The following is a 56814-nucleotide window of genomic DNA, read 5'->3' as shown; positions in this document are numbered from 1 at the left end:
TGCGCTGACGCACGGTGTATATACGCAGCCAGGCTTTCTAGTGATCCAGCGAACGGATGAGCCAGACAGCCAACTGACTTTGCGTCGGCCATTTTTGGGCAAACGATCCGTAACTTTCACCTCCGCTGACAACGCTCGGCTGGATCAAGCTTTGACGAGGAGCGTACCGGCCAAGCGGTATCGTGCCTCCACAAAGGTCCGAGACTTAGGCTCAAACTTGAGTGTGCGTGTGGCCAGTAATGGAGTCTTAGTACTCGATATTGATGGAAAGCTATTCATTCGACCAAAGCCGGAGCTGTCTGCTACGGAGCGCGCGGGGCAAACCCCAATGGAAGATGCGTTCAATCGCGAAGCCACCATCCAATTCATCGATTCCGTGGCGCGCGGCTTTGATGTGACGACCCAAAACCCAAACCGCTTTGCTGAAAATGACAAGGATTTTGTCTTCGCACGGCAAACGGGAACCGAGTTTTACACCAAAGACCGCAAGATCGTTCCCATAGACATGCGGCTTGATCTGTTGAGCGATCAAGGGGCGGTCTTCTTCTCTTCCTTGATCAGCAGCGGCTCCGACATTCAAACCGCCTATGCATCGAGCTTTGGAATATCGGCAAAAGTCGGAATAGATGGCAAAGTGTCCAACAAAAGCGGCACGGCGGAAGGCAATTTGGAAGCTTCGGTTGGGTATGGAGCAGGGTTCTCAAACAGCCAATTTTCGCAGATGCAGCGCAGCCAATCTGTGTCGCAGGCCATTGGTTTCTCAAGGCAAAAACAATTCGCATTGATCCGTGATCATGCCCAGTCAGAATTGGATGGGTTTTTCCGTGATGCCGTGATTACAGCGGTTCAAACGGGCAACTATGACCGTCTCATTCAAACTTACGGCACGCACTATCCCTATGCGACGACATTTGGATCCTCTGGTCAAACACGTCACACGACCACGAAAGAAGGATATCGCGAGCTTGTCTCAAACTCTGAGAATGAGAACGAGCGCGGCGGTGTCAATCTTTTGATCGCGCAAACGAATGTGGAGAGAAGTTCCTCGTCGCAAAATAGCTCTAGCTTCGAAACTTCCACGGAATATGGCACGGCATATTTCGATGCTGTGGGCGGAAATGGCAGCCGGAACGAAGGGGGCTTCACCGCAGGGGCAACAGCTTATCCAATTTTGAAAGATATGCGCCCCCTCGCCGACCTTTTGAACCCGATCAATTTTCCCGGGCAACCGGAGATTTATGACCGCGGTCGTAAAGCCTTTGCCGCCAAAATTGACAACTACCTTCGTCGTGCCGGGCGTAGAGTGAAAACCGGGTCCCTTTTACCTAAGATTATTCCCGTCGAGCGGTGGACGATCCGCGCGCTTAGTTTAGCCTGCCATGGTTCGGGATCGATTGAGGATAATGACCGCATTCAACTGCAAGGCACGATGACGCTGAAGGTCGACTATCCGACCGAGAGTTCTAAGCCTGTTTTCGAAGCAGGGACTGGAAAGACATATCGCGGCATGTTCTGCAATAAGAAGCGATACACGGCTACCAACGCGGATCGTTTTGTACTGGAGGGCACAGCAGAGCAGCTTCGCGAGGCGCGTTACCGGGTGCATTCAGACCTTTATGAAGCGGACTTTGGTTCCCCGATAAAGGCGTTTCGGGTCAAAGTGCAGGGAGGGCTGGCGCAGAAAGTTTGGCCAGACCAGATCCACAAAGGAAATTCGCCAGAGTTCGCTTTGCCGAACAAAAGTGAACTGAACGCATCTGGCCGACTTGTTCGAACCTATGGTGTGCCTGGTGGACGTGCTGGAAAACAGCCTGATCTGAGGCTGCGGATCGAATTTCAGCTGGAGAAATGAGAAGGCAAAAAAGCGCCTAGGGGAGAGCGGGCGGCGAAAGAGAAATTTGCTCAATCAGCCGCCCCGTACTCGCCAATGATGGATTGTTTCAAATCGAAATAAAGGCAACCGTGCCGCTGCCTTTGCGCGATCTCAATTCAAAGCCCACACCCAAGCTCGCAGCGGTTTCCGCCACAATCGCTAGCCCCAATCCATCGCCCGACGATGGATCGCCGCTTTGCCCTCTTTGAAGCGCCTGATCGCGGTCTTCCTCGGTCAGGCCCTCGCCATTGTCCCAGACCTCGATGCGAACACCATCACCGCGCTGCCGAGCGGCGAGCAGGACGTTGTCGCCGCCATGTTTCAGAGCATTGGAAACCAGATTGCTGACTATCCGCATCAGCGCCACCGGATCACAATGCACCTGCGCTAAGCAAGGCCGATAACGCAGCTCCCTGCCCAACTGCGCCGCTTCATGGCGGAAAATTTCACGCACATTGTCGAGCACCACGCGAACGGGAAACTCTTCGAATGCAACGCCCGAAAACTCATTCCCTTCGTTGCGGTACGCGGTGTCGCCCTGCCCCCTTGCGATCCCTTCAAGGTAGTCAAACGCGGCCTGCATTTGCTCGGTCGCCTGTTCGTTCTGTCCGCGAATTTTGCCCAAAGCAGCGCGCAACGACATAAGCGGCTGGCGAATGTCATGGCTGACATCGGAAAGCTGATTGAGCCGGGCTTGGGACAATTCGCGCGCTTCGTCGTAGTTGCGTTGGCTCTCCAAAAGCTGCGCGTTCAATTGCAATTGCTCGTTGGCAGCGGCCAAGGCCTCGCTTTGCGCTTTGTCACGCTCGTTGCGGATCGCGAGTATTCGCAGCAGGATCGCCACAGAGAAAGCGATGCACTCTGTAAACAAGGCAAAATGACCGTAGTCGAGCGTCGTATCGAGATTGAAATGTCCCGGCACAAGGTGAGCGGCGGTCGCATATACAAAGGACGAGACGACAAACGACGCGCCAACAATGAAGGGAATGGCTCCCACCCTCTTTTTCGAAAAAGCCACCATGCCGGAGATGAGTTGGATCAGTGCGGCGATTGGCACCATGGAATAGGCAGGGACTATAAAACCAGGCAGGTCGAACAATGGAACTGCGCCTAGAAACAACAAGCAGATCACGCACAAAAATGCGATCAGAAACCGGTCTAGACGAGGCGTGATCTGTGAAAACTGGAACAATTGGCGCGCGAAGTTGATGCCAGCAGCGGGCATCAGCAACATGGCGGCAAGATTCATCCGATCATTAAGCCAGGGGCTGCCCGGCCAAATGTATTGAAAGGCATAGCCATCGGCGTTGGAAACGTAGAATATGCCCGCCAGAATGTAGAGCGCAAACGACGTTCCCAACCGCCAACCGATGACTGGGATCAACAGCAGCGACAGGATTACCATCGCCAACAAAGCACCATTCATAAACCAGTCGATGAAGGCTTCCTGTGCGTGTTCTTGAGTGGCCGCATCGGCCATGCCCAGATGCACGGGAAGGAATGTCGTCGAAGACGAACGATACCCGACCAGAAATTCCACCTGTTCGCCCGGCTCCATTGCAAAATCGGCTTGCTGAAACCGGCTGGGAATGGCGCGCTCTTGAAAGGGTTGAGTGTTGGCATGGAACAGCACTTCTTCGGCCACTCCATCGCGCACAATATAGACCCGCAACTCCTTGATATATTGGCGTTGAATATCGAGCCGCCACACGCCCGCTTCGCTTTCCGGATTGACCGCAATAAAGTGCAGCCAAACGCGTGCCTGCGTCATCCCTGCATCAATATAGGGCGTATCCATCAGCTCAAACGAAGCGGTTTGGCTCGCCATATCCTCGACGGATTTTTCCAATGTCGGATCAAGCGCAAAAGAAACCTGTCCCGCCAAATATTCGTGATAGCTGCGGTCAGAAGACAATTGGATCGGACTGATCGGTGACTTAGCAGTGGCTGAAGCGGACACAAACAAGCCCGCCAAAAGCGAGATAAGCAGCAGGCTTAACCCAAACCTTGGTTTGATCGCGGCAGTTGGAGCCCAAAATTGCAAGCTATGCTGCATGGTCACAGTCATGCTCTTCGCTTTGGATCAGGTCTATGGGGGCGATCCCCCATTGGCTCTGTGTGCTGCCCATCAAAGCTGCTTGTGGGTTTCTAGCAGCCCTTCTTTGAGCGCATGGGCAAGCAATTGCGCCACCGTCGTCACGCCCAATTTCGCCATTAAGCTGCCTCGGTGCTTCTCGATCGTTTTGATGCTTATGCAAAGCCTGTCAGCGATCGCGGCACTTGAATAGCCCGAGCCGACCAATGACAAAACTTCGCGTTCGCGCGGGGTCAACTCGACCCGGTCGTTTGAATTTTGGAGGATCGAGCGAACCTCCTCGGCAACAAAGTTGTGTCCGGCCAGAACCGCTTCCAACCCGCGCCGGATTTCGTCCGGCTCACAGCTTTTCAGCAGAATTCCATTGGCCCCAACGTCAATCCATTCGGCAAGTAAATTTGCAGAGGTAAATCCGGTTAGGACCGCGATTTTGGTGTCAGGCGACCAACGACGCGCCTCGGTAAAGACCTCAATCCCCTTTGCGTAAGGCATGGCCGCGTCAAGCACGAGCAGATCGGGTTTGTGGGTGCGAATAGCGGCCATCGCTTCCAACCCGTTCGACGCTTCTGCCACGACCAAAAGCCGCGAAATTTGCTCAAGGATTTGGGCTGTCGCTTGACGAACGATGGCATGATCATCCGCGACAACCGCCGTTTTGTGCATCGCGGCGTCTTTGTCACCGGCCATCGAAATCCCCTAACTCGCAAAGGCATAACGGATTAGTGCTTTGTTTCCAAGGCAGGGAAAGCGGTTTCTGCCTGAGGCTTTTGAGACAATGGCGTGCAGTTGCGGTTCGGCAAAAATGGGGGTCACTCCCCATAGATCACGCCACGTCTCCGTGGGAAAGTTCAGCAGTCACGTGAATGCATAGACGTGTTCGCTCAACGAAGCTCGCAAGCCATTGCGGGGCTGAAAATACAAAGGAAACTGCTCATGACGTATCGTTCAACCCAACTCAAATCGAAACTGGACAAAGCACGCGGTCTGGCTTTGGCGGGCGTTGCCAGCATCGCCTTTATCGGGTTGCTGAGCATGCCAGAACCCGCCCGCGCCGATGATTGCCTGCTCGACACCAACGATAATGGCGTTGCGGACGACACTGGCGACACTGATCTTGGCGCAAATTCCGATGGTGTGGACACACAATTGGCATGCGGTGAAGGCGCTAGTGCCACAGGCACCGGTTCTACCGCAGTTGGTTCTGAGTCAAAGGCCTCTGTTAGCGCTTCAACCGCCATAGGCCGCGTTGCAGAGGCAACGGGAATTAGTTCAGTTGCTGTTGGCTTTGACGCTCAGGCGACAGATGAAGATACGACGGCGGTGGGGCGGACAGCTCTCGCATCAGGTAACAGTTCTACGGCAATTGGGCGCGGCGCTCAGGCGACAGAAGACCGGACGACGGCAGTGGGGCTGGCAGCTGTTGCTTCAGGGCAGCGCTCCACTGCAGTTGGCGCAAACTCTCTTGCAGATGGCTTCCACTCCAGTGCCTTTGGCAGCGAAGCCAGAGCAGGCGCGAACCGCTCGACAGCTATCGGTAGACTTTCGAAAGCGCTCGCGTCTGATTCCACGGCACTTGGCCACTTCGCTAGTGCGACAGGAATTGATTCGACCGCATTGGGGCAAGGCGCTGAGGCTACTGCCAATTTAGCGACGGCATTGGGGCAGGCTTCGAGCGCGAGCGGGATCGCAGCCATTGCGGTTGGACGTGCCTCAAATGCCACCGGCGCAGGCTCCATCGCTATTGGCGGTGATTTAAACGATGGCGAGGGAGGGCCCGGCGCACAAGCCTTGGCGGATGGTGCTGTGGCTTTGGGCGCGGATGCGAATGCTCAGCAGGATAACGGGATTGCGATTGGTGCAGGTGCAAGCGCAACGCGGGTGAGCGCTTTGGCTGTCGGTGCAGGCGCTTTGGCTGAATCGGCTCGGGCAACAGCGCTGGGTGAGGATGCTGTTGCGCGCGGTGATGATGCCTTTGCGCTGGGGAACAGAACCTTTGCTCGCGGCGCGAATGCGGTGGCGATTGGCGGCTCTGCCCGCGCGACCTTGCAGCAAGCGACAGCGATTGGCTCGAACAGCCAGGCGCTAGCGGTGCAAGCCCTCGCAATTGGCGATGCGGCTGATGCGCGCGGAGTGGGCGCAAGCGCGATTGGTCAAGGCGCGAATGCAGCTCAAGATGGGGCAACGGCGCTAGGCGCAGGAGCGACAACGACGGCGGCCAACCAAGTGACGCTGGGCGGCACGGGCAGCTCTGTGCGGATCGGCGACATTGATGCGAGCACAGCAGCTCAGGTTGGACCGGTGGATGCGGTGACGGTGGACGCCAATGGCACATTGGGCCGTCAGAGCGTGGCGACAGCCGCCTCGGTCGACAACGTACGCGTCGCGCTTAATGCTGTGTCTCAGGTCTCCACCGTGCAGTTCGATGCGCTTAGCGGGCGGGTCAGCACATTGTTCGACCTCACCGACACAATCGACCGTGACGCGCAGCGCGGCATCGCCTCGATCGGGGCCCAAGCAGCGCCGCATTTCCCCAGCGAAGCGGGCAAGACCAGCTACGCCAGCAACGTCGCGACCTACCGCGGCGAGGTCGGCTTCTCCGCTGGCCTGATGCACCGGTTCGAAGGCGACTTCGCCATCACCGCAGGCGTTACCTACGCAGGCGGCAATTCCACCAGCGTTCGCGCAGGCGTCGCCGGCGAGTTCTGAGGCGTAGAATTACTGGGTCAGGAGCGAGGCAGCCGCTGACCCAGTCTTACTCTTTCCGAATGTCTGTATTTTGGGTCGGAAGCAGCCCGTCCGCGTTCGGTTCCAGGTGGCAAGAAGCAGACAGTCCGTTAGCGACCCAGTTTCAGTCATTCGCGACTTTAGCAGATTTGCGCCCCAGATTGCCGCGTTTGACTATCCAGATGCCCGCCCAAGAGTGGACCATTCGTAGCTAGGGCAATGTGCTAAGTCATATACAAGTGTTGGCTGACTTTGAAATCATTCCAGGCTACATTCTTTTAAAGTTGCCCGGACGCCGTTCGCCGACGGCCTTTATGCCTTCTTTGAAGTCTTCCGTTTGCTGAAGCCGATATTGGTCCAAGAACTCTTTGTCTGTGGCGTTTCTAACTTCTTGAGCGAGGTCACCGCGCAAGCGTATGCGAACGGCTTCGATTGCTAGCGGCGCATTTTCTGCAAAAGAGCTCGCCAACGAAATCGCCGCGTCACGAACCGATGATCGCTCAACAATCCGGTCGAGAATGCCTATCGCGTGTGCTTCTTCCCCTTTAACCCGGCGGCCGGACATGAAAAGTTCAGAGGCGGTCTGCATTCCGACCACGCGCGGAAGGATGTGGGTTAGTCCGAAGCCGGGCGTAAAACCCAGTTTGACAAAGTTTGCCGCAAATCGCGCCTCTGGGCATCCAACGCGAAAGTCCGTGGACATGGCAAGCCCAAAGCCGCCGCCGATCGCGGCTCCTTGAATGGCGGATACAATCGGCTTTCGGGTCTCAAACAGACGAACCGCCGCATCGTAAAGCGGACTGCCTGTTTCCGGCGTTGGGCTTGCTTGATCAGAGGTCTTTGCGAAATTCGCGCCTGCGCAAAAATGATCCCCCTCACTTGCCAACACGATTGCGCGGCAGCGGTCATCGGTATCGAGCTGCGCGTAGAGGTCGGCCAATGTTTCGATCAATTCAACATCGAAGAAGTTGTTTGGCGGCCTGCGTATCTCGCACAAGGCCACAAATGGTGCCGGAAATGTGACCTCAACATCGCCGAGCATTATCGTTTCATCGCCACTCATTATTGATCGTCCCCGAAGTTATTGTTTCGCAGTGAGATTAAGGTTGCCTCGAACAAGCGGCTTTCATCTGATATTGAATTGGAAGCTTCTGCAGGCCGTTGACGAAGGTCGATGGGCCCATGACAGCATCTCCAACCAGCTCGACTGATTCCAGCCTTGGGATGAGTTCTTCGAAGAATATTTTCAGTTCCAGCCGCGCCAAATTCTGCCCGAGGCAAACGTGATGACCAAACCCAAAGCTCAAATGCTTGTTCGGGGTGCGGCCCACATCAAACTGCATGCCGTCGGTGAATTTTTCTTCATCGCGGTTGGCTGATCCATAACAGAGCATGATCCAATCCCCTGCTCTGACTTTTTGCCCGCGTATTTCTGTGTCTTGGGCAGCAGACCGCATGAAGTGTTTCACCGGCGTTCCCCAGCGAATGGTTTCCTCTAAAAAGGAAGGAACAAGCGATATGTCGGCCTGCAAAGCTTCCAACAGCCCGTCTTGGGTCGCCAATGCCCACATGGCTGCCGCAGTAGAGGATGATGTTGTGTCATGGCCTGCCGTGGCAATTATGATGAAATACCCGTTTGTTGCGTGGTTCCCAATCGGCTCACCGTCGATCTCGGCGTTTGCGATGACCGTCGCCAGGTCATCTTGCGGGTTATCTCTTCGGTTTTGCGCGAGAGCTTCAAAATAGGTCTCAAACTCCTCCACAACACCTGATCTTGCCGATTTGAGGGTCTCGACATCCATTTGAAGCAATGCCGTAACGATCTTTGGGTCCGGCCTGACAAATGATTGTTGTGTAAGCCGCAGCATCAGATCGAAGTCGCTTTCAGGCACTCCAAGAATACGCATGATCACTTCGAGAGGATATCCAAGAGCCACATGTTTCACGAAATCACATTCTGTTCCCTGCGCTTCCATACGCGCGATTGATTTCAGCGCAACAGCACGGATCGATCCCGCGCGTTCGGTCAGATTCTTTGGACCAAACCACTTCTGGGTCAAAAGGCGGCTTTTCATATGCTCCGGCGGGTCCATTTGAACCAGCGAATGGATGGCATTGGGCGTTCCGTTGATCTTTCGGTTTAGCGCCTCTTCATCGTCTGTGATCAGAAACGATGGCCTATCTCCGTAGGGAAAGGTCTTGTTGTCTTTGCTTACGTGGACAACGTCATCATATTTTGTCGCCACCCAAAATGGACGGAACCCATCCACGCAGGCGCGTCCAAACGGTTCGTTTTGCCTCAGCCACATATATGCGTCGAATATTTCGTCGGTCGTATAACAGTTAGGATCAACCAATTTCGCAGCAATTTCTTCGGGTATGGTTGCAGGAGAATCCATCCGTTTTCTCTCTTCTAAACGAGCTTTTTGAGGTGGGATTTGGTGAAGGGCTCCATTTGGTCGATCTCGCCAGATTGAACCCTTTTGACCCAGTCAGGATTGGCGAGCAGCGCTCTGCCAATTGCGATGAGGTCAAACTCACCACGCTCAAGAAACTCGCAAACTTGGTCGATATTTGCGTCAACTGAAGAGCCCGCCATTCGTGTGAGGCCTTTTTCGCCCTTGGTGGTTTCAGTAAACGTGCCGTTGAGCGTCACGCTGCCAACGGCGATCGTGGGGGCACCGGATAGTTTTTGGTCCACCCGGCAAATGACAATTTGGCCCCCTCAAACTCAGGTTCCCAAAACCGGCGCGTGCTGCAATGAAAAATATCAACGCCGGCGCTCACAAAAGCGCTCAGTGCGTATTCCAGCTCTTTGGGATCGGCAAAAATCTTGGCGCCGTAGTCTTGGCTCTTCCACTGCGACAGCCGAAAGGAAACAGGAAAATCTGGCCCTACTGCCGAGCGAACTTTTTGAATTGTTTCGGCGGCGAAGCGAATTCGATTTTCAAGTGATCCGCCATATTCATCGGTGCGCAGATTGGTTTCTTGATCCATAAAGGCATCAATCAAATAGCCATGCGCGCCGTGGATCTCGACGCCGTCATATCCCACCGATTTGGCTGATGCGGCGGCACGGGCGTAGGAATCCTGAACTCCTGAAATTTCGCTATGCTTCAAAGCGCGGCCGCTTGCCGCATTGGGTCTTTTTATACCCGAGGGACTAACGGCTTCCATTTCGGGATTGGGATAGCCGCTGCGCGGACGCTCTGGTCCCATGTGCCAAAGCTGGCAAAAAATGACGCCCCCATCCCGGTGGACGCAATCGGTCAGATTCTGGTGACCTCGTAGCGCAGCCTCGCCGTGGATCGCGGGTTGGTTTTTGAAGCCATTGGCAACGGGGTGATCAATATGATTGGCTTCGGTTATGATCAGTCCGACGCCATTTTTCGCACGTCTGGAATAATAATCGGCAACATTTTGATCGGGTGCAAAATCCGGTGAATAGTTGCGCGCCATAGGAGCCATCACGACGCGGTTTTGCAGCGTCAGGGAATTGACCGTCAGAGGACGAAATAATGTTTCTAGTTGTGCCATAGGGCAAGCAGCCTTCCCTTATTCTTCTGGTACGCCCAGGAGCCTCTTGACCGAAATTTTCATCTGATCCCCAAGTTTTGATGAGTTGATGGCTTTGGGGTTCACGATTGTCTGGATCGCCGATCCTCGAAACATCCCGACCAGCAGGTATGCCGTGCAATCCACCGACAGATCAGGGTCGATCTCACCCTTGCCAATGGCTTGCTTGAGCTCGCGGGCGATGTAGCTACGGAAAGCTTCGTCTATTGCGACAAACTCTTCACGCAAGTATTTCTCGGGCCCAAGAGATTCGCCCAACAAGACATAAAACGCTCTTCCACCCGATTTGCGCATATCAAGCGGGCGCGAGAAGTTATCGGCCATTGCGAGAATGGCATCTAGTCCTGATTTGTTTGCCGATTTCTTCGCAATCTTTTCAACAAACAGCTCTTGCGTGCGTTTCGTGACCGCTTTGACCAATCCCGCTTTGGACTGAAATCGCGTCATGACCAGCCCGTGGCTAAATCCAGCACGCTCGCCGACTTTCGCGAGCGATACACTCGACCCGAACTCCTCAAACAACTCGACCGCTGCTTCCAACATTGCCTCGGTGGACGCCTTTGACCGCTCCGCTTGTGTTCGGCTTTTGGGTTTCTCTGCCGTCTTGACCATAGTTTTTTCCATCTAAAAGCTGTCGCTGATGTGACGCCTAATTCTTGGGAACATCCCTGAAAGGCCCCGTGTCGGAGCGTGGTTCTTTGGGTAGATTCAATATTCTTTCGGCGATGATATTGCGCTGAATTTCATCCGTCCCTCCAGCGATAGAAATGGCGGGCACAGAAAGCAGAATTTCAGCAATCAATCCTGATTCTGCGCCATCTTCGCCGGTGGTCAGAATATCCGTCCCCGAAATCATGGAATGCACTTTGGCAGCTTGCCGCGCGATCATGCTGGTCGACAATTTACCGATTGGGCCGAACATGCTTCCTTCTTGTTCGCTCGCCATTCCGGCAGCGGATTGTGCAGCTTTGCGCATGGAAAGAAGCTTCGCAATTTCTTGCCGGACAAGTGGATCAGATATCTTTCCGGTCTCAATCGCTCGGGGGAGCACCAGATCGACACGGCCAGCGCGCTGAGGATACCATTTATACGGTTCAAGCTCAGTTTCCTGCTCAGCTTGAAATTCGCGATAGATCCGGGCCATCGGCGCAGCCGCTTCTTCGCCGTCAGTCGAGCTTGCAAAAACGCCCCTTTGCGAGAACGCCTCGCGTTCAATGGTCAGCGTCGCAGTGGCAACCTTCCAGCCATCGCCTTCACCAAGCACCATATTCTCTGCCGGAATTTCCGCATTGGTAATGAACACCTCATTGAACGATGCGTAGCCATTCATCTGCTTAAGCTGGCGCACTTCGATACCAGGCTGACGCATGTCGAGCAGGAAATAGCTCAGCCCCTGATGTTTGGGCACATCCCAATTTGTGCGGGCAAGGATGAAACCAAAATCCGCATGGTGCGCACTGGTCGTCCATAGTTTTTGACCATTGACGATCCATTTGTCGCCTTCCAGCACAGCGCTGGTCGTCGATCCGGCAAGATCAGACCCGCTGCCCGGTTCGCTGAACAGCTGGCACCATGCGTGCTCTCCTGTCAGGACAGGGCGCAAGAAGCGCTGCTTCTGATCCTCTGTTCCATGCCTGAGCAGTGTCTCTGCAATCAGCAGGCGCGGCCCGCTTTGCGCGGCGCCAACGATATTCCGCTCGGCAAAAACAGATTGCACTTCTGCCGCCAGATCATTGCTATACCCACGCCCCAAATGGGCTTCGGGCCAAGCAACAGCAGCCCAGCGGGCATCGACCAGAAGATTGCGCCATTCCGCCAAAGGGCGCTCAGGGTCCCAGACTTCATCGAGCCAAGCATTGAGCTCAGCACGCACATCATTCGCCTGTGTCATTGGGTTTCCTCCAACACTCGCGAAATCATTGTTTCACGGTGCCACCGTGTCGAACCAAACATAACCTCCGAGCTGCGCGCGCGCTTAAACCAAAGGTGTGTGTCATTTTCCCATGTGAACCCCATGCCGCCATGGAGTTGGACCGCAGCAATCGCTGCCTCGACATAAATTTCATTGGCCATGGCTTTTGCCATATTTACATCCGAGGTAACTCTATCTTGAGACGCAAAGCTTCGCAGCGCGCAGTTCGTTGCGGCTTTGGCAAGCTCGAGATTGGTTGCGAAGTCTGCGCAGCGATGCTTCAGCCCTTGGAAAGAACCAATCGCACGGCCGAACTGATACCGCGTCTTCATATATTCGAGCGTTGCTTCCAACAGTGTTTGCGCCCCGCCGATCATTTCGCACGCAAGGATCAGGCAGACCTGATCCCAAAAAAGCTGCAGATTGACGCTCTCTGGATCACCGATGCGGATTGCTGTTGTGTTGCAGAATGTGACCTTCGAAACGCGCCGCGTCTCATCCATGGATTGCATCGCTTCAATCGTGACCCCCGCATCCTTGGGGTTCACATAGAATAGAGAGACGCCGCCAGGCTCGGTTGCAAAAACCAAAAAGCTATCAGCGATCTGAGCATCGAACACATGCGCTGCTTTGCCTGTCAGTTGGAATTGCTCGGCATCCACGCATTCGGCTTGGATTGCTTTTCCTAGGTCGGAAACTTCATCCAGTCCGCCAAGTGCCACGCTATAGAGTTTTGAACCTTCGCCGATCTCGCAAAGATATTTGGATCGTTCATCATCCCTTGCAGACGAAAGCACAGCGAGCGAGCCCAAAACGATGGAGGAAAAGAAGGGGCCGCAATACAGATAGCGCCCCATCTCCTCGGCCACGATCCCAAGTTCTTCGATCCCAAATCCGTGCCCGCCAAGCTCTTCGGGAATGTGGACGCAAGATGCGCCAACCTGCGAACACAGTCTGCTCCCATACTTGCGGGTCATAACCGACTTGCGTTTCCATCAGAGCCCGAACATCTTTAGACGTCGACTTCTTCGCCAGAAATTTGGAGACGATGGAACGATATTCCTCTTGGGTCTCGGACCTAGAAAATCGCATTTTTCAAAGTTCGTTTTCAGAAAGGAACGACACAATCGCGGCGTTGAACTTTTCAGGTTGGTCTAAATTTACCGCGTGTCCGGCATCCGGGACGATGCATTGAGACGCGCCATCAATCTTGGCCGCCATATAGTCGCTGCCCGCGAGGTAGGGTTTGTCATTTGCACCCACAACGACAATTGTCGGAACCCCGATGGACGGAAGTGACCGGATAACGCGGTCGTTTTTCTGCGTGAGCATATGTCGCCCGGCGCGAACCAACCCCTCTGGATCGCCGTGCTGACTTTGCATCATTTCCTGAGACAGGCCTTTTATTCCTGAGAGGCCTTTTTCAGCCAACGCGTCGGCCATTGCGTTGGCCTGGACATTCCACTGCGCCCTGCTTTCATCTTTCTTGAAACCTGGGCCGGTATCGATGATCAAAAGCGCTTTCACCCGCTCCGGGTAAGTTGCGTGAAATGCGAGCGACATATACCCGCCAAGAGAAAGGCCGCCAACAACGGCACTCTCGAAGCCTGCCGCATCAAGCAGGCCGGCCATATCGTCTACCGTAAGCGATTCAGAAAACGCGTCATCGTAAGGCGGCGTTTGTGTCTGCCCATGTCCGCGCATATCCCAAAGGATCAAGGTGTTGTTCTTGGAAAGCGTTTCAATCTGGCCGCGCCACATCGATGATTCTGCGGCGTAACCATGCGTCAGCAAGATGGCCGGACCTTCGCCATGAACTTCATAATAAATTTTTGCGTCACCTCGTTCAAGAATCGCCATAATCTCGATGCTCTCTATGTTTGTATATAGTTATATACTTTTATATCGCTCGACAAGCGAGGCGCAAGCAGAAAGGTATATGGGCATATAATTTTATCTGACGGGATTGGTGTGCGCTGACGGGCCGCCTCTGCGTCAACGTCTAGTCGGAGCAGACATTCGGCAAACGGCCAATTTCAGTCGAACAAATTTTCAAACTGGATGTCCGCTTCCACCCCCAGTGTCGGACAGTCTTTGAGACTTGCTATCTTAGCAGGCAGCGAGAGAGCGAATGATCGAGACTTGATCTTGTTTACGGTCAAGAAGTATCGATAGCCGATGGCCATTGAGTGGATATCAGCGCAGCTTGCATTGGAGTATTTGACGGGCGGCGAATTGGATTCTGAGGCAGAAAACCGCCTCTTTGGGCGGGCAAACGACGGACTGGTTGCGGCCAAAGCTAACTTGCTTGTGATCGACGGTCAGGAAAAGCGCCACCAATCTATTGAGCGGGACTTCTGGTTCACCAATAGATATCGCGAACTTCAAGATGACTGGGTCACGGGTGACTTTTCGTTGATTGTGAATGATGACCTCGAGGCACAAGCTTTTGGAGTGGCATTTGGCTTTGGCGCACTCGCTGATCTGGTGCCGCCGGCGAAACGAGCGTATTGAATTGCAGGGTTTGCATTTTCATCGTTCGGGTCTAGTAAACCTCGGAATTGAGCAATCCGAAAAAATGGATGCGCCGCCTGTGAAGAGAGGGCGCAAACCTGTATATGACTGACCCGCCGCAATTCTGGCAGTCTTTGGGTTGATCTATCGCGGCGACCTCAAGCCTGAAATTCAAGCTGACATTGAACGCGCTTTGACCGATCACTTGGCTAAGGGCGATCTGATTCCTTCCGAGAGCACAGTGCGTCTTTACGCCAAGCAAATCTGGGACGAATTCAGCAAGGCTTAAAATTCGCATGAATTGAATTACAGGCCTTTTTCGGCCTTATCGTCCGACAAATGCTTTGTGATCCGCGATTCAACACTCCTGCACACCGGCATATGCTGGTGCACACAAGGAGTGAAAATCATGCAACCTCTACTCGTATCGATCAATGAAACTGCCAAGGCTCTCAACCTCGGTCGTACCTCCGTATACGCATTGATTCGTGACCAAAAACTAGAAACCCGCAAGATGGGAAGGCGGCGGCTGGTGACGGTCGCTTCAATCAAACGGCTGGTTGAAGAGCAAGCCTAGGAACGCGCGATGAAGCGGATTAACCCGCGCCTCGCCAAGCTGAACCGCTCCTACAGTGTTGCCGAACTGACAGTCCTGATGGACGTGCACAAGCTTCATCTGGCTTGCTGATCAGCCAGGTTACAAGAGCAAGATCGCCTACGCCGACGCGGACTACTTCAACCTGTCTGAAAAGGAAGTGCGCATTGCCAAGGCCAAGCGCGAGAAGCCAGTGCCTACGTTGGCGCAAGTGCATCACGTGCTGGCGGCCATGCCAACCGAGACCGACATTGAGAAACGCAACCGCGCGCTGATTGCGTTGGCGCTGCTGACCGGAGCGCGTGGTGCCGCATTAGCTAGCTTCAAGCTGAAGCATATCGATCTAGTGCAGGGTTGTATCCACCAGGATGCGCGCGAAGTGAGAACTAAGTCGAGCAAAACATTCTCCACATGGTTCCGTCCGATAGAAGGCGAAGCGCTTCAGATTGTGACTGACTGGTGCGAGCACCTGCGTAATGACTTGCTTTGGGGTGAGGATGACCCACTCTTTCCAAAGACGTTGATGGAGCTGGGTGAACAAGGCGGCTTCCAAGCAATCGGTGTTTCACGCGAGCACTGGAGCGGCACTGGGCCAATCCGAAAAATCTACAAGCAGGCTTTCGAGGCAGCTGGATTGCCATACTTCAATCCGCACTGCTTTCGCGACACTCTGGTGCAGCTCGGAGAGCGGATTTGCCGTTCGCCTGAAGAATTCAAAGCTTGGTCACAGAATCTGGGCCATGAACGCGTCCTCACAACGCTAACAAGCTACGGTGCGGTGCCCGCTGCTCGGCAGGCAGAATTGATCCGTGATCTTAGGCAGCCGCGAGCTTTCAATTATGATGATGAACTGGCGGCGCTTTTGGCCAAAACTATGCGGAACTATCAAGCTGGCAATTGATGGGTCGCAATCGGACTGTCTGCTTATGCGCGGTCTGATACCGATACTGCCCCAATCGGTACGACCTCGCCGCCCTCGCGCAACCTGTCCAGATAATCGCTCCACCATTGGGCCATTTGGACGCGCTCTTCCCCATAGGAACCGCGATTGTACGTGCCTCGCACTGCATTCGTATCTTTGTGGGCAAGCGCCGGTTCAATTGCGTCGGGAGACCATTTGCCGCTTTCGTTAAGCAGTGAGCTGGCCATTGAGCGAAAGCCGTGGGCCGTCATTTCCTGACCACTATAACCCAGCCGTCGAAGCGATGCGGACGGATCAGCAACGGCACGCGAAGTAGCAACCGCATAGCGAAAAACTCGTCCTGATAGCGAGCGCATCCGGCGCGCGGTTTCTAGGTTTCCTTTGGATTCGACCTTTGAAGCGTTGCGAGAAGTTCCGCCGGTGTGATTTCAGTGATTGGGCGACTGCCGAGATCAGACTCTAAGAGAGATAGCAACCAACGCGTCTTTTGATCGTGACTACCGCGCGCCCTTCCTTTTCAGCCTTGGCAACATATTCAGCCGCTATGGATGAAAAGGTGTTGGCCGCCGACTCCTTCTTCTCATTCGCAATCTCGGCTTTCACGGCATTCGGATCAGCGCCATTGGCAAGCAACGTGCGCGCTTCATCGCGCCGGTCTCGCGCAACTCTAAGCAAAACGTCAGGATAGCGACCGAGCGAAAGCTTCTTCTCTTTGCCAAGATAGCGATACTTCAAGCGCCATAATTTTCCGCCAGATGGCTGCACCAGCAAGAACAACCCGCGCTCATCAAATAATTTGTACGGTTTTTCGCAAGGCTTCGCATTGCGGATCGCTGTATCGGTCAAAGCCATATGGGGGCCACTTTCATCTGCCGCTCAAATGTGGCCCCCATCGTGGCCCCACTAGAATGCGATCGCAGACGAATGTGAGCGAACAGTCGCGGCCAGAAACTACTCATTTTTGGCAGTTTTCTGGGGTTCTAGCAACCGTTTACGAATTGTGATGAAAGAATAAATGGTGCCCAGAAGAGGACTCGAACCTCCACATCCTTGCGAATACTAGCACCTGAAGCTAGCGCGTCTACCAATTCCGCCATCTGGGCACACCTGCTCGCGGCGCTGCAACAGCGTACTCGCGGTGAGGGCGGGCCAATAGCGATGTGCGCGCCCTGCTGTCAACGCCAATACGCATACCGGAGCCGCTTAGTGATCGTGACGCTTGCAGTGGTGCGCGGCTTAGGACATGGGGATGCGAGATAATTCAAGGCTGGGAAAGCACAGGCAAATGGCCAAATCAGACCTCTTTCAAGACAAGCTCGTCACCGTTTTTGGTGGCGGCGGCTTTATCGGCAACTACGTGGCGCAAAGCCTGCTGGAGCGCGGCGCGCGCCTGCGCATTGCGAGCCGTAATCCTGAAAATGGGTTTTCGCTCAAACCGCTCGCCAATCTTGGCCAGTTGCAATTCGCCCGGTGCGACATCACCCAAGAGGCCAGCGTGGCCGCTGCAATTGACGGGGCGAGCTATGTGGTCAATTTGGTTGGTACGTTTGATGGCGACCAGTCTAAGGTCATGGGCGAAGCGCCTGGGACAATGGCCAGGCTCGCCACACAGGTAGGGGTGAAAGCCTTTGTGCATGTCAGCGCGATTGGACCTGATGCCAATTCCAGCGCCGAATATGCGCGGGCCAAGGCCCAGGGCGAAGAGAGTGTTACAGCCGCTTTTCCAAAAGCGACCATCCTGCGCCCATCGATTGTCTTCGGGAAAGACGACAATTTCCTCAATATGTTCGGTTCAATGATTGCGAACCTCCCGGCGCTCCCTGTCTTTGCTCCAGAGGCGAAATTGCAATTGGTATTCGTAGATGACGTGGCCGAGGCGGTCCTGCGCGCGCTTGAGAATCCGGCCAAGCATGGCGGCAAGACCTTTGAGCTTGGCGGCCCGGAACAGCTCAGCATGATGGAAATTAATCAGCGCATTGCCGCCGCCCAAGGTCGATCCCGCAAATTTATCGCGATGCCGGATGGCGCCTCGGCGCTGTTTGCGGCCCTGCCCGGCACACCGATGAGCCGGGATCAATGGACATTGCTGAAACTAGGATCTGTTACTTCTGGCGATTATTCAGGTTTCGAGGAGCTGGGCATTGAACCCAAGCCACTTGGGCTGTTTCTGGACAAATGGATGGTTCGCTACCGGAAGTTTGGCCGATTTGGCCTCAGCAATGAGCGCGCCTCAAACTAATCAGCAGGCTCTCCATCGGCTCCAGATGGCACCCCGTTTTCGATCGCATGAGCGATCTCAACGAGCAGCACCGCTCCGTCGCTGCCAGCGATGCGGACACGTTGCCCAACATCTAAATCGGGGCCGCGGGCTAGCCATTCGCTGTCGCCGTGCTTGATCCGGCCAGAGCCGCCCTCAAACGCTTGGGTTACGACCGCGCTCTGACCGACCAATTGCGCGCCGCGATGGTTGAGCATCGGATCAGCGCTCACGATAGGTTGATCCAGCAGAAAACGCCGCGCGCTGAACACGGCGATCAAAGACAGCGATACAAAGATCACAATTTGGCTGGGTAGAGCGAGATCAAGGCCGAATGTCAGAAGGCCTGTGATGATTGCGGCGACGGCCAGCCAGATAAGATAGACGCCTGGCACCAGCATTTCGAGCGTGGCCAACACCAAGCCGAAAGCGACCCAGATCCAATGCGGATCGAAAGAACCCCAATCGTCCATTATGTGTCGCCTGTGCGCGGCACGCTGGCGCGAGCGCGCGATTGCGGCAAAGGCGCTCCCGCCCTGGTGGTAACATCGCCTTCGGCTGGGGTTACGGCCTCGCGCACCAATTCGCCTATCCCGCCGAGTGAGCCGATGAGCTGCGTTGCCTCAACCGGGAACAGGATCGTCTTCGCATTGGGACTATCGGCAAACTTACCGACGGCTTTCGTATATTCTTGCGCGATAAAGTAGTTGATCGCCTGGCTACCCGAAGAGGCGATAGCATCGGAGACCATCTGGGTCGCTTTTGCCTCGGCTTCGGCTGCGCGTTCGCGCGCTTCGGCATCGCGGAATGCAGCCTCTTTAGTGCCTTCCGCTTGTAGGATAGCGGATTGCTTGTCGCCTTCAGCGCGCAGGATGTTCGATGCACGGTCGCCTTCTGCTTCGAGGATTTCTGCACGCTTGACGCGCTCCGCCTTCATTTGCCGCGCCATCGCCTCTGAAATATCACGTGGCGGGCGAATATCTTTGATCTCTACGCGCGTGATCTTGATGCCCCATGGCGAGGTGGCGTGGTCCACGACGCTGAGCAGCCGTGCATTGATTTCATCACGCTTAGAAAGTGTTTCATCAAGGTCCATCGACCCCATCACGGTACGTAAGTTGGTCGTCGTCAGTGCCATGATCGCATTGTAAAGGTTGGCTACCTCATAGGCTGCCTTACCAGCGTCGAGCACTTGGAAAAACACCACCGCATCGACGCCAACCATGGCGTTATCCTTGGTGATGATCTCTTGACCGGGAATGTCGAGCACCTGCTCCATCACATTCACCTTTTGCCCCACCCGCTGCATGAACGGATAGATGATGTGAAAACCAGGTTCGGCAGCCTTGGTGTATTTGCCGAATGTCTCGATGGTGTAGACGTACCCCTGTTTGACCACGAGAATACCCATGACCAAAAACACTATTAGCACCAGCAGCAATGCGCCAAGCACGTATTCCATTCCTAAACTCCCCATTTTAAGCTTTGCCGCAGACTAGCCTGCATCACTAGGATATCAAAGGGCAGCGCGATAAAGCTCGAGCTTGTTGGCATAGGCGCGCTCGGCAGCAGTTTTGGTGTAGGCGGGGCTGTCGGGAACGGTCCAACCATGATCACCTGCATAGACATCAACCGTTGCAGGTCGGCCTGCTTCGGCGGCGGCGGCGGCAAATTCATCCTTATGGGTTGGTTCAGCAGCGTCGTCGTCTTGCGCAACAGCAATGAGATAGCTCGCTGTGCTTGCACCTAGGACCTTGTGCGGGCTCTTGTCATAGTCATCGCGTACAAGACCGCCCCCATGGAAGCTGGCCGCCGCCTTGATCCGCTCAGGTGCCGCCGCAGCGCTCCAAACCGTGAACGGTCCGCCCATACAATATCCTTCTGTTCCGATGCCGCGCGATGTGTCGACTGCGCCTTGCGCATCGAGCCACACGACGGCTGCGCCTGCATCACGCCCGATGGAATCAGCGTCGAGCTTTTCGCGGTAAGGGGCAACCGCTTCCAAAGCGCCCGCCTCTATCCAACCGGCAAAATCCTCAAACTGCTGACCTGCAACATCGCGGTAATAGGGATTCATGATCAGCACAGCGAAGCCCTCACTTGCCAGACGGCGCGCCATATCGACCTTAGCCGGGCGAATGGAGGCGATGTCGGGCCAGAAGATGACTGCCGGGTGCTTACCCTCGCTCGGGTGAATGAAGACGCCGTCCATCACGCCATCGGCTGTTTGGAAGGTGACCTGCGTCTGCGTAAGCGCCGCCTCTTCTGCATCATCGCTACTTGCTGTGACAGATTCTGGGGCGCAGGCCGTGATGGCAGCTGCGCCTGCCAATACTCCGAGTTCGCGGCGGCTCAACGCCCAGTCTTTTAGTTTGGCTTCATCACACATTGTCACTCATCCTTTTCCGATCCGGAACGTCCTGATTGATAGGCGCGAGAGCAGCCCATGGACAAGCGCCAATTTGCGCTGCAACATGCCGCACTGAGGGAGAGGCAGAACAATGATAAGAAAAGGGTTTGCGCTGGCGGCATCAATCGCTTTGGCGAGTTGCGGGATAATCGACGAGGGCGAGGCAGAAGGCGGGATCACGCACGCCGCGTTGGTCAATGCTGGCGATAATGATGCGGATTGGATCACCCATGGCCGCACCTATTCAGAACAGCGCTTCTCCCCGCTTCAGCAAATTACCGCAGAGACGGTAGGCGATCTGGGGCTCGAATGGTTCGCGGATATGGACACCGCGCGCGGTCAAGAAGCCACCCCGCTGGTTATGGATGGCAAGCTTTATCTCACGACCGCTTGGAGCAAAGTCCGCGCCTTTGATGCCGCTTCTGGTGAGCCTTTGTGGGACTACGATCCAGAAGTGCCCGGCGAGACCGCGGTTAAAGCCTGCTGTGATGTCGTGAACCGGGGCCTTGCCGCTTGGGGAGATAAACTGTTCCTAGGCACACTGGATGGACGTCTGGTCGCGCTCAACCGCGACAGCGGCAAAGTGGAGTGGGAGACGGTGACCGTTGACCAGTCGCAATCGTACACAGTCACAGGCGCGCCGCGGATCATCGATGGCAAGGTTATCATCGGCAATGGCGGCGCCGAATTTGGCGTGCGCGGATATGTCGCGGCCTATGATGTGGCGGATGGCAAGGAGCTGTGGCGCTTCTACACCGTCCCGGAAGGTAATGAGGACGAGGCATCGCCTGAGTACTTGAAAGCGGCGGCTGAAACCTGGAGCGGCGATGCTTTGGTCGGTGAAGACGCGATCGGCGGCGGCGGCACCGTCTGGGACTCGATGGCGTATGACCCAGATCTAGACTTGCTCTATATTGGCGTGGGCAATGGCTCGCCCTGGAACCGGGCCTATCGCTCCCCCGGCGAAGACGGGACGGGCGAAGGCGACAACCTCTACCTGTCCTCAATTGTAGCGATCCGGCCAAGCACTGGCGAATATGTCTGGCACTATCAGACTACACCGGGTGAGACCTGGGACTACACTGCGACCCAGCACATCATTCTGGCCGATATGGAGATCGATGGCAGCGAGCGTCAGGTTCTAATGCAAGCGCCCAAGAACGGGTTTTTCTATGTGATCGACCGGGCGACTGGGGAGTTTATCTCGGCCGAGCCCTATGTTGCAGTGAACTGGGCGAGCGGCATTGGCGAAGATGGCCGTCCGATTGAAAACCCCGAAACTCGGGTCGATAAAACCGGCCAGCCAGCGATTGTTACGCCGGGCGCGCTCGGCGGGCACAATTGGCATCCGATGGCCTATCACCCGGGCGAAAACCTGGTTTACATCCCCGCGTTTGAGGCCGCGATGGTCTATGCGCCCGAGGCAAATTGGAAGCCGGACCGTGCGCGCGGTTTCAATGTCGGATTTAACCTTGGCGCTGGCGACTTGCCGCCAGATCTGGGAATTCGCCGTGAAGTTGTCGGCACGCTGAAAGGCAAACTGGTTGCTTGGGATCCGGTTAGCCAAGAGGCGAAATGGACCGTCGATCATCCCGGCCCCTGGAATGGCGGCTTGCTTGCAACGGGCGGCGGCCTCGTTTTCCAAGGCACGGCTGGCAGCGAATTCAATGCCTACAGCGCAGCAACGGGCGATAAAGTCTGGAGCTTCGGCGCGCAGACCGGCGTGGTCGCACCGCCCATAACTTACACGGTTGATGGCGAGCAATATGTAGCTGTGCTGGCCGGTTGGGGCGGCGCCTATGCGCTGTCTGTCGATGGCGCGCTGATCGAGGATTTGGCGCCCGTGAAAAACATCAGCCGATTGCTGGTTTTTAAACTTGGCGGTGAAGCGGAACTGCCACCGGAGCCCGAACTCGCCGCGCTGCCGCTTGATCCTCCTGCGAGCCGCGCGGACGAGCAGACTATTGCTCTGGGCGCAGAGAAATACGCTCGCTATTGCGCTGTGTGCCACGCGCCTGCAGCCGTTGGTTCTACCGTGCTGCCTGATCTCAGGCGCTCGGGAACGCTCGGCAACAAGCAAAGCTGGATGGCGGTCGTTGGCGACGGGATATTGAAAGACAACGGCATGGTGAGCTTTGCCGAATCGCTTTCACCCGAAGAGATCGAAGCCGTCCGCGCTTATGTGATCCACCGCGCCAACGAGGATAAGGCGGGGGGTCTGCAATAGCCTCTGCCAGACTCGTCCCGCTCATGTGCCGAAGAAATTCAGCTCTAGCAGGACGTTGTTTGGATCGGCGGTGAATATCTGCCGCAGCCCGATCGAGAGGACCTCGTTGATCTGATAATCGGCGCCGTTCGTATCGAGGCGGGCCTTAACCTCGTCAAAGTCACTGCACCTCAGTGCGACATGATGGATCGAACCGGTTTCCTGCCCTGGGGCAACCGCGCGGTCATAGACGCGCGGGAACTCAACGGAATTGAGATGCAGAATGGCAACATCATTGCGATCATACATCCAGCGCACTTGATCCGGCTTCATATGAAGCGGTCCGTCGCGCTCCTCTAGATCGAGAAGATTGGCATAGAATTGCGCCGTCTCAGACAGCTTGTCGGTGATGATGTTTACGTGATCAAGGCGCTCTACAATCATCATGCAATTCCCTTTGAGCTTAGCCTCTAAAAACGACCGTCCGGCTATCGTTTAACAGCACCCGCTCCTCGACGAACAAGCGCACTGCCTCGGCCAGAACGCGGCGCTCAATATCGCGGCCTTTGCGCACCAGATCATCGGGCTGATCGGCATGACTGATCGGCTCAACGTCTTGGTGGATGATCGGCCCCTCATCGAGGTCTGGCGTGACGAAATGCGCAGTCGCTCCAATCATCTTTACGCCGCGCGCATGCGCCTGATGATAGGGCCGCGCGCCCTTGAAACCCGGCAGGAAACTGTGGTGGATATTGATGCAGCGTCCCGCAAAGTGCAGCGACTGTTCATCCGAAAAGATTTGCATGTAGCGCGCCAAGACCACCAATTCGGCATCCACGTCTTCCGCAATTTGGCGCATTTGCGCTTCTTGCTCAGGTTTCGACTCTTTGGTGATCGGCAGATGGAAAAACGGCACATCGCCGACATCACTGTGCGACACCGCTTCGCGCGGGTGGTTGGAGACAATCGCAACCGGCTCGATGTTAAGCTCGCCCGTGCGCCAGCGATAGAGCAGATCGGCGAGGCAATGATCAAACTTGCTAACCATGATGAGCACGCGGCGCGGTCGATCGCGCAATGCAAGTTTCCAACGCATGCCATACTCGCTGGCAAACGCGCTGAACTCTTCGCGCAGCTCTTCGCTTGAACGAACAGCCGGATCGAAGGCGACACGCATGAAAAAGCGATCGCTGGTGCGGTCATTGAACTGCTGCGCTTCGAGGATATTGCAGCCGCGCTCAAACAGAAACGCTGTGACCCGCGCGGTGATGCCGGGTTGGTCAGCGCAATCAAGTGTAAGGATCAAGGCGTTACCGCCAGACTGGTCAGCCGCAGCAGCCATTCTATCTGCCCTCCAACGCGGCCTCGCATTCGCGCATCAAGGACGCGATGATATCCGCAGCGGGTTCTTCTGCCTTCACCATGCCCACACTCTGACCGGCCATCAGGCTACCATTTTCGATATCGCCGTCGATCACAGCGCGGCGCAATGCGCCAGCCCAATAATGTTCGATCTGCAATTGCGCCTCGCCCATATCGACCTCTTCCCGGTCGAGCATACCGGCGACCTCGATCTGTTTGGCGGTGAACTCTTCCGTGCCCTTGTTCTTGAGCGCTCGCACCGGAATCACGGGTAAGCGGGGGTCGACCTGAACGCTGGCATCGGCATCGCGCGCTTTGGCCCGGAAGAAGGCTTTTTTGAAATCGGGATGCGCAATGCTCTCGGTCGCGCAGGCAAAACGAGTGCCCAGCTGAACACCGCAAGCGCCCATCTCAAGATAGCTCGCAATCGCTTCACCTCGGCCAATGCCGCCCGCGACAAACACCAGGTGATCCTCGGCCAGCTCAGGCAGGAATTCTTGTGCCAAGACGCTGGTTGAAACGGGGCCGATATGGCCGCCCGCTTCCATGCCCTCGATCACCAGCGCATCGCCGCCAGAACGCAGCAGCTTCTTCGCCAATGCCAGCGTAGGGGCGAAAACGATCACTTTCGCGCCGAACTCTTTGATTGCCTCCACGCTGCCCTTGGGCGGGATACCGCCAGCCAGCACGACATGCGTGACGCCATGCTTGCCGCACACTGCGATCAGATCGAACAATTGCGGATGCATGGTGATCAGGTTCACGCCGAATGGCTTGCTGGTTAGCGCCTTGGTCGCTGCGATTTCAGCATCGAGCAGGTCAGGCGTCATCGCGCCGCAGGCGATCACGCCAAATCCGCCAGCGTTCGAAATTGCCGAGACGAGGTTGCGCTCAGACACCCAGCTCATCGCGCCGCAAAGGATCGCAGTTTCGCAGCCAAGAAAATCGGTTCCGCGCTGCATCAGGGCGGCGCTCTTTGAATAATCACTCATGTTTGAGGCGATTAGAGGCCTCAATCGCGATAGGCAATGCGCACCTTGCTTGCGGCTGCACCGGCTAGCTTTCGAGCGGCATCGGTGTCGTCTGCTTTTGCGAGCGCAACTGCCATCCGGCGATAGGGCCGCGTGACCGGCTTTCCGAAGATCCTGACATCGACGTGCTCTTCGCTAAGTGCGAGCGCCTCTGCAACGCCCTCGAAGCGGAAATCTGAGCTGTCGCGGTCGGCCAAGACCACCGCAGAGGCGGAGGGACGCGCGGTGATCTCTTGCGGAACGGGCAAGCCCAGAACTGCCCGGGCATGAAGGTCAAATTCGTTTAAATCCTGCGAGATAAGCGTCACCATGCCGGTGTCATGCGGACGCGGGCTCAGCTCTGAAAAGATGACTTCCTCACCGCGCACAAAAAACTCGACCCCAAACAGGCCGAGGCCGCGTCCCTTGCCGCCTAGTTCGGTCACGACCCTTGAGGCCATCTCTTGCGCTTTAGCGAGAGCGGAAGCGGTCATCGCGGCAGGCTGCCAACTTTCCTGATAGTCGCCGCGTTCCTGGCGGTGGCCGATAGGTGGGCAGAAGCTGATCCCGCCAGCATGGCGCACGGTCAACAAAGTGATTTCATAGTCGAAGTCGATGAATTGCTCGACAATGACGCGCCGCCGATCCCCGCGCATATTGTCGACTGCATAGTTCCAAGCTGCCTCCAGCCCAGCCGCATCGTCAACCTTGCTCTGCCCCTTACCGGAGGAAGACATCACTGGCTTGATAACGCATGGGAAGCCCGCATGGGCCGCGCCTTCGCTCACTTCGTCAAGGCTTTCAGCGTAGCGATAGCGCGAAGTTGTGAGGCCAAGCTGGTCAGCGGCCAGATCCCGGATTGCATCGCGGTTCATAGTCAGCAGCGCGGCTCGCGCTGAGGGCACGATGTTGAAGCCCTCTGCTTCCAATTCGGCCAAGACCTCGGTTCGGATCGCTTCGATTTCTGGGACGATAAAGTCGGGATTGTGCCGGACCGCCACTTCTCTCAGTGCTTCTCCATCCAGCATGGAGAACACCTCGCGCTCGTCCGCGACCTGCATCGCTGGCGCGTTGTCATAGGCATCGCACGCAATCACGCGCGCGCCCAATCTTTTTGCGGAAATGACAAACTCGCGGCCCAATTCGCCCGAGCCAAGCAGAAGTATTGTTGCGGTAAACGACATCACTAGCCCTTAGCGGGCAGCGAAGCTGACTCCAAGCTCGCCGACCAATGGCCGTTCACGAAAGACGATTGGCCCGCGGGTATCCCCGCTCACGCCGACACGCATACCGCCGCTGGCTCGCGCCATTACCAGCGCAAGCTCAGCCTGCTTAAACGCTTCGTCAACGCTGGAGCTGAGTGTGGTCAGGCCAACGCTGGCCTTGAGGCGCGGTTCGCCCGGCGTCGCGCCAATCGCAAGCGCTGCGAAGGTTTCGAGCACATCTTCGCACCAGACACGAGCGTCTTCAGACGACAGGCCTGGCAAGCATACAGCAAAGCGGCCACCATCCAGGTGCGCAAGATCATAATCCGGCTGCGACATTGCTTCGAGGAATTGTGCAAAGGCCCATAGCACTTCTTCTGCCGCGCTCTGCCCATATTGCATGAATATCGCCCGGAACCGATCGAGTTCGAACAGGGCGAGCGCCCCACCCTCATCACTCTTCTTGGCGCGCCGCAATTTCGCGGCAAAGACTTTGCTGTTGCACAGGCCCGTCAAATGGTCGGTGGTGGCGCTGGCATACAGCTCGCCTTCGAGCATGCGGCGATGTTCGACAGAACGCAGCAAGCCGATAGCGCCGCAAGCCGTGCCGTCATCCTTTAGGACAGGACGCAGGCTCAGCGAATGCCATTTGCCTTGGTCGACCAAGCCAGTTTCGCCAGGTATCGCAATTGGGAATTCGAATGGTCCCTCTGGAGCATCACCGCCCATGGATGCCGCGACAAAAAAGCGCAGGCCATCCACGTAATTAGCGCAAGCCAAATCCGCGATATGCGGCAAGAACAAAAGCTGACTTAGCTCAAGCCCCATTGCCTTGATGTTCGGTGATGCGTGCTGGATGAAACCATTCGCATCCAATTTGACGACGATGTCACCGGCAGCTTCGGCCAGTAGACCGTGCAGCTCGGCACCCTCTGTCGCGCTTAAACCAATTTCCATTGCCGTATTGCCCCCGGCCTGACACCCCCGGGTCAAACCGTTCTCTAGTTAAAATCAACAAATAAACTAACGAATGCCAGTAATCGCCACTAAAAGGACAAGACTTGCATTACTTTTCTGAAGTTTTGTTAGTTTAGTAAATTAACTTACCTAAAAAACGAATCAACCTCAGATATACTTACCACAATCTGAAAATTTATTGAGAATCATATTCATAGCTATTCATATTCTCTCGCAAGATTTTCAAACGATCCATCACTCAGCATGCTGTGTGCGAATCAATGTTGAGCTTCTTCTACCGCAATCTGCACCTTGTGTTTGTAAAACAATATTCTCAAAGCTCGATCATGATACGCACCTTGTCCGGCGTCGTTCCGAGGCTGGTAGCAATACGTAAACGGCTCTCATTGATGATCGCGGTGCTGTCATCTGGGGTGGCCGCGCCCGACAAATCATCGGTTGAAACTCCCAAAACCTGAGCGATCGCATCAAGCCGATCAGGCAGAGGACGCGCCTTGCCTTTTTCCCATGCCCACACAGTTGGTTTACTAACCCCAAGGTATTCAGCAACTTGAGCAAGCGTGAGGCTGCGCTCTTTGCGCAAGCGCGACAATTTGAGGCCAAGGGTCTCATTTGTGATGGGGGTCATCGCGGGAATCGCGGGAGTGGTTCCGATAGCCTCTGGCAGCGGTGCGTCAGAGCGCAATTCAGCCGCTGCCAAGGCCGCTGGACTAAGGGCTTTCGCGAAGGCGCATCCAAACAAAGAACCGCTGACCCAGACGATCTCAGCGACCACTTCGCCAATCTGCGGCAGCTCCACAGCCAACGTCTCTCCGCGTACGACAGGCAGGCCTGTTTCGACCAGCAAACCCGTTGCCGAGATATTGTGGACGGTAACATTCGCGTTCACACCGCCAGGCAGCACGCCGCTGGTCTCTAGGCGCAGCTCGCGCCTTGGCTCATCGCGTTGTCCATCAGAACTGTAGGCAGGCTCAATTGGGCCCAGATGTGCTCTCAACACCATAGTCGCGACTCCTTTGCGAGCCGCAAATCTTGCCGAGCAGAGTTAAGAAGTAGTTAGCGGCTAATGCCTAACCCGATGAAGCGAGACCTTAACCAGTTGGACGCCGCAAAAGCGCGCGATCAGACGGCTTCTTCCACCGCATCAAGTCCATAAGCGGTGTGCAAAACGCGCACAGCAAGCTCTGTTTCATCTTCATCGATCAGCACGCTGACCTTAATTTCTGAAGTTGAGATCGCCTGAATGTTAATCCCGCGATCTGACAGAGCGCGGAACATGGTGCTGGCCACACCGGCATGGCTTTTCATGCCAACGCCAACGACGCTGATCTTCGCGATGTGACTGTCCGTAATGATCCGGTTGAACCCAATATCCTCAAGCCGATCTTCCAGCATCACCTGCGCGCGGGCCAGATCTGCCTGAGGCACGGTGAAGGTAACGTCGGTCTCGCCCTTATCACGGCCAACGTTCTGAATGATCATATCGACATTGATGCTGGCATCGGCCAGCGGTTCGAAAATATGGGCCACAGCGCCGGGCTTATCAGGCACACGGGTGAGGATGATTTTCGCCTCATTCTTATCATGCGCAATACCGGTTACCAGCTGGCGTTCCATATCGCCGTTCTCCACCAATTGATCCATTTCCGTATCCGAGACGATCAGCGTTCCCGGCAGTTCATCTGCGCTCGCTGCATCGTCATCGCCAAAGCTGGAGAGCACTTGAATGCGCACCCCAGATTTCATCGCCAACCCGACTGACCTGGTTTGCAGTACTTTGGCGCCCACCGAAGCAAGTTCGAGCATTTCTTCGTAAGTCACCGCCTTAAGCTTGCGCGCCTTGGCCACAATCCGGGGGTCGGTGGTGTAGACGCCGTCAACATCGGTGTAGATGTCACAGCGATCGGCGTTAATCGCAGCAGCAATGCCAACCGCAGACGTGTCTGAGCCGCCGCGCCCCATTGTCGTGATGCGGCCCTCCTCAGAGACGCCTTGAAAGCCCGGAATGACAGCGATTTCGCCATCTTCCAGCGCTTCGATCAGGCCGGGCGCGTCGATCGCTTCGATCCGCGCCTTGGAGTGCGCCTCAATCGTACGCACCGGCAATTGCCAGCCGAGCCAACTGCGCGCCTTGGTGCCCAATGACTGAAGCGTGAGCGCGAGTAGCCCGCTGGTCACTTGTTCTCCGCTGGAGACAACCACGTCAAACTCGGCGGGATCATACAGCGCATTGGCCTCACGACAGAAATTGATCAGCCGGTCAGTCTCGCCGGCCATGGCCGACACAACCACCGCGACCTGATTGCCAGCAGCCGCTTGCGCGCGCACGAGATTGGCGACGCGGCGAATGCGCTCGGTTCCGGCCATTGATGTGCCGCCGAACTTCATCACGATCCGTTTCCCGCTCTTGGGCCCGCTCTTGGCCAATTTATTTTCGCTCCTGCTGGTTCACTGTGCTGCGCGCTGTTAAGGGCGGTGAATGACAAAGGCAAATGTCACAAATGTAACTATCCGCCCGGAGGAGGCCGAACACTTCGCCTCTTTGGCGCACGACTGGTGGAACCCGAAAGGGCCGATGGCCTCTTTGCACCAAGTGAACCCGGTAAGACTGGAGTTCATTCGCGGCGCCATCGACGCGCATTGGAGCGGCTCAACACGCAACACCAAGCCTCTTGCAGGCAAGACCGCGCTCGACATCGGCTGCGGCGCTGGCCTCGTTTGCGAACCCATGGCGCGTTTGGGCGCGGCAGTAACAGGCGTTGATGCCGCCACTGAGAACGTGTCAGCCGCCGCCGCTCATGCAGAGGCTGTCGGGCTCGACATTCGCTATATGGCGGGCGAACTGGCGGGGCTTGATATTGGCCAGTTCGACCTTGTGACCTGCCTTGAGGTTGTTGAGCACGTCGCGGATAAGCCCGCGTTTCTCGCTAATGTTGCCGAGCGGATCGCGCCGGGCGGATTGCTGGTCATGTCGACGCCTAACCGCACCGCTGCCAGCCGCTTGCTGCTCGTCGGTGCTGCCGAGGCCATCGGCTATGTGCCCAAGGGCACGCACAATTGGTCCGACTTTGTCACACCTGAGGAGCTCGCGGACTTACTCTCAGACGTCGGGCTGGAGCCGATCGATCAGCAAGGCATCGCTTACCGGCCAGGCAAAGGCCTGCACCTGTCCGATGATGAGGCGCTCAACTACATCCTCTCAGCGCGCCGGATCTAGCGAATCTGCTGCTCAAGCACTTCCACTAGCTCACCAACATTGTCAGTGAAGAACCCGTCCGCCCCGCTTTCTATCGCGCGGCCCCACAGCCATTGATAGCGCCCATCACCCGCCGGTCCGCCGGTTCCCTTCAAAGCGGCAGGCAGAAAGCCGTTCTCCTTGCGCAGTGTCCAGGGATGCACCGTAAGGCCCGCTGCATGAGCATTGGCGACCAGGTCGGTCAGCGAGCCATCTTCATTGACGATGTAGCTCAGCCCCGGCCCAATCCCGTCGGCGTACTCGCCGATTTCCGCCAGACCTGATGGTGTGACCATGTCCGCCCAGCGCAGCTCGGGCTCGTCGTACGGGCCGCCTTCTGGATGGATCAGCAGCACCAACGGCACATCCACTCGTTGATTGAGCCGTTGGAGCGGACCGACCTCGAAAATCTGCACAAAGATGCGGCTGTCCGCCTCATCTAGACCCAGGGCGCGCAAATCGCGAACCAACAGGTCGACCATATCAATGCCGGCCTCTTGCAGCATGAAGGTCGGATGCTTGAGCTCTGGATAGAGGCCAATGCTGCGCCCGGTCTCCGCCTCTTTGGCGCGCACCAGTTGCACCACTTCTTCAAAAGTCGGGACCTGATAGAGCCCATTGTAAGCCGTATTGCTGGGCCGCGCGCTCGGCACGCGTTCGCGCGCGCGCAGGGTGCGGATTTCAGCAAGGGTGAAGTCCTCTGCAAACCAGCCAGCGACCAATTGCCCATCGATCATCTTGTCGCGGCGGCGATCTTCAAACTCCTCGCGGCTTGCCACATCTGTAGTGCCAGACAGTTCGTTTTCATGCCGCGCGATCAGCACCAGGTCCTTGGTCGCCACTAGATCGGGCTCGATGTAGTCAGCGCCCAGATCAATCGCGAGCTCATAGGCGGCAAGCGTGTGTTCCGGACGATCGCCGCTGGCGCCGCGATGGGCGATGATGAGCGGCCGATCAGCCACGCGTGTTGCCTCCGACTGCGCTGCCGCAGAGGCAGGTATCAAGACCGGTGAGATCACTGTGAGCGCGCATGTGAGCAGACCTAAGACAGAGCCGCGGACCATTCTTCCTCCTTAAACCCAACCAATAAGCCGCCATCATACTCGGCGACGGGTCGCTTGATCATGGACGGGTGCTCTTGCAGCAATGTGACAGCCTTCGCAGGCGTGATGTCGGCCTTTTCAGCATCGGACAGCTTGCGGAATGTCGTGCCGCGCCGGTTGAGCACCACATCGACGCCTTTGTCGGCGATCCATGCCTCCAGCTTGGCCGGATCAGCGCCGACCTTCTTGTAATCATGGAAGTCGAAAGTGTGACCTTTGGCATCGAGCCATTTGCGCGCTTTCTTGACTGTATCGCAGTTCGGAATCCCGTAAATCTGCAGTTTCATGCCCGATCCTTACCCATATTCTTGGAACACATTCCGCGTTTTGGAACACGTCCATTTGACCCGCATTTCGCATCTTCGCAAACACAATTTCTGACCCAATGTCGCATCATGGTTCGCACTCTTATCGCCCAGTTGGCGTGTAGGACAGATGCGCATCGGCAATCGCCACCGCCAACGCATCGGCCGCATCCGCACCGGCCAGAACCGCATTTGGGAGCAAGACCTTGAGCATAGCCTGAACCTGCTCCTTGTCCGCTGCGCCCGTCCCAACCACAGCCTTTTTGACCGAGCGCGCTGCATGCTCGCGCACCTCGAGACCCCGCGCCCCGCATGCGGCCAGCACAGCGCCGCGCGCCTGCGCCAGTTTCAAAGTTGATTGCGGGTTTTTGTTGACGAAGATCTCTTCTGCCGCCGCTCGGTCCGGATCATGCTCTGCAATCACCGCATCAATTGCGGTGACCAGATGCGATAAGCGCGCCGCCATTGGCGCTTTGGCATCCGTCTTAACCTGACCATTGGCGATGTGGCTGATCCGGCTGCCTTCACTGCGCAGCACGCCCCAGCCAGTGCAGCTGAGCGAAGGGTCAAGGCCGAGGATAATGGTCAAAGTGAGGTAGCCCGCGCGTCCTGAGCCTGTCGAAGGACTGCACTTCCTTCCAGTCTCGTATTGAAAGTAAAGGGCAACCCTTCGACAAGCTCAGGGTAAACGGAGAATGTTGATCGCCCTCCGATCATTGCAATCCCACCATCCAGCCAAGCCGCCAAGCGATCGCGAGCAGAAAAGCAGCCCCTAGCGATAGCGCCAGCAGCCATTCCAGCCGCGTCACGCGTCAAGCTTCGCCATCACCTCGTCAGAGATTTCGTAATTGCCCCAAACGGTCTGCACATCGTCATCATCATCGAGCGTGTCGATCAGCTTCAGCAACGTGCCCGCGCCTTTTTCATCGAGTTCAACCGTAAGGTTCGGCTTCCATGCGAGCTTGACTTCCTTGGCCTCGCCCAGAGCTTTCTCGAGCGCAGAGGCGACCTCGTGCAAATCTTCTGATGCTGTCCAAATCGTGTGGCCGTCTTCGGACGATTCAATGTCCTCAGCGCCCGCATCCATGGCCGCTTCCAGAACTTTGTCTTCATCGCCAGCTTCGGTCGAGTACTCGATCAAGCCAAGCCGTTCAAAGCCGTGCGCAACTGAGCCTTCTGTACCCAGATTGCCGCCATTCTTGCTGAAGGCGGTCCGCACCGCTGTTGCCGTGCGGTTGCGATTGTCGGTCAGCGTTTCAACGATGATCGCGCTGCCGCCAGGGCCATAGCCTTCATAGCGGACTTCTTCATAATTCTCATCATCGCCCGCGCTTGCCTTGTCGATTGCGCGCTGGATATTGTCCTTCGGCATCGATTGGCCTTTGGCAGTATTGACCGCCAGCCGCAGACGCGGGTTCATATCCGGATCGGGCGTGCCCATCTTCGCTGCCACGGTAATTTCGCGCGAAAGCTTGGAAAACAGATTAGAACGCTTTTTGTCCTGCGCACCTTTACGGTGCATGATGTTCTTAAATTTGGAATGGCCTGCCATGGTCTCTGAATCACTACCGCTGTAATTGTATGAAGGGTGGCCTTACTCCGATGCCTGATATTGAGGCAAGACCAGCTGTAGCGGATATTACCCTTCGCCAGCGCGCAAGCGACCTTTGGAGGTTCATTCGCCAGCCATCCCCATTTCGGGTTCCCTATCCATGGGGCCGGCATTTGCTGGCCGCAGTCGGCTTTGTGTTCCTGATCGATCTGTTGATTGATTTCGGTGTTCAGCAATTGCTGGACTGGATCGACGCGAGCGTTTCTGCGCTTCCCGATGCAATTGATTTTGACACAACGCTTGAAGAAGACCTCATAGGCTTTCTTCTATTCGCTCCGCTAACCGAAGAGGCGCTGTTCCGCGGGTGGCTGACGGGCAGGTTGGCGTCATTGCGCTTTGCCGTGTTTGGAGCTGCATCAGCCGTGCTTTTCATTGCAGCCGGCTATGTTGGCGAGGGGACGAGCAGCCTGCTCGTCCTAACGGGCTTTGCAGCGCTAGCATTTGGACTTTGGCAATGGAGCCAGACCCGTTTCACCGACACGCGCATCTCGGCTTGGTTTACGCAGAATTTCACTTGGATGGTTTGGGGCAGCTCGCTCGCCTTTGGCTTGGTGCATCTCGCCAATTATCAGGCAATTACCGGAGCAATCGATCTGGTGGTTGTCCTGCCGCAAACCATCGGCGGCCTGCTGCTCGCCTACACACGGGTGCGCTTTGGCCTGCGCGCAGCCATGCTGCATCACGCGGCGTTCAATGCAATTTATTTACTGACGATCTATCAGATAATTTAAGTAACGGCGTTTTACTTTTAGCAATCATACATGCATCTAGTATTTGAGCGATTTGGAATTCTGTTTAAAGATTGGTATTTTACGGCCACGCTCTATTTGGCCTGGAGGATCGAATGGCAGAACAAAACAGTTTTATCCCCACTCTTACTGAAGACGTCGCGTATGCTATGGCGCTTAGGAAGGACGACAATAATCAAATCACGAAACGTAATTTGATCCGAACGACCTTTGCCGCGATTGAAGGCCTCGTTTGGGCCTTTAAACAAGACGTGCAGACTGCTGCCGAACAGACATTTGGTCTTGACCCGGCAGAGAGGGCGGCCTTGAGCGACATCTCCTTTGTTGTGGCTTCAAATGGCATTATAAAAGAACGCCCAAATTTTATCGAACTTAGAACGACCATCCGCCTAGCCGTGCGAATTGCCCAAAGAATTAACCAAAAGGAAGAGATCAGCTTTGACGATGCAGAGTGGAACAAACTAAAAGCTGCAAAGGAAATCCGCAATCGGATTACCCACCCGAAGTCCATCGCTGATCTGGAATTATCTGAAGACGATATTGACGCCACTCTAGCAGCATACTTCTGGCTGTTTGAGCGCCTAACGGATATTATGATATCCTCCACTGGGACGCGCATTCAATATGCACAAGGCATGATGGACCTCTTAGAAAAGTTGAAGGCAGGTGACCCGAGCGCTTGGACGGAATATCTTGTCGCCAAAGCCGCCGTTGATCTGGAAGACTAAGCCATGCCAAGAGCTGCTTTGTAGGTCTCCAATATCATCTCCATCTCCGCGCGATCATCTGGCTTCATCTTTCTCAGCCGCACGATTTGCCTCATCAGTTTGGAGTCGTATCCAACTGCTTTTCCTTCGGCATAAACATCGCGAATATCATCGGCGATGCCCTTTTTCTCTTCTTCAAGGCGCTCAATGCGCTCAATCAAAAGGCGCAGGCGGTCATCTGTGGCGTCAGCCATATTCTATGTGCTCCAAAATTTGAGAATCAGTTGAGCGCTGCGATAGCCAAAGGGTGCTCAGCCGTGAACCGGGCTCGTCGCTAATCCACGCGATTTTTGGCAACGCTGGCTTGCATGGCCGCCAATTGCTCTTCTGTTGCCGGAGATTGGCGGGTCGCCTTCCACTCATCCATTGGCATGCCATGGATCAGCTCGCGCGCCGCCGCCTTATCGCCGTCAAAGCCAGCATCGCGGATCCAATCCGCCAGGCAGTTGCGGCAGAAGCCCGAAAGCCCCATCAGCTCGATATTCTGCGCATCATGGCGGTGCTGTAGATGACGCACCAACCGCCGAAATGCCGCAGCAGCCACTGCATCATCTAAGTTGTCCAATTGATCGGGCGCATTCGTATCCATGTGAAGCTAGTCCTTGAGTTGACACTTACCTGTGTCATAGCTGAGCCTATGATAAAGAGCGATCTCAATCCGATGAACCCCCGCGGCCGTAAGGTCAAAATTTTGGCGACAATTGGCCCTGCCAGCCGCTCGCCAGAAATGCTGCGCAAATTGTTTCGCGCAGGCGCCGATGCGTTCCGGGTGAATATGAGCCACGGCGAACACGCCGACCATGCCGCCTCGATTGCCGCAATCCGGGATATGGAGCAGGAATTTGGTCGCCCCGTCGCGATCCTGGCCGATTTGCAGGGCCCGAAACTGCGGGTCGGCACGTTCAAAGATGGCAGTGCGGTGATCCGCCATTCCGGTCACTTCACGCTCGACCGCAATCCAGAACCGGGGGATGAAACCCGCGTCTGCCTGCCCCATCCAGAGCTGTTTGGCATTTTGCAGAAGGGCCAGCGCCTGCTGATCAATGACGGCAAGATCAAGCTGAAGGTAATCAAGGCGGGTGACGACGAAATCCTGTGCTCCGCTGAAGTGGGCGGGGTTATCTCTGACCGCAAGGGCGTCAATGTGCCGGACGCAGAAGTGCCCATTCCCGCGCTCACTGACAAAGACCGCCGCGATCTGGCCTTTGCGGTTCAGCAAGAGGCGGACTGGATTGCATTGTCCTTCGTTCAGCGGCCGGAAGACCTTGCCGAGGCTCGCCGGCTGATCGGCAATGACACTGCTCTGTGCGCAAAGATTGAAAAACCGATGGCGGTGCACCGTCTGGAAGAGATCATTGAGCTGTCCGATGGCATCATGGTGGCGCGCGGTGATCTGGGCGTGGAGCTGGAGCCGTTCGAAGTCCCGCCGCTGCAAAAGAAGATCGTCAATGCGACGCGGCGCGCGGGCAAGCCCGTGATTGTCGCCACGCAAATGCTGGAAAGCATGATCGAAAGCCCCATGCCGACCCGCGCAGAGGTCTCTGACGTGGCCAATGCCGTCTATGATGGCGCAGACGCAGTGATGCTCTCGGCTGAAAGCGCCGCGGGCGAATGGCCTGAGGAATCTGTTGCGATGATGGACAAGATCGCAGGGCAAGTGGAGCGCGACGAAGGCTATAAGGAACGCGTGCGTTTCCTCGAGACGCCGCCGGACGCAACAACATCTGATGCGCTGGCCCACGCTTGCATGACCATCGCCGATACCGTTCCGATCAGCGCGATTACCGTGTTCACGGCATCCGGCTCAACCGCCCGCCGCGTTTCGCGAGAGCGGCCTGACACGCCCGTTTTGGTGCTGACCCCGTCAAACCGGACCGCTCGCCGCGTATGCCTGCTATGGGGCGCGCATGCCGTTGCGACCAAGGACATCGGCAGCTTTGAGGAGATGATTGCCAAGGGCAAGCGCATGGCCTTGCGCCACGGTTTTGGCGAGGCTGGAAACAAGCTGATCGCACTGGCCGGCGTGCCGTTTGGCACCCCTGGCGCGACCAATTTGCTTCATGTTGTGACGCTGTCCGGCAATGAGCTTGAACGCCACGAGAGCCAATGAAGCCTAGGTAGACGCCCGCTCCAATCGGCGGCGCGCGACCTCTTCGCCGAGCACGGGAAGTAGTTCGCCCATGTCCGGTCCGTGGTTCATGCCGGTCAGTGCCTGCCGCAGAGGCAGGAACAGGGCCTTGCCCTTGCGCCCGGTTTTTTCTTTCAGCGCTGATGTGAGCGCAGCCCAAGGATCACCGCCCCATTCCAGCGTGCTAGCCGCATCAGCCAGATAGGCGCGGTCTTCATCAGAAAACTCGGGCAGCTCAATCGGACCGGTGACGATCCGCCAATAGTCATGTGCGCCGCCGACAGTCTCAAGATTGGGACGTACGGCGTACCATGCGTCTTCGCCCATGCCTTCTGGCAAGCGATCTTTGACTTCGGCAAATTCCATTTGGTGGACGATGGCGGTGTTCACCCGTTCCAGATCAGCGTCGTCAAACTTTGCTGGCGCGCGGCCAAAGGTCGACAGATCAAAGGTCGCCAGCAAATCTTGCATGTTCGCAATCGGCTCTACCGATAGCGAGGTGCCGAGCCGAGCCAGCAAAGCAATCAGCGCCTCTGGCTCAATCCCCCGCTCCCTAAACGCATCACAGCCTAGCGAGCCCAGCCGTTTGGAGAGCTTGCCCTCGCGTCCGACCAGCAAGGCTTCATGCGCGAATTTCGGGAGTACATTGGGCGCGCCTGATGCCGCAGAAAACTGTGCAGCATAAAGTGCGGTAAACATCTGAATTTGAACGGCAGTATTGGAAACATGATCCTCACCGCGAAGCACTTGAGTCACGCCCATTTCGACATCATCAACGGTGCTGGGCAACATGTATAGCCACGACCCATCAGCGCGCCGGATCACCGGATCCGACAGCCGAGCCGCATCGAATTTCGCCGTGCCGCGAACACCGTCTTCCCACTCAATTGGTTCGTCATGATCGAGCTTAAAGCGCCAGTGCGGCTGAATACCACCCGCCTCCTTCGCGGCGCGTTCCTCATCCGTCATCGTCAATGCGCCGCGATCATAGATCGGCGGCAGGCCGCGTCCGAGCAAGACCTTGCGCTTGAGTTCCAGCTCCTGGCTTGTCTCATAGGCCGGATAGATCCGTCCGGCAGCTTTCAGAACGTCAAACGCCGCATCGTACCGTCCGAGCCGCAAGGACTGACGTTCCACCATGTCTGGCGCCATGCCTAGCCATGCGAGGTCCTCGTGGATCGCATCCACATATTCCTCTTTAGAACGCGCTGCGTCAGTATCGTCGATGCGCAGCAGGAACTTGCCGTCCGCCTTGCGCGCGAGCATCCAATTGTGGAGCGCGGTGCGGATATTGCCAACATGGAGGCGGCCCGTCGGAGCGGGCGCAAAACGTGTAATGGTCATGCGGCAAGCGGTAGCCAGCGCGCGCCCTTCGGGCAAGCATTGTTGCAGCCTGTCTACCCGTGCGATTCCGCCAGAATCAGCGCCTGCGTCCTGTCCCACAGCTCGGCAATCCGCTCTGGCCGGACCAGTCCTCCGAGTTCCCGGCCAAATTCTTCACGGGAGCGCGCAGTGGCATGATCAATGATCGCGCCAATGCAGGCCTCATCATGGCTCAGCATGCGGCAACAGAAACGCGAGACGTGAATATTCTCAGGCCATGTTCGTGAGATCGCTTGAGCAAGAGACAGCGATTGGCCCGCCGCACTCACACTACCAAGTCGAACGGCAAGCTCCGGCACGGGGTCTTGCCTCGCGCGCTCATGCAAAGCGATCAGGCGCAGCGAATAGATAAAGCGCGCCGCAATCGGACCGAGCCCCTCCATTCTCGCAGGTTCCACTAGTGCCGCGATCCAATCGGTTACCCCCGCTTTAGAACCGGCGGATGGCATGTTGGAACGCGGTGTTTTCATAGAGACCTCGGCAATGCTGCATAGCGACTCGCTATATCCGTGCATTACCTTTAATGCGAGTGCTTCGCAATAGCTATATACTAGAAAGCTGAATCGTGGAGTCGCGCCCTGTAGCCACAACATTCAGGCCCCGCACAATTCTAAGCCCTGCAACACCGGGCGTTAAAGTTCGGCCCACGTTCAAAGTTCTCGGAAATTTGCGGTTAAGGTGCATGCCCCTATGATAGGAATTGATAACAAAACGGGATGAGTGCCAAGAATGAAACGTCTGTTTACCCTCACAAAGATCGCCTCAGTAAGCGCAATCAGCATTGCGCTTGGAAGTCCTGCGCTTGCCGAGAAAGAGGTTGCACCACCGGCCAGCATTTTTGACATGAGCCAGTGGAAGATCACTCTCCCGACTGATGATAACGGAGACGAAAAGCCTGATGAAGTTGACGTCGCTGATATAAAAGAGCTCTCGCATCCAGAATTCTTCTACTTGGACGAAAATGGCGGCTTGGTTTTCGCCGCGCCCAACAAGGCCATCACCACGGCTAACACCAGCAACACACGCAGCGAATTGCGGCAGATGATCCGCGGCACGAACACCCGCTACAAGACGCACGGGCCAGAAAACAATTTCGCGGTTGAAGCCCGCAAAGGATCGGACAAATTTGGCAGTGTCGGCGGGAAGCTAGAGGCGACCCTGAAGGTTGATCATGTTGCTATAAATGCCGGTGACCCGACCACCAAAGCGGCATACTCCGCTGTCATTGGACAAATCCATGCTGTGAAATATGACGATACGAGCAGCGGGTTTGGCTATGGCAATGAGCCCATCAAAATCTATTTCAAGAAGTTTCCGGGCCACGAATACGGTTCTGTTTTCTGGAATTATGAACGCAATCTCGCGAAGGATGACCCCGATCGCAATGACATTTCCATACCGGTCTGGGGCGAGCATTGGTCAAGCGATAAGGACCCTGGCGAGGCAGGCATCAAGCTGGGTGAGGAATTCAGCTACACCATAAATGTTCATCGCAACGCGATGTATGTGACATTCGAAAATGAACGGCACGGCAGCGTGACCCACGCGCTCAGCTTGGTCCGAGGCGCCGACGAGAAAGACAATCCTCTGTCCTATGGCGGCGACACTTTGTATTTTAAGGCCGGCGTCTACAACCAATGCAGCACCAAAACGGGCGGAGGCAATTGGTATGCTGGCTGCGCGGGAACCGGGGACTGGGAAACTGACAAAGCCAATGGTGACTACGCACAAGCGACGTTCTCGCGCATCGTCTTAAGCGACAGCACGCCCCCTCCAGCGAAGCCTAAAACGGCCAAGTCTAAAGCGGAATAGCCCGCGCTACTTCGGCCGGATGGCGAAATCGTGCTCAATGTAGAGAAAGATTTCGGTCTCACTTGATTGCTGCCAATAGAGATCGCCGTCCAAGCCGTTGATCTCGACGCCATATCCAGTGCCAAACATGCTGGCATAGCTGGTCGCCTCTTTGGCGATATGGCGGACGACATCGCTGCGATATTGCTCTGGATTGTCGATCGCAAGCCCGGTGGTGCCGACATCAATGAAGGAACGGCCAGTGGCCGGAACGGCTTTCACAAATGCCGCGATCCGCTTTGCAGTGTCCCGCACATTGGCATCAGCCCCTTTGAGCGGGATACGGGCATAGATCTGTACCCGGCTTGTATCCGGGCGGTTGCCGCCAGTGACCGGCAAAGCGCGCATATTGGCCGCTGTAACCGGTTCAAGCGTGTAACGCCCGGCGACCAAGGTAATCCCTTGCTGCTGTGCACGGTCCAAGGTCGCAGAGAGCATCGTTAACAATTCTTCGACCCGAACATCGGGATTGCGCGAGTCTGAGCTGACAAACAGCGGCGTCACAAAATAGTCCGCGCGGCGCGTAACCCCGATCGCGGATGGCCCGTCATTTCGGAAGTAAGCGTTGGCGGAGGAGCGATCTTGCCGCGAGCCTGTTACCACCACTGTATCCTGCGCAAGCACAGGCATTGGAACCGCAGCGCCCAATACGGCAGCGGTCAAAATCAATCTTTTCATCAGTCCCTCCCATTTTCGACAAGCGAAACATGAAACTAGCAGACCGACTCTAGCCTGAACGAATCAAAAGCCCCGCCGAAGCACTTAAGCTCCAGCGGGGCCTTGTCTGTTAAGCTGCAAAAGCAGCCAAACGGCTCGCGCTTATTCAGCGCCGCCTTCTTCCGGTGCAGGCGCCGGAGCCGCAGCGGCCATTGCCGCCTTCATGGCTTCTTCGCTCGACACTGGATCGGCTTCTGGTTCAGCTTCCGCTGCACCGGCCGCAGCCAATGCGTCTTGCTGCTTCTTCCACTGAGCTTTCAGCGCCGCGTCGCGGCTTGATGCGGTCACGCGCATGCGGTTCATGCCCGCGCCGGTACCCGCTGGGATCAGGCGGCCCACGATTACGTTCTCTTTGAGACCGATCAGCGTGTCCTTCTTACCCTCAACCGAAGCCTGCGTGAGAACACGCGTGGTTTCCTGGAACGAAGCGGCAGAGATGAACGAACGCGTTTGCAACGACGCCTTGGTGATCCCGAGCAGGATCGGCGTGCCGGTGGCAGGCTTCTTGCTCTTGGTCAGCTTGGAGTTGTACTCGTTCATTTCCTCAAGATCGACCTGTTCACCCGGCAACAGCGTGGTGTCCCCGCCATCGGTGATCTCAACCTTCTGCAACATCTGACGAACGATCGTCTCGATGTGCTTGTCGTTGATCTTCACACCCTGCAAACGGTAGACCTCTTGGATCTCATTGACGAGATATTCGGCCAGCGCCTCAACACCCATCACCTCAAGGATGTCATGCGGGTTAGGCGAACCAGAGATGAGCGTATCGCCCTTCTTCACGAAGTCGCCTTCCTGCACATCGATCACCTTGGTCTTGGGGATCAGATATTCGACTGCATCACCTTCTTCCGGCACGATCGCGATTTTACGCTTCGCTTTATATTCGCGAACGAACTCGATCTTACCTGAGATCTTGGCGATGACGGACATGTCCTTTGGCAGACGTGCCTCAAACAGTTCCGCCACACGCGGCAGGCCGCCGGTGATGTCGCGGGTCTTGGCAGCTTCGCGGCTGGCACGTGCGAGGATGTCGCCTGCGTCAACCGTTTGACCGTCTTCGACCGAAAGCGTGGTGCCCGGTGCCAGCATATAACGCTGAGCCTCGGTTTCATCCGCATCGGTTTGGCCTTCGCTAAGAAGAGTCATGCGCGGACGCAGTTCCTCTTTCTTCTTGCGGCCAGTCGCGCGGTTCTCTGTCACAACACGCTGAGCGATACCGGTGGCATCGTCAGTGCGCTCTTCCAACGTCGTACCTTCGACGAGGTCTTGGTACTTCACCACGCCGGATTGCTCGGTGATGATTGGAAGGGTGAACGGATCCCATTCAGCGAGGCGATCACCAACCTTCACCTTCGCGCCGTTCTTGAACATCAGCACGGTACCGTAAGGCACCTTGTGCATTTCACGCTCACGACCCTCGGCATCGATCACGGCAATCTCGCCGTTGCGAGCAAGCGAGAGGATCCGGCCCTTCTTGTCAGTGATCGTCGGCATGTCGCGAAGTTCGACCTTACCATCCGAAATCGCTTCAAGGTGCGAGGTTTCATTCAGCTGAGCCGCGCCGCCAATGTGGAAAGTCCGCATGGTCGGCTGTGTGCCCGGCTCACCGATGGACTGAGCCGCGATAACGCCAACAGCCTCACCAATGTTCACCGGCGTACCGCGAGCGAGATCACGCCCGTAGCACTTGCCGCAAACGCCTTGCTCGGCCTCACAAACCAGCGGCGAGCGGATCTTGGCAGACTGAGTTTCAGCCGCTTCGATTTCCTTCACCATCGCCTCATCCAGCAGAGTGCCTGACTTCACGATGACTTCGCCAGTGGCCGCGTTGACAATGTCTTCTGCTGTTGTCCGGCCAAGAATACGCTCGCCAAGCGATGCGATAACCGAACCACCTTGAACGATAGCGCGCATTTCCAGCGCGTTTTCGGTCTTACAATCCAGCTCAACGATCACGCAGTCTTGCGACACGTCGACCAGACGGCGGGTCAGGTAGCCTGAGTTTGCCGTCTTAAGCGCGGTATCGGCAAGGCCTTTACGCGCACCGTGGGTGGAGTTGAAGTATTCAAGGACGGTCAGGCCTTCCTTAAAGTTCGAGATAATCGGGGTCTCAATGATCTCGCCCGAAGGCTTGGCCATCAGACCGCGCATACCAGCCAGCTGCTTCATCTGAGCGGGTGAACCACGCGCACCAGAGTGAGCCATCATATAGATCGAGTTGATCTGAGCCTCGCGGCCATCCTTATCGATCGGCTGAGCCTTAATCTCGTCCATCATGGCGTCGGCCACTTGGTCACCGCAGCGGCTCCAAGCGTCGATGACCTTGTTGTACTTCTCTTGCTGAGTGATCAGGCCGTCCTGATATTGCTGCTCATAGTCAGCGACCAGCGACTTGGTTTCCTCGATCATGCCTTCCTTGCTGTCAGGAATGATCATGTCGTCCTTACCAAAGCTGATACCGGCCTTAAACGCGTGACGGAAGCCCAGAACCATGATCGCATCGGCAAACAGGACCGTGTCCTTCTGACCGGTGTGGCGATAAACCTCATCGATCACATCGCCGATGTCTTTCTTGGTCAGCAGACGGTTGACGATGTCGAAGGGAACCTTGTGGTTCTTCGGCATGCACTCACCGATCAGCATCCGGCCAGGCGTCGTCACGAAACGCTTCAGCACGACCTTGCCCTTTTCATCAGCCTGCGGGACGCGGGCGATGATCTTGGTGTGGAGCGTAACAGATTTGGTTTCGAGCGCCTGGTGCACTTCGGCCATATCGGCAAAGCGCGGCAGCTTCTCGATCTTGGTGCCCTCTTTCTCTTCGATAAATTCCGGAGCGTGTTCTTGCCGCTCCATCGAGAGATAATAGAGGCCGAGCACCATATCCTGCGAAGGAACGATGATCGGCTTACCATTAGCAGGCGAGAGGATGTTGTTGGTCGACATCATCAGGACGCGCGCTTCCAATTGAGCCTCAAGGCTCAGCGGAACGTGAACGGCCATTTGGTCGCCATCAAAGTCAGCGTTAAACGCCGAGCAGACCAGCGGGTGAAGCTGAATCGCTTTACCTTCGATCAGGACCGGCTCGAACGCCTGGATGCCAAGACGGTGAAGCGTAGGCGCACGGTTCAGCAGAACTGGGTGCTCGCGGATCACTTCGTCGAGGATGTCCCAAACCTCCTTACGCTCTTTCTCGACCCACTTCTTCGCTTGCTTAAGGGTCATCGACAGACCCTTCGCATCGAGGCGGGCGTAGATGAACGGCTTGAACAGCTCGAGCGCCATCTTCTTAGGCAGGCCGCACTGGTGCAATTTGAGCTCTGGGCCGGTCACGATGACCGAACGGCCAGAGTAATCGACGCGCTTACCGAGCAAGTTCTGACGGAAACGGCCTTGCTTACCCTTCAGCATGTCGCTGAGAGATTTGAGCGGACGCTTGTTCGCGCCAGTGATGACACGGCCGCGGCGGCCGTTGTCGAACAGTGCATCAACCGCCTCTTGCAGCATACGCTTCTCGTTACGGACTATGATGTCCGGCGCGCGCAGCTCAATCAGACGCTTCAAACGGTTGTTCCGGTTGATCACGCGGCGATAGAGATCGTTGAGATCCGAGGTCGCGAAACGGCCACCATCCAGCGGCACCAGCGGGCGCAGCTCTGGCGGGATCACAGGGATCACTTCGAGGATCATCCACTCAGGGCGGTTGCCCGAGTCAATGAAGCTCTCAACAACCTTGAGACGCTTGATGATTTTCTTTGGCTTGAGCGTCGACTTGGTGGTCGCCAGCTCTTCCATCAGATCATCGCGCTCTTGCTCAAGATCGAGGTCCATCAGCATGTGCTTGACCGCCTCAGCGCCGATATCGGCAGAGAACGCGTCTTCGCCGTATTCGTCCTGCGCTTCGAGCAGCTCGTCTTCGGTCAGCAGTTGGAATTTCTCAAGCGGGGTCAGGCCCGGCTCGATCACCACATAGCTTTCGAAGTAGAGGATGCGCTCAAGCTGTTTCAGCTGAATGTCGAGCAGCAAGCCGATGCGCGATGGCAGCGACTTCAGGAACCAAATGTGCGCAACCGGCGCGGCCAGTTCAATGTGACCCATCCGCTCACGGCGAACCTTGGTAACGGTAACCTCAACGCCGCACTTCTCGCAGACGACGCCTTTGTACTTCATGCGCTTGTACTTGCCGCAAAGGCATTCGTAGTCCTTCACAGGACCGAAGATACGGGCACAAAACAGGCCGTCACGCTCTGGCTTGAACGTGCGATAGTTGATCGTTTCCGGCTTTTTGATTTCGCCAAATGACCAACTGCGAATGCGCTCTGGCGAGGCAATGCCAATCTGGATTTGGTCAAAAGTTTCCGGCTTGGCCAGCTGGTTGGTGAATTTGGTAAGTTCGTTCATTTTTCACATTCCCTTGCGGGTGAATCCTAGGAGCGGGGTTGGGAGGGCTAAACAGCCGCTCCCTTTATTCCGCTGCCTCCGGCCACTGATCATCATCGCCATCTTCGCCGTCAGACAAAGACTTGAGCTCAACGTTGAGACCCAGGCTGCGCATTTCCTTCACGAGAACGTTGAAGCTCTCTGGAATGCCTGCCTCAAAGGTATCATCGCCCTTGACGATGGCTTCGTAGACCTTGGTACGTCCGACAACGTCATCCGATTTAACGGTGAGCATTTCCTGAAGCGTGTAGGCCGCACCGTATGCTTGCAGTGCCCAGACCTCCATCTCACCAAAGCGCTGTCCGCCGAACTGCGCTTTACCGCCCAGCGGCTGCTGGGTGACGAGCGAGTATGGACCGATTGAGCGAGCGTGGATCTTGTCATCGACCAAGTGGTGCAGTTTGAGCATGTAGATGATGCCCACGGTCACCTTACGGTCGAATGCCTCACCCGTGCGGCCATCGAACAGGACCGACTGACCAGAGCTGTCGATACCGGCCTTCACCAGCATGTCCGACACGTCCGGCTCACGCGCACCATCAAACACTGGGGTACCCATTGGCACGCCAGCGGCGAGGTTGCCCGCCAGATCAACAATCTGTTCGGTCGAACGGCTGTTGAGATCCTCGTGATACGCTTCGCCGTAGACATCCTTCAGACGGTCAAGCACGGCCTCTGGCGGTTTCGCCTTGGCATAATCTTGACGCGCATTTGGATTGGCCGCTTTCCAGTCTTCAAGCTTCTCAGCGATATCCATGCCGAGCCCGCGAGCCGCAAAGCCGAGGTGCGTTTCAAAAATCTGACCGACGTTCATACGCGATGGTACGCCCAGCGGGTTCAGCACCACGTCAACGGCGGTGCCGTCTTCGAGGAACGGCATGTCTTCGACCGGCAGGATGCGAGAGATCACACCCTTGTTCCCGTGACGACCGGCCATCTTATCGCCCGGCTGAAGCTTGCGCTTCACGGCAACGAAGACCTTGACCATCTTGAGCACGCCCGGCGCGAGTTCATCACCGCGCTCCAGCTTCTCTTTACGGTCTTCGAACTTCGCGTCGATCCCGCCAACGGCTTCGTCATATTGCGACTTAACCGCTTCGATTTGGGTCTGGCGCTTGTCCGCTGCAACAGCGAATTTGAACCACTCGTGACGCTCAATGCCCTCGAGCATGTCAGCGGTGATCTTGTCACCCTTCTTCACGCCCTTTGGACCAGCAGCGATGGTTTGCCCCACCAGCATGTCGCGCAGGCGGTTATAAGTCGCCCGGTTCAAAATGCCGCGCTCGTCAGCCGCGTCCTTGCGCAGACGCTCGATCTCTTCGTTCTGGATCGCCCGGGTACGGTCATCGATCTCGATGCCGTGACGGTTGAACACGCGAACTTCAACGACCGTGCCAGCAACACCTGGCGGCAGACGCAGCGAGGTGTCACGCACGTCGCTGGCCTTCTCACCGAAGATCGCCCGCAAGAGCTTCTCTTCCGGTGTCATCGGGCTTTCGCCCTTTGGTGTGATCTTACCAGCCAGAATATCGCCCGGATGCACTTCTGCACCGATGTAGACGATGCCTGCCTCATCCAAGTTGCGCAGAGCCTCTTCGCCGACATTTGGAATGTCGCGCGTGATGTCCTCTGGGCCAAGCTTGGTGTCGCGGGCCATGACTTCAAACTCATCGATGTGGATCGATGTGAACACGTCATCTTTCACGATGCGCTCAGAAATCAGGATACTGTCTTCGTAGTTGTAGCCATTCCAAGGCATAAAGGCGACGAGGCTGTTCTTACCCAGCGCCAGCTCACCCAGATCGGTCGAAGGACCATCGGCGATGATATCGCCTGGTTCGATCGTCTCACCAACCTTCACCAGCGGACGCTGGTTGATGCAGGTGTTCTGGTTTGAACGTTGGAATTTTTGCAGCGTGTAAATGTCGACCCCTGATTGACCAGGCTCAACATCGCCGATTGCACGGATAACGATACGGGTGGCGTCGACTTGATCGACAATCCCGCCGCGCTTGGCCGCAATCGCAGCGCCCGAATCGCGCGCCACAGTTTCTTCCATGCCGGTGCCGACCCAAGGCGCTTCCGCCTTGACCAATGGCACAGCCTGGCGTTGCATGTTCGAGCCCATCAGCGCGCGGTTGGCGTCATCGTTTTCCAGGAATGGAATGAGCGATGCTGCGACCGAGACAAGCTGCTTAGGCGACACGTCCATGAGCGTGATCTGCTCGTTTGGAGCCATCAGGTTGTCACCGCTCTGACGCGCTGAGATCAGCTCTTCAACAAAAGAGCCGTCTTCATTCAGCTCAGCCGATGCCTGGGCAACGGTGTGCTTCTGCTCTTCCATCGCGGAGAGATAAACCACATCGCCGGTGACCTTATTGCCTTCGACGCGGCGATACGGTGTTTCAATAAAGCCATACTTGTTGACCCGGCTGAACGAGGCCAGCGAGTTGATAAGGCCGATGTTCGGGCCTTCCGGCGTTTCAATCGGACAGATCCGGCCATAGTGGGTCGGGTGAACGTCGCGGACTTCAAAGCCAGCGCGTTCACGTGTCAGACCGCCTGGACCAAGCGCCGATACGCGGCGTTTGTGCGTCACTTCGGACAGCGGGTTGGTTTGGTCCATGAACTGCGACAGCTGCGAAGAGCCGAAGAATTCACGCACGGCTGCAACCGCTGGCTTCGCATTGATGAGATCGTTCGGCATGACAGTCGATACATCGACGCTGCTCATACGTTCTTTGACCGCGCGCTCCATGCGCAGCAAACCAACGCGGTACTGGTTTTCCAGCAATTCACCGACCGAGCGGACCCGGCGGTTGCCGAGGTTATCGATATCATCGACCTCGCCTTTGCCGTCCTTCAGATCGACCAGTTCCTTGACCACGGCGAGGATGTCTTCCTTACGCAGGGTCGTAACAGTGTCTTCGGCATCAAGCTCAAGGCGCATGTTGAGCTTCACGCGGCCAACCGCAGAAAGGTCATAGCGCTCACCATCGAAGAACAGACCCTCGAACAGAGCTTCTGCGGTTTCCTTGGTAGGCGGCTCGCCCGGACGCATCACCTTATAGATGGCCTCAAGACCTTCATCACGGTTTTCAGCCTTATCGACCTTCAGCGTGTTGCGGATCCACGGCCCGGTGTTGATCTCATCAATGTCGAGCAGCTCGAGGCTGTCGATGCCGGCATTGTCGAGTGTTTCGACATGCTCCAGCGTCAACTCATCACCAGCCTCTACATAGATGCGACCGGTCGCTTCATCGATCATGTCGCGCGCAGCATAGCGGCTGACAACTTCCTCTGTAGGAAGCAGCAGGTCCGTCAGGCCGTCTTTCGCAGCCTTATTGGCGGCGCGCGGCGAAATCTTCTGGTTCGCGGCGAACACTTCTTCGCCGGTTTTCGCGTCAACCAGCGGGAAGGCAGGCTTCTGGCCGCGCCATTGGTCAGCCACAAACGGCATCTTCCAGCCGTCTTTCGCACGCTCCCAAGTGACGGTGTCATAGAAGAAATGCAGGATTTCTTCGCTGTCTTGGCCCAGCGCATACAGCAACGCGGTGACAGGCAGCTTACGCTTACGGTCGATCCGGACGTTGACGATGTCTTTCGCGTCAAACTCAAAATCGAGCCACGAACCGCGGTATGGAATAACGCGGGCTGCGAACAGCAACTTGCCAGAGGAATGCGTTTTACCGCGATCGTGATCGAACAGCACGCCAGGCGAGCGGTGCATTTGCGATACGATGACGCGTTCTGTGCCATTGATGATGAACGTGCCGTTCTCCGTCATCAGCGGCATGTCGCCCATGTAAACGTCTTGCTCTTTAATATCGAGAACGGAGCGGGTTTCCGTTTCTTGGTCGACTTCGAACACGATCAGACGCAGCGTGACCTTCATCGGCGCTGCGTAAGTGATGCCGCGCTGACGGCATTCTGTTGTGTCGTATTTTGGCGGTTCGAGTTCGTAGTGAACGAAATCAAGCTCGGCAGAGCCAGCAAAATCGCGGATCGGGAAAACCGAGCGCAGCGTCTTTTCGAGACCGGAAACATAGCCTGTTTCCTTGTCCGAGCGCAGGAACTGCTCGTAGCTTTCGCGCTGAACCTCAATCAGGTTCGGCATTTGCACGACTTCGTGAATGTCCCCGAAGATCTTACGAATGCGCCGCTTGGCCGTGCCTTGCGCCGCGCCCTTGGATTTGATGGGCTTTGCCTTAGTAGCCATGGAGGTAAGTTGCCTCTTTATCTGTCGCCAGGAAGAATCCCCGGTCGCTCAAAATTGATTTCTGCACCGCGCGAAATCAGCCTCATATCAGACGCGAAAAAGGCCGCACGCAAAGAGATCGTAAAAAGGATCGCTTTGCAGCAGCTCAATATAACGTCGCGAATATGAAACCCGCCGCTTCCATTCCTAAGCCCATTCCCGCGTATGAATCGGCTTTGCTCGAAGCGAGCGGTTGACGTGCATGTAGGAATTCGCAGGCTCCGAGTCAAACATCAGTTTCGCCCGGCACGCCTTGCGCTCTACCGAGCCGGTTATGCGGCGGCCCAGAACACGCATAGGCCAACACCAACTGCGCGATCGATACGCCCATTTGGTCTCCTACGATCAGTCATCACACCTCGTTATTCGATGTATTGAATATTGTTTTTCAATATTATTGATTGACAATAAATCGACTCACGCCTAGTTGGTGATTATCGAAATTCAATAAATCACTTCAAGGAGAACGATATGTCACTCGGATCCACCAACACACTCGCGGCCCTTGCAGCAGTGGTCCTCGCCTTCACATCCATTGGGACTATGGTGACTGTGCCGCCCGCTCAGACGAGCAATATCATTGTCCTGACTGAGCTTACATAACTGCGCCAGAGAAAGGGGAAACACCATGACTGACAAACCCAAGGATGCCCTTCTTACCTTCGGCAAGATATTCGTCCTGATACTTCAGGGCATATGTGCAATGGCCGGAGTGGTGATGCTTTTGCTGATTCCGATCGTCATACTAACCAGCCAAGGCATGATGACTCAATTCTTTGAACCGGGCGAAACACCCGAAATTGCGGGACATCCACTACCTGCCGTCGTGTTGGCTCTTTTGCTCACCGCATTCGCCACAACGATGTTCTTCTTTTTCGGAAAAATGCGCGCAATTATTAAGAGCGTTGGCGAAGGTGATCCCTTCATTCCGGTCAATGCGCAGCGCCTGAACATGATGGCATGTCTGCTAATTGTAGTGGAAATTCTAGTGGTGCTGATCGGTGCAATGCGCGCGCATCTTGCTACTCTCATGGGCTGGGATTGGGATGGCACATCTTTCAGGATCTACGATCTGGACGGGCTACTGATGGCCATTACTCTCTTTATCCTCGCCCGTGTTTTCAAACACGGCGCCGCGATGCGCGATGACCTTGAAGGGACCGTCTGATGCCAGCCGAAGAAGGAACCAATATCATGGTCAAACTCGACGATCTGCTGCACGACCGCCGCATGACCCTCACAGAGCTCGCAGAACGTGTGGGCCTGACCCTTGCCAACCTGTCGATCCTGAAGACTGGCAAGGCCAAGGCAATCCGCTTCTCAACGCTTGAGGCAATCTGCCGCGAGCTGGAATGCCAACCGGGCGACCTGCTCTCATTCGAACCACAATAGCTTGACAATCGGGGCGCGTAGGCTAATTGCGCGCCTCGGCTGTTTCGGCAGCCATCCGTCCAAGACAGTTGGTGAAAGCAATTTGGCTTTCTTAATTTCCAGCCTAGACGGGGAAAAGAGATTTTAGGCCTCCCTGTTTGGCGGCCCCTTTGATGCCTCAGGGGCATCCTCCTTCCCCATCAATGGACATTCGGTCTTGTCGGTTAGCGGCAAGGCCAATTGTGAGCCGGTCGTCTGGCATATGCTGGGCGATCATTAGTGAAGGAGCAAAAGCATGGATCGTTCGCAAAAAGCCGATGCGGTTGCCCAGCTCAATGCAGCTTTCCAAGATGTTGGCGTGGTGGTTGTCACCCGCAACCTCGGCCTGACGGTGGACCAGTCCACTGAACTGCGCGGAAAAATGCGTGAAGCCGGTGCTTCCTATAAGGTTGCGAAGAACCGTCTTGCTAAGCTCGCCCTGAAAGACACCGATTATACCGGGCTAGAAGAGTTTCTCTCCGGCCCGACTGCGCTGGCTTGGTCGGAAGACCCAGTTGCCGCAGCTAAAACAGCCGTCGAATTCGCAAAGTCGAACGACAAGCTGGAAATCGTCGGTGGATCGATGGGCACGCAGGTGCTCGACGAAGCTGGGGTCAAGGCACTCGCCTCGATGCCAAGCCTCGATGAGCTGCGCGGCAAACTTGTGGGTCTCGTCAACGCACCAGCAACCAAGGTTGCTCAGGTCGTCAACGCGCCCGCCAACAAGCTTGCTCGTGTATTTGGTGCCTACGGCGCCAGCGAAGCTGCTTAAGAGACGCTCTTATTAGAGACGAAACATACTGGGGCCTTGGGATGAACCCATCCGCCCTGCCAAATTTTTGGAGTGAACATCATGGCTGATATTGCCAAGCTTGTTGAAGAACTTTCGAAGCTGACCGTCCTTGAGGCAGCTGAACTCGCAACCGCACTTGAAGAAGAGTGGGGCGTAAGCGCCGCTGCTGCTGTTGCTGTTGCTGGCCCTGCTGCTGGCGGCGACGCACCGGCTGCTGAAGAGAAAGACGAATTCGACGTCATTCTCACCGGCGACGGCGGCAAGAAAATCCAGGTTATCAAAGAAGTCCGCGCCATCACAGGCCTGGGCCTCACCGAAGCCAAAGGCCTCGTCGAAGGCGCACCGAAGCCGCTTAAAGAAGGCGTTGCTAAGGCTGAAGCTGAAGAAATCAAAGGCAAGATCGAAGCTGCTGGCGGTACCGTTGAACTTAAGTAACGGGCTCGCTTAAGTAATCTTGACCAGAGTTTTGTGGGTGTCTTGAAGCGCCCGCAGATAGGAGGGCGGTACCGCAAGGTGCCGCCCTTTTTGTTTGTCAGCGAGTTGGATGATGCGGCTCCTCCCAAAAGCGAAAACTCTCCGTGCGGTCAGCCCCAACTCTTGACTGATTTTCCCACTACGAAAGCGAGCCCAAGGCCAGCCAGCGCAACCGCGCTTTAGCCCAGAAAGGCGGTTGCATTGCCGCCGCCCTCATCCGATTGCTCGGTCGCCATCGCAAGTTTGGGGTCAGCCTCAGCCAATTCGCCCCCTCCATCACATCACTCGCATCTGCGCCAGCGCGCGGCACAAAGCCATTCTCTGTGAGCGTCATCAGCGACAAATCGAGACCGCTCGCTTTCGCACCTTTTTTGGCAGCGTCGGCCAATTGATTAAGAAAATCCGGATTGCCCTTATTCTGCTCAAATGCAGCCGACAAAAACAGCGCTTGCAGGATCAGCGCCTCGGCATATTCCTGTCGCTGTGCATCGCTGGTGTTGGCAAAGTTTGGCGTCGCTGCAAAGGCATTACGGGCCTGCTGCTTAACCGCCGCTACCGTGGCTGTGTTGGGTTGACGATTAGTCTTGTTAGCCGCCGACCAAGCGTTGACCCACCACAGCACATAAGCATCCGCGACATTGTGCGGATCGAGCCCAAACCCACGCATTGCAGCGCCAACTTCTTCAATAATCTGCGGCTGAGCAGTAATCATCTTTTGCAAATCAGCACGGCCCGCGGCTTCGGGAGTGCGCTCAACAAAAATGCGCAAGTTTTGCTGAGTTCGAGTACGGTCGTTGCGAAAAGAGAAATCACTTGCGCGAGGGGCCGCGTTCAATGCCCCTTGCTCTCGCGGAGCAATTAGCGAGGATCGCGCGTTTTGCGATTTTCGGACATGGCCCTGCGCTGCGGCACCAATGGCAATATTGCCCATACCAACATTGTTGACGAGAGGCGGCAACGAGAAGTCTTGCGCAGAGGCAGGCACAGTGGCGCCAGCAGCAATAAAAATTGCAAACGCTGCGGCAGCAAGCTGGCGAACTAAAGACATAGAGTTGCTCTCCTCATCCCTAAGCAGTTTCAAATGAGCACCACAAAGTTCTGCATAATTTCTCGCACTGGCCTTGGCGACTGTAAAGGGCGGCCACAACGGACCACCTTTGGACAACACCGTTTGGCATTTCAGCCTTTACGCAAAATTGCTCCGCCAGCGAGCAAAACGAGGCCGAGTCCGGCGCCCGCAGCAAGGGCGATTCCCATCGAGGAATCGTCATCATCGCCCTGCTCTGACGAACTATCCTTGGCCAGTGCATGAGCCGCCTCGCCATCAACCGCCTCGCTTGCATCTGCCCCTGCCCGAGGGACAAACCCATTCGCTGTGAGCGTCATAAGCGATAGGTCGAGGCCGCTCGCTTTTGCGCCTTGCCTGGCAGCCGAGGCCACCTGATTAAGCATAGCCGGATCATCTTTCCATTGCTCAAACGCGGAGCTCAGCATTGTTCCTTGAAGCAGCAATGCTTCAGCATATTCCTGTCGCTGTGCATCGGTAGTTTTGGCAAAATCCGGGGCTGCAGCAAATGCACTGCGCACCTGCTGTTTGACCATTGCGATAGTGCCTTGGTCAGGATCTTCGTCTCGCTTGTTCGCAACCAGCCAGGCATTAATCCACCAAAGAGCATAGGCATCCGCGACATTGTGCGTATCAAGGCCATAAGGTTGAAGAGCGGTTCGCAGTTCGTCGAACAGCCTTGGCTGAGTTTCAAGCATCTGCTCAAGTTCAGCACGACCTTTCTCGACCGGCGTGCGCTGAACAAAAGTGCGCAGGTTTTTCTGCGTCTGCGCGCGGTCATAGCGATAGGTAAAATGCGCCTCAGGAAGGCTGGAGTTGTTCTGAACGGTCAGCCCGTTCTTTGGGCGCGGGGCTGCTAGTTGGGAGGTTATGCGTTTGCCAAATTTCTGCCGGAGAGCCGTTTCCGTTGTTACCGAAGACATCAAGTCAATACCGGGCATATTCATTTGGGCCGAAGCCGGAGCGGAAACAAGCAACGACACCGACAACAGTGCAGAGAACGCCAAAAAAGATCTTATCCTTAATCTCCTTATCTACACCAAAAATAGCAATGGGTGACCGCAACCGACCACCCTCTGATAAGATCGTTCGAAAGTTCAGCCTTTGCGCAGGATTGCCCCGCCGGCGAGGAGCACGAGGCCGAGACCAGCGCCCGCAGCAAGGGCGATTCCTATCGAGGAATCGTCATCATCGTCCTGCTCTGATGAACTATCCTTGGCCAGTGCATGAGGAGCGGCCTCGCCATTAACCGCCTCGCTTGCATCTGCCCCTGCCCGAGGGACAAACCCATTCGCTGTGAGCGTCATAAGCGATAGGTCGAGGCCATGCTCTCGCGCTGCTTTGCGAGCGGCACCTGCCAGCTTAGCAAGCATTTCAGGGTCCGCCTTCGCCCCCTCGATTGCGCCATCCATGATTGTGGTCTGCAACAGCAAAGCCTCGGCATACTCTTGTCGCTCAGCATCACTCGTCTGTGCAAATCCATCTAAGTCGGCCATCGCAGCACGCACCTGCTGCCGCACTGCCTCAACTGTCGAAGCAGAGGGCGTGTCATTTCTTTGGTTCGCAGCGAGCCAAGTGGACATCCACCACACTGCGTAGGCATCAGCCACATCGTAGGGGTCGAGACCATAGGCCCGAATCCCTGACGCGATCTCATCCATCACATTTGGTTTCGCAGAGACGAGCTGGCGCAAGTCAGCTTTGGCTTGGGCGTCATTGGTACGCGCAATAAACGACTGCAGGTTTTGTTGGGTGCGCGCCGGGCTATTGACGAAAGTTGATGAGACAGCTCGAGCTGGAGCAACCAATTCCCGTGTATCCTGTTGAGAAGCGCTGCTATTGCGGCGATCCAACAGCTCGCGCTGAAGGTTGCTGAATGCGAAGTTAGGCGCGACTGGCACCGTAAAGCTTTGCGCTGCTAGAGGACCAGCAATTGTTCCTAGACCAACTATCAGAACAGTCAGTTTACGCATAAGGCTTAGAGGCATTTCTCTCTCCATTCACTGAACCAAAAAAGTACCGCGCTTTCACCAAAACAAAAAGGGTGGCCGCAACGGACCACCCTTTCGTAGGATCGTTTCGCCGATCAGTTCTTGCGAGCCATGTTGGTGTTCGCTTCACCGACGGATTTGATTGTGTTGTTGAGTGCAGAGGCAACCAGCGCAAGTTCTTGCGACAGAGCTTGCATTTGAGCGCTAAGCTGACCGGTCTTGTCAGACTTGTCGATCTCACCGCCAATCTCAATCATTTCATCCATTTTTCCGTCCATGACCTTGCCCAGCGCAAGCGCCAATTTAACCAGGCGCGATTGGCCGCCGCTTACGCCGCCTTCTTCATCGTTGTCACCATCGCGCATCCGCTCAAGCATGAGGTCGGTCATTTCACGGACAATGTCGTTTGCTTGACGCTGTGTTTGCGCAACTTCACGGGCGCTAAAGCCACCTTGCATTATGCCGCCAATAGCTTCTCCTAAATTTTGACGCGCAAGGCCTGGAGCGCCAATTGCGCTCGCAAAAGATGCTTGCGCAAGGTCAATTGCCTGTTGCGGCAATCCCATTTGCTGCCCGAGCTGTTGGATGATGTTCATTCCAATCTGAGAACCGATGGTGCGCATTGCCATAGCGGCCCAACCACCTGGCCCCATGGCTGCAAGCGCCAGGTTCGCAGGATTGATAACTGAACGTACGATGCTTCCAAGACCAAATGCCATTTTTGAAACTCCCTCAGATCGAAAATAATTACCAAGGCGGGTATTTGCCTTAAAATCTTTCTGACGGGTCCCGGCGAGTCGCAGTATCGGCAGAATGCATAGATCGCCTCTGCAAAACGCATAGGCGGCACCAATCACCTGATTTACGAGCGTCTGACGCAGCTACGTAACAGC

At 56.1% G+C, this 56814-nt stretch carries 54 protein-coding genes, 1 tRNA gene and 1 pseudogene (1 of these 56 cut by a window edge); 17 read left to right on the top strand and 39 right to left on the bottom strand.

What is annotated here, in order from left to right:
* Positions 1–1852, top strand: partial view of an MAC/perforin domain-containing protein gene (locus AC0V6M_RS06850; RefSeq protein WP_486138081.1) — the 3' portion only. It extends 146 nt beyond the left edge of the window; 1852 of the gene's 1998 nt are visible here — the last part of the coding sequence; its start codon lies off the left edge, out of view; its stop codon occupies positions 1850–1852.
* Positions 1853–1940: 88 nt separating this feature from the next.
* Here the strand turns inward: AC0V6M_RS06850 and AC0V6M_RS06845 are convergent, their stop codons facing one another.
* Positions 1941–3833, bottom strand: coding sequence for a sensor histidine kinase (locus AC0V6M_RS06845; RefSeq protein ID WP_486138080.1), 1893 nt, complete (start codon positions 3831–3833; stop codon positions 1941–1943).
* 168 nt (positions 3834–4001) lie between these two features.
* Positions 4002–4655 carry a response regulator gene (locus AC0V6M_RS06840; protein WP_486138079.1) on the bottom strand — a complete coding sequence of 218 codons (654 nt, stop codon included), beginning with the start codon at positions 4653–4655 and terminating at the stop codon, positions 4002–4004.
* A gap of 246 nt (positions 4656–4901) precedes the next feature.
* Between AC0V6M_RS06840 and AC0V6M_RS06835 the strand changes: the two genes are divergently transcribed.
* The gene (locus AC0V6M_RS06835) at positions 4902–6674 is read left to right on the top strand and encodes a YadA-like family protein (RefSeq protein ID WP_486138078.1); all 1773 of its coding nucleotides are present in this window, start codon (positions 4902–4904) and stop codon (positions 6672–6674) included.
* A 286-nt stretch (positions 6675–6960) separates the two neighbouring features.
* Here AC0V6M_RS06835 and AC0V6M_RS06830 read toward each other — a convergent pair whose 3' ends face one another.
* The 8 genes from AC0V6M_RS06830 to AC0V6M_RS06795 all read right to left on the bottom strand — a co-directional run bounded on the left by AC0V6M_RS06830 (position 6961) and on the right by AC0V6M_RS06795 (position 14040).
* Positions 6961–7755, bottom strand: a complete 795-nt coding sequence (locus AC0V6M_RS06830) for an enoyl-CoA hydratase/isomerase family protein (RefSeq protein WP_486138077.1) — start codon at positions 7753–7755, stop codon at positions 6961–6963.
* A 37-nt stretch (positions 7756–7792) separates the two neighbouring features.
* Positions 7793–9091 carry a cytochrome P450 gene (locus AC0V6M_RS06825; protein WP_486138076.1) on the bottom strand — a complete coding sequence of 433 codons (1299 nt, stop codon included), beginning with the start codon at positions 9089–9091 and terminating at the stop codon, positions 7793–7795.
* A gap of 14 nt (positions 9092–9105) precedes the next feature.
* A complete protein-coding gene (locus AC0V6M_RS06820; RefSeq protein ID WP_486138075.1) occupies positions 9106–9291 on the bottom strand; it encodes a hypothetical protein in 186 nt (61 codons plus the stop codon).
* A 53-nt stretch (positions 9292–9344) separates the two neighbouring features.
* Complete coding sequence (locus tag AC0V6M_RS06815) at positions 9345–10229, bottom strand: oxidoreductase (protein WP_486138074.1); 885 nt, start codon at positions 10227–10229, stop codon at positions 9345–9347.
* Between the two features lie 18 nt (positions 10230–10247).
* A complete protein-coding gene (locus AC0V6M_RS06810; protein ID WP_486138073.1) occupies positions 10248–10811 on the bottom strand; it encodes a TetR/AcrR family transcriptional regulator in 564 nt (187 codons plus the stop codon).
* 106 nt (positions 10812–10917) lie between these two features.
* The gene (locus tag AC0V6M_RS06805) at positions 10918–12159 is read right to left on the bottom strand and encodes an acyl-CoA dehydrogenase family protein (protein WP_486138072.1); all 1242 of its coding nucleotides are present in this window, start codon (positions 12157–12159) and stop codon (positions 10918–10920) included.
* Entirely contained in the window at positions 12156–13157 is a 1002-nt protein-coding gene (locus AC0V6M_RS06800) for an acyl-CoA dehydrogenase family protein (protein ID WP_486138071.1), read from the bottom strand. Before AC0V6M_RS06800 ends, AC0V6M_RS06805 begins: the two co-directional genes overlap by 4 nt.
* A 118-nt stretch (positions 13158–13275) precedes the next feature.
* Positions 13276–14040 (bottom strand): alpha/beta fold hydrolase, encoded by a 765-nt coding sequence (locus tag AC0V6M_RS06795; protein WP_486138070.1) that lies wholly within the window; start codon positions 14038–14040, stop codon positions 13276–13278.
* A gap of 318 nt (positions 14041–14358) precedes the next feature.
* On the opposite strand from AC0V6M_RS06795, the gene AC0V6M_RS06790 reads away from it, so the two are divergent.
* The 3 genes from AC0V6M_RS06790 (at position 14359) to AC0V6M_RS06780 (ending at position 16190) form a co-directional block, all read left to right on the top strand.
* Positions 14359–14694 carry a hypothetical protein gene (locus tag AC0V6M_RS06790; protein ID WP_486138069.1) on the top strand — a complete coding sequence of 112 codons (336 nt, stop codon included), beginning with the start codon at positions 14359–14361 and terminating at the stop codon, positions 14692–14694.
* Between the two features lie 409 nt (positions 14695–15103).
* Positions 15104–15271 carry a helix-turn-helix domain-containing protein gene (locus AC0V6M_RS06785; protein WP_486138068.1) on the top strand — a complete coding sequence of 56 codons (168 nt, stop codon included), beginning with the start codon at positions 15104–15106 and terminating at the stop codon, positions 15269–15271.
* A 178-nt stretch (positions 15272–15449) separates the two neighbouring features.
* On the top strand, positions 15450–16190 hold the full coding sequence (locus tag AC0V6M_RS06780) for a tyrosine-type recombinase/integrase (protein ID WP_486138067.1): 741 nt from the start codon (positions 15450–15452) through the stop codon (positions 16188–16190).
* A 23-nt stretch (positions 16191–16213) separates the two neighbouring features.
* Here the strand turns inward: AC0V6M_RS06780 and AC0V6M_RS06775 are convergent, their stop codons facing one another.
* The 4 genes and pseudogenes from AC0V6M_RS06775 to AC0V6M_RS06760 all read right to left on the bottom strand — a co-directional run bounded on the left by AC0V6M_RS06775 (position 16214) and on the right by AC0V6M_RS06760 (position 17314).
* Positions 16214–16438 carry an integrase gene (locus AC0V6M_RS06775; protein ID WP_486139666.1) on the bottom strand — a complete coding sequence of 75 codons (225 nt, stop codon included), beginning with the start codon at positions 16436–16438 and terminating at the stop codon, positions 16214–16216.
* 108 nt (positions 16439–16546) lie between these two features.
* Positions 16547–16686, bottom strand: a pseudogene (locus tag AC0V6M_RS06770) (phage integrase central domain-containing protein); the annotation flags it as partial.
* Positions 16671–17063 carry an Arm DNA-binding domain-containing protein gene (locus AC0V6M_RS06765; RefSeq protein ID WP_486138066.1) on the bottom strand — a complete coding sequence of 131 codons (393 nt, stop codon included), beginning with the start codon at positions 17061–17063 and terminating at the stop codon, positions 16671–16673. The pseudogene AC0V6M_RS06770 and the gene AC0V6M_RS06765, both read right to left, overlap by 16 nt.
* Positions 17064–17227: 164 nt before the next feature.
* Positions 17228–17314, bottom strand: a tRNA-Leu gene (locus AC0V6M_RS06760).
* 182 nt (positions 17315–17496) lie between these two features.
* Here AC0V6M_RS06760 and AC0V6M_RS06755 point away from each other — a divergent pair.
* On the top strand, positions 17497–18450 hold the full coding sequence (locus AC0V6M_RS06755; RefSeq protein WP_486138065.1) for a complex I NDUFA9 subunit family protein: 954 nt from the start codon (positions 17497–17499) through the stop codon (positions 18448–18450).
* On the opposite strand, the gene AC0V6M_RS06750 is transcribed toward AC0V6M_RS06755, so the two are convergent.
* From AC0V6M_RS06750 to AC0V6M_RS06740, 3 genes are read right to left on the bottom strand one after another with little or no spacing between them, the layout of a single operon-like run.
* Positions 18447–18941, bottom strand: a complete 495-nt coding sequence (locus AC0V6M_RS06750; RefSeq protein WP_486138064.1) for an NfeD family protein — start codon at positions 18939–18941, stop codon at positions 18447–18449. The two genes, AC0V6M_RS06755 and AC0V6M_RS06750, sit on opposite strands and share 4 nt — an antisense overlap.
* Positions 18941–19930: an SPFH domain-containing protein gene (locus tag AC0V6M_RS06745; RefSeq protein ID WP_486138063.1), complete on the bottom strand. Its 990-nt coding sequence runs from the start codon at positions 19928–19930 to the stop codon at positions 18941–18943. Before AC0V6M_RS06745 ends, AC0V6M_RS06750 begins: the two co-directional genes overlap by 1 nt.
* A gap of 54 nt (positions 19931–19984) precedes the next feature.
* Positions 19985–20857 carry a dienelactone hydrolase family protein gene (locus AC0V6M_RS06740; protein WP_486138062.1) on the bottom strand — a complete coding sequence of 291 codons (873 nt, stop codon included), beginning with the start codon at positions 20855–20857 and terminating at the stop codon, positions 19985–19987.
* Between the two features lie 112 nt (positions 20858–20969).
* Between AC0V6M_RS06740 and AC0V6M_RS06735 the strand changes: the two genes are divergently transcribed.
* The gene (locus AC0V6M_RS06735) at positions 20970–23105 is read left to right on the top strand and encodes a PQQ-dependent dehydrogenase, methanol/ethanol family (protein ID WP_486138061.1); all 2136 of its coding nucleotides are present in this window, start codon (positions 20970–20972) and stop codon (positions 23103–23105) included.
* 21 nt (positions 23106–23126) lie between these two features.
* On the opposite strand, the gene AC0V6M_RS06730 is transcribed toward AC0V6M_RS06735, so the two are convergent.
* The 7 genes from AC0V6M_RS06730 to AC0V6M_RS06700 all read right to left on the bottom strand — a co-directional run bounded on the left by AC0V6M_RS06730 (position 23127) and on the right by AC0V6M_RS06700 (position 30027).
* Entirely contained in the window at positions 23127–23531 is a 405-nt protein-coding gene (locus AC0V6M_RS06730; RefSeq protein ID WP_486138060.1) for a VOC family protein, read from the bottom strand.
* Between the two features lie 16 nt (positions 23532–23547).
* Positions 23548–24426, bottom strand: coding sequence for a formyltetrahydrofolate deformylase (gene purU, locus AC0V6M_RS06725; RefSeq protein WP_486138059.1), 879 nt, complete (start codon positions 24424–24426; stop codon positions 23548–23550).
* A gap of 1 nt (position 24427) precedes the next feature.
* Entirely contained in the window at positions 24428–25438 is a 1011-nt protein-coding gene (locus AC0V6M_RS06720) for an NAD(P)H-dependent flavin oxidoreductase (RefSeq protein WP_486138058.1), read from the bottom strand.
* Positions 25439–25458: 20 nt separating this feature from the next.
* On the bottom strand, positions 25459–26640 hold the full coding sequence (gene purT / locus AC0V6M_RS06715) for a formate-dependent phosphoribosylglycinamide formyltransferase (RefSeq protein WP_486138057.1): 1182 nt from the start codon (positions 26638–26640) through the stop codon (positions 25459–25461).
* Between the two features lie 9 nt (positions 26641–26649).
* Complete coding sequence (locus tag AC0V6M_RS06710) at positions 26650–27618, bottom strand: GGDEF domain-containing protein (RefSeq protein WP_486138056.1); 969 nt, start codon at positions 27616–27618, stop codon at positions 26650–26652.
* 334 nt (positions 27619–27952) lie between these two features.
* Positions 27953–28642 (bottom strand): helix-turn-helix domain-containing protein, encoded by a 690-nt coding sequence (locus AC0V6M_RS06705; protein WP_486138055.1) that lies wholly within the window; start codon positions 28640–28642, stop codon positions 27953–27955.
* A gap of 119 nt (positions 28643–28761) precedes the next feature.
* Positions 28762–30027 (bottom strand): aspartate kinase, encoded by a 1266-nt coding sequence (locus AC0V6M_RS06700; RefSeq protein ID WP_486139581.1) that lies wholly within the window; start codon positions 30025–30027, stop codon positions 28762–28764.
* Positions 30028–30118: 91 nt separating this feature from the next.
* Between AC0V6M_RS06700 and ubiG the strand changes: the two genes are divergently transcribed.
* On the top strand, positions 30119–30856 hold the full coding sequence (gene ubiG / locus AC0V6M_RS06695) for a bifunctional 2-polyprenyl-6-hydroxyphenol methylase/3-demethylubiquinol 3-O-methyltransferase UbiG (RefSeq protein ID WP_486138054.1): 738 nt from the start codon (positions 30119–30121) through the stop codon (positions 30854–30856).
* On the opposite strand, the gene AC0V6M_RS06690 is transcribed toward ubiG, so the two are convergent.
* The 4 genes from AC0V6M_RS06690 to AC0V6M_RS06675 all read right to left on the bottom strand — a co-directional run bounded on the left by AC0V6M_RS06690 (position 30853) and on the right by AC0V6M_RS06675 (position 33834).
* Positions 30853–31938: a glycerophosphodiester phosphodiesterase gene (locus AC0V6M_RS06690; protein WP_486138053.1), complete on the bottom strand. Its 1086-nt coding sequence runs from the start codon at positions 31936–31938 to the stop codon at positions 30853–30855. The two genes, ubiG and AC0V6M_RS06690, sit on opposite strands and share 4 nt — an antisense overlap.
* Complete coding sequence (locus tag AC0V6M_RS06685; protein WP_486138052.1) at positions 31917–32264, bottom strand: arsenate reductase; 348 nt, start codon at positions 32262–32264, stop codon at positions 31917–31919. Before AC0V6M_RS06685 ends, AC0V6M_RS06690 begins: the two co-directional genes overlap by 22 nt.
* Before the next feature lie 121 nt (positions 32265–32385).
* Entirely contained in the window at positions 32386–32871 is a 486-nt protein-coding gene (ruvC, locus tag AC0V6M_RS06680; RefSeq protein ID WP_486138051.1) for a crossover junction endodeoxyribonuclease RuvC, read from the bottom strand.
* A gap of 216 nt (positions 32872–33087) precedes the next feature.
* A complete protein-coding gene (locus AC0V6M_RS06675) occupies positions 33088–33834 on the bottom strand; it encodes a YebC/PmpR family DNA-binding transcriptional regulator (RefSeq protein ID WP_486138050.1) in 747 nt (248 codons plus the stop codon).
* A 173-nt stretch (positions 33835–34007) separates the two neighbouring features.
* Here AC0V6M_RS06675 and AC0V6M_RS06670 point away from each other — a divergent pair, with 173 nt between their 5' ends.
* Both AC0V6M_RS06670 and AC0V6M_RS06665 read left to right on the top strand, forming a co-directional pair.
* A complete protein-coding gene (locus tag AC0V6M_RS06670; RefSeq protein ID WP_486138049.1) occupies positions 34008–34625 on the top strand; it encodes a CPBP family glutamic-type intramembrane protease in 618 nt (205 codons plus the stop codon).
* A 113-nt stretch (positions 34626–34738) separates the two neighbouring features.
* Positions 34739–35371 (top strand): hypothetical protein, encoded by a 633-nt coding sequence (locus AC0V6M_RS06665; protein ID WP_486138048.1) that lies wholly within the window; start codon positions 34739–34741, stop codon positions 35369–35371.
* Here AC0V6M_RS06665 and AC0V6M_RS06660 read toward each other — a convergent pair.
* Positions 35368–35604 (bottom strand): DUF2312 domain-containing protein, encoded by a 237-nt coding sequence (locus AC0V6M_RS06660; protein WP_472643508.1) that lies wholly within the window; start codon positions 35602–35604, stop codon positions 35368–35370. The two genes, AC0V6M_RS06665 and AC0V6M_RS06660, sit on opposite strands and share 4 nt — an antisense overlap.
* Positions 35605–35684: 80 nt before the next feature.
* On the bottom strand, positions 35685–35999 hold the full coding sequence (locus tag AC0V6M_RS06655) for a DUF1244 domain-containing protein (RefSeq protein ID WP_472643509.1): 315 nt from the start codon (positions 35997–35999) through the stop codon (positions 35685–35687).
* Between the two features lie 48 nt (positions 36000–36047).
* Between AC0V6M_RS06655 and pyk the strand changes: the two genes are divergently transcribed.
* Positions 36048–37520, top strand: coding sequence for a pyruvate kinase (pyk, locus tag AC0V6M_RS06650; protein ID WP_486138047.1), 1473 nt, complete (start codon positions 36048–36050; stop codon positions 37518–37520).
* Positions 37521–37523: 3 nt separating this feature from the next.
* Here pyk and AC0V6M_RS06645 read toward each other — a convergent pair whose 3' ends face one another.
* Together AC0V6M_RS06645 and AC0V6M_RS06640 are read right to left on the bottom strand one after the other, a co-directional pair.
* Complete coding sequence (locus AC0V6M_RS06645; protein ID WP_486138046.1) at positions 37524–38882, bottom strand: glutamate--tRNA ligase; 1359 nt, start codon at positions 38880–38882, stop codon at positions 37524–37526.
* A 53-nt stretch (positions 38883–38935) separates the two neighbouring features.
* Positions 38936–39391, bottom strand: a complete 456-nt coding sequence (locus tag AC0V6M_RS06640; RefSeq protein ID WP_486138045.1) for a DNA-directed RNA polymerase subunit beta' — start codon at positions 39389–39391, stop codon at positions 38936–38938.
* A 259-nt stretch (positions 39392–39650) separates the two neighbouring features.
* On the opposite strand from AC0V6M_RS06640, the gene AC0V6M_RS06635 reads away from it, so the two are divergent.
* Positions 39651–40733, top strand: a complete 1083-nt coding sequence (locus AC0V6M_RS06635) for a polysaccharide lyase family 7 protein (protein ID WP_486138044.1) — start codon at positions 39651–39653, stop codon at positions 40731–40733.
* A gap of 6 nt (positions 40734–40739) precedes the next feature.
* On the opposite strand, the gene AC0V6M_RS06630 is transcribed toward AC0V6M_RS06635, so the two are convergent.
* From AC0V6M_RS06630 to rpoB, 3 genes are all read right to left on the bottom strand, one after another.
* On the bottom strand, positions 40740–41450 hold the full coding sequence (locus AC0V6M_RS06630) for a hypothetical protein (protein ID WP_486138043.1): 711 nt from the start codon (positions 41448–41450) through the stop codon (positions 40740–40742).
* A gap of 141 nt (positions 41451–41591) precedes the next feature.
* Positions 41592–45890, bottom strand: a complete 4299-nt coding sequence (rpoC, locus tag AC0V6M_RS06625; RefSeq protein WP_486138042.1) for a DNA-directed RNA polymerase subunit beta' — start codon at positions 45888–45890, stop codon at positions 41592–41594.
* A 64-nt stretch (positions 45891–45954) separates the two neighbouring features.
* A complete protein-coding gene (rpoB, locus tag AC0V6M_RS06620; protein WP_486138041.1) occupies positions 45955–50148 on the bottom strand; it encodes a DNA-directed RNA polymerase subunit beta in 4194 nt (1397 codons plus the stop codon).
* A gap of 510 nt (positions 50149–50658) precedes the next feature.
* Between rpoB and AC0V6M_RS06615 the strand changes: the two genes are divergently transcribed.
* From AC0V6M_RS06615 to rplL, 5 genes are all read left to right on the top strand, one after another.
* Complete coding sequence (locus tag AC0V6M_RS06615; RefSeq protein ID WP_486138040.1) at positions 50659–50790, top strand: hypothetical protein; 132 nt, start codon at positions 50659–50661, stop codon at positions 50788–50790.
* A gap of 25 nt (positions 50791–50815) precedes the next feature.
* Positions 50816–51355 (top strand): DUF2975 domain-containing protein, encoded by a 540-nt coding sequence (locus tag AC0V6M_RS06610; protein ID WP_486138039.1) that lies wholly within the window; start codon positions 50816–50818, stop codon positions 51353–51355.
* Positions 51355–51579 carry a helix-turn-helix domain-containing protein gene (locus AC0V6M_RS06605; RefSeq protein ID WP_472643519.1) on the top strand — a complete coding sequence of 75 codons (225 nt, stop codon included), beginning with the start codon at positions 51355–51357 and terminating at the stop codon, positions 51577–51579. The genes AC0V6M_RS06610 and AC0V6M_RS06605 overlap by 1 nt, the downstream gene beginning before the upstream one ends.
* A 274-nt stretch (positions 51580–51853) precedes the next feature.
* On the top strand, positions 51854–52369 hold the full coding sequence (gene rplJ, locus AC0V6M_RS06600) for a 50S ribosomal protein L10 (protein ID WP_472643520.1): 516 nt from the start codon (positions 51854–51856) through the stop codon (positions 52367–52369).
* Positions 52370–52450: 81 nt separating this feature from the next.
* Positions 52451–52825: a 50S ribosomal protein L7/L12 gene (gene rplL, locus AC0V6M_RS06595; RefSeq protein WP_486138038.1), complete on the top strand. Its 375-nt coding sequence runs from the start codon at positions 52451–52453 to the stop codon at positions 52823–52825.
* A gap of 178 nt (positions 52826–53003) precedes the next feature.
* On the opposite strand, the gene AC0V6M_RS06590 is transcribed toward rplL, so the two are convergent.
* The 4 genes from AC0V6M_RS06590 to AC0V6M_RS06575 form a co-directional block, all read right to left on the bottom strand.
* Positions 53004–53912: a DUF6683 family protein gene (locus AC0V6M_RS06590; protein ID WP_486138037.1), complete on the bottom strand. Its 909-nt coding sequence runs from the start codon at positions 53910–53912 to the stop codon at positions 53004–53006.
* 131 nt (positions 53913–54043) lie between these two features.
* Positions 54044–54871 (bottom strand): DUF6683 family protein, encoded by an 828-nt coding sequence (locus AC0V6M_RS06585; RefSeq protein ID WP_486138036.1) that lies wholly within the window; start codon positions 54869–54871, stop codon positions 54044–54046.
* A 156-nt stretch (positions 54872–55027) separates the two neighbouring features.
* Entirely contained in the window at positions 55028–55903 is an 876-nt protein-coding gene (locus AC0V6M_RS06580; protein ID WP_486139580.1) for a DUF6683 family protein, read from the bottom strand.
* 113 nt (positions 55904–56016) lie between these two features.
* Positions 56017–56778, bottom strand: coding sequence for a hypothetical protein (locus AC0V6M_RS06575; protein WP_486138035.1), 762 nt, complete (start codon positions 56776–56778; stop codon positions 56017–56019).
* Positions 56779–56814 lie beyond the last annotated feature (36 nt).

It is taken from the genome of Erythrobacter sp. JB3-1, from assembly GCF_057364995.1.
The sequence above is the reverse complement of the archived record's forward strand: the minus strand, read 5'-3'. Positions and strand labels throughout refer to the sequence as shown.

Bases quoted from the DNA above. Each gene is read 5' to 3' on its own strand.
- AC0V6M_RS06710 (WP_486138056.1), bottom strand. From the start codon at position 27,618: ATGGAAATTGGTTTAAGCGCGACAGAGGGTGCCGAGCTGCACGGTCTA.
- AC0V6M_RS06790 (WP_486138069.1), top strand. From the start codon at position 14,359: ATGGCCATTGAGTGGATATCAGCGCAGCTTGCATTGGAGTATTTGACG.
- AC0V6M_RS06825 (WP_486138076.1), bottom strand. From the start codon at position 9,091: ATGGATTCTCCTGCAACCATACCCGAAGAAATTGCTGCGAAATTGGTT.
- AC0V6M_RS06640 (WP_486138045.1), bottom strand. From the start codon at position 39,391: ATGAAAACACCGCGTTCCAACATGCCATCCGCCGGTTCTAAAGCGGGG.
- AC0V6M_RS06785 (WP_486138068.1), top strand. From the start codon at position 15,104: ATGCAACCTCTACTCGTATCGATCAATGAAACTGCCAAGGCTCTCAAC.
- AC0V6M_RS06660 (WP_472643508.1), bottom strand. From the start codon at position 35,604: ATGGCTGACGCCACAGATGACCGCCTGCGCCTTTTGATTGAGCGCATT.
- AC0V6M_RS06830 (WP_486138077.1), bottom strand. From the start codon at position 7,755: ATGAGTGGCGATGAAACGATAATGCTCGGCGATGTTGAGGTCACATTT.
- rpoC (WP_486138042.1), bottom strand. From the start codon at position 45,890: ATGAACGAACTTACCAAATTCACCAACCAGCTGGCCAAGCCGGAAACT.
- ubiG (WP_486138054.1), top strand. From the start codon at position 30,119: ATGACAAAGGCAAATGTCACAAATGTAACTATCCGCCCGGAGGAGGCC.
- AC0V6M_RS06775 (WP_486139666.1), bottom strand. From the start codon at position 16,438: ATGGCCAGCTCACTGCTTAACGAAAGCGGCAAATGGTCTCCCGACGCA.
- AC0V6M_RS06630 (WP_486138043.1), bottom strand. From the start codon at position 41,450: ATGAAAAGATTGATTTTGACCGCTGCCGTATTGGGCGCTGCGGTTCCA.
- rplJ (WP_472643520.1), top strand. From the start codon at position 51,854: ATGGATCGTTCGCAAAAAGCCGATGCGGTTGCCCAGCTCAATGCAGCT.
- AC0V6M_RS06810 (WP_486138073.1), bottom strand. From the start codon at position 10,811: ATGTTGGAAGCAGCGGTCGAGTTGTTTGAGGAGTTCGGGTCGAGTGTA.
- AC0V6M_RS06765 (WP_486138066.1), bottom strand. From the start codon at position 17,063: ATGGCTTTGACCGATACAGCGATCCGCAATGCGAAGCCTTGCGAAAAA.
- AC0V6M_RS06820 (WP_486138075.1), bottom strand. From the start codon at position 9,291: ATGGCGGGCTCTTCAGTTGACGCAAATATCGACCAAGTTTGCGAGTTT.
- AC0V6M_RS06720 (WP_486138058.1), bottom strand. From the start codon at position 25,438: ATGAGTGATTATTCAAAGAGCGCCGCCCTGATGCAGCGCGGAACCGAT.
- AC0V6M_RS06730 (WP_486138060.1), bottom strand. From the start codon at position 23,531: ATGATGATTGTAGAGCGCCTTGATCACGTAAACATCATCACCGACAAG.
- AC0V6M_RS06795 (WP_486138070.1), bottom strand. From the start codon at position 14,040: ATGGCGATTCTTGAACGAGGTGACGCAAAAATTTATTATGAAGTTCAT.
- AC0V6M_RS06605 (WP_472643519.1), top strand. From the start codon at position 51,355: ATGCCAGCCGAAGAAGGAACCAATATCATGGTCAAACTCGACGATCTG.
- AC0V6M_RS06835 (WP_486138078.1), top strand. From the start codon at position 4,902: ATGACGTATCGTTCAACCCAACTCAAATCGAAACTGGACAAAGCACGC.
- AC0V6M_RS06580 (WP_486139580.1), bottom strand. From the start codon at position 55,903: ATGCGTAAACTGACTGTTCTGATAGTTGGTCTAGGAACAATTGCTGGT.
- AC0V6M_RS06635 (WP_486138044.1), top strand. From the start codon at position 39,651: ATGAAACGTCTGTTTACCCTCACAAAGATCGCCTCAGTAAGCGCAATC.
- AC0V6M_RS06610 (WP_486138039.1), top strand. From the start codon at position 50,816: ATGACTGACAAACCCAAGGATGCCCTTCTTACCTTCGGCAAGATATTC.
- AC0V6M_RS06800 (WP_486138071.1), bottom strand. From the start codon at position 13,157: ATGACCCGCAAGTATGGGAGCAGACTGTGTTCGCAGGTTGGCGCATCT.
- AC0V6M_RS06740 (WP_486138062.1), bottom strand. From the start codon at position 20,857: ATGTGTGATGAAGCCAAACTAAAAGACTGGGCGTTGAGCCGCCGCGAA.
- AC0V6M_RS06700 (WP_486139581.1), bottom strand. From the start codon at position 30,027: ATGAAGTTCGGCGGCACATCAATGGCCGGAACCGAGCGCATTCGCCGC.
- AC0V6M_RS06705 (WP_486138055.1), bottom strand. From the start codon at position 28,642: ATGGTGTTGAGAGCACATCTGGGCCCAATTGAGCCTGCCTACAGTTCT.
- purT (WP_486138057.1), bottom strand. From the start codon at position 26,640: ATGTCGTTTACCGCAACAATACTTCTGCTTGGCTCGGGCGAATTGGGC.
- pyk (WP_486138047.1), top strand. From the start codon at position 36,048: ATGATAAAGAGCGATCTCAATCCGATGAACCCCCGCGGCCGTAAGGTC.
- AC0V6M_RS06755 (WP_486138065.1), top strand. From the start codon at position 17,497: ATGGCCAAATCAGACCTCTTTCAAGACAAGCTCGTCACCGTTTTTGGT.
- AC0V6M_RS06745 (WP_486138063.1), bottom strand. From the start codon at position 19,930: ATGGAATACGTGCTTGGCGCATTGCTGCTGGTGCTAATAGTGTTTTTG.
- AC0V6M_RS06750 (WP_486138064.1), bottom strand. From the start codon at position 18,941: ATGGACGATTGGGGTTCTTTCGATCCGCATTGGATCTGGGTCGCTTTC.
- AC0V6M_RS06685 (WP_486138052.1), bottom strand. From the start codon at position 32,264: ATGAAACTGCAGATTTACGGGATTCCGAACTGCGATACAGTCAAGAAA.
- AC0V6M_RS06675 (WP_486138050.1), bottom strand. From the start codon at position 33,834: ATGGCAGGCCATTCCAAATTTAAGAACATCATGCACCGTAAAGGTGCG.
- AC0V6M_RS06840 (WP_486138079.1), bottom strand. From the start codon at position 4,655: ATGGCCGGTGACAAAGACGCCGCGATGCACAAAACGGCGGTTGTCGCG.
- AC0V6M_RS06665 (WP_486138048.1), top strand. From the start codon at position 34,739: ATGGCAGAACAAAACAGTTTTATCCCCACTCTTACTGAAGACGTCGCG.
- AC0V6M_RS06735 (WP_486138061.1), top strand. From the start codon at position 20,970: ATGATAAGAAAAGGGTTTGCGCTGGCGGCATCAATCGCTTTGGCGAGT.
- AC0V6M_RS06590 (WP_486138037.1), bottom strand. From the start codon at position 53,912: ATGTCTTTAGTTCGCCAGCTTGCTGCCGCAGCGTTTGCAATTTTTATT.
- AC0V6M_RS06615 (WP_486138040.1), top strand. From the start codon at position 50,659: ATGTCACTCGGATCCACCAACACACTCGCGGCCCTTGCAGCAGTGGTC.
- AC0V6M_RS06690 (WP_486138053.1), bottom strand. From the start codon at position 31,938: ATGGTCCGCGGCTCTGTCTTAGGTCTGCTCACATGCGCGCTCACAGTG.
- AC0V6M_RS06815 (WP_486138074.1), bottom strand. From the start codon at position 10,229: ATGGCACAACTAGAAACATTATTTCGTCCTCTGACGGTCAATTCCCTG.
- AC0V6M_RS06805 (WP_486138072.1), bottom strand. From the start codon at position 12,159: ATGACACAGGCGAATGATGTGCGTGCTGAGCTCAATGCTTGGCTCGAT.
- AC0V6M_RS06655 (WP_472643509.1), bottom strand. From the start codon at position 35,999: ATGGATACGAATGCGCCCGATCAATTGGACAACTTAGATGATGCAGTG.
- rpoB (WP_486138041.1), bottom strand. From the start codon at position 50,148: ATGGCTACTAAGGCAAAGCCCATCAAATCCAAGGGCGCGGCGCAAGGC.
- AC0V6M_RS06645 (WP_486138046.1), bottom strand. From the start codon at position 38,882: ATGACCATTACACGTTTTGCGCCCGCTCCGACGGGCCGCCTCCATGTT.
- purU (WP_486138059.1), bottom strand. From the start codon at position 24,426: ATGGCTGCTGCGGCTGACCAGTCTGGCGGTAACGCCTTGATCCTTACA.
- rplL (WP_486138038.1), top strand. From the start codon at position 52,451: ATGGCTGATATTGCCAAGCTTGTTGAAGAACTTTCGAAGCTGACCGTC.
- AC0V6M_RS06585 (WP_486138036.1), bottom strand. From the start codon at position 54,871: ATGCCCGGTATTGACTTGATGTCTTCGGTAACAACGGAAACGGCTCTC.